Annotated in this window: 50 protein-coding genes (2 of these 50 running past the window's edge); 31 read left to right on the top strand and 19 right to left on the bottom strand. The window is 70.3% G+C overall.

The features are described from left to right. The 3 genes in view from ACIBVQ_RS23755 to ACIBVQ_RS23745 are tightly spaced (each overlapping or abutting the next) and all read right to left on the bottom strand, a layout consistent with a single transcriptional unit that may run on beyond the window. A protein-coding gene (locus ACIBVQ_RS23755; protein ID WP_399179962.1) for an aspartate/glutamate racemase family protein crosses the window boundary here: on the bottom strand, positions 1 to 655 show its 5' portion. 80 nt of this gene lie to the left of the window's left edge; only the first 655 of its 735 coding nucleotides appear in the window; the start codon lies at positions 653 to 655; its stop codon lies off the left edge, out of view. Next, the gene (locus ACIBVQ_RS23750) at positions 643 to 1,902 is read right to left on the bottom strand and encodes a DUF6986 family protein (RefSeq protein ID WP_399179960.1); all 1,260 of its coding nucleotides are present in this window, start codon (positions 1,900 to 1,902) and stop codon (positions 643 to 645) included. The genes ACIBVQ_RS23755 and ACIBVQ_RS23750 overlap by 13 nt, the downstream gene beginning before the upstream one ends. Continuing rightward, positions 1,899 to 3,029 (bottom strand): amidohydrolase family protein, encoded by a 1,131-nt coding sequence (locus ACIBVQ_RS23745; RefSeq protein WP_399179958.1) that lies wholly within the window; start codon positions 3,027 to 3,029, stop codon positions 1,899 to 1,901. The genes ACIBVQ_RS23750 and ACIBVQ_RS23745 overlap by 4 nt, the downstream gene beginning before the upstream one ends. A gap of 79 nt (positions 3,030 to 3,108) precedes the next feature. Between ACIBVQ_RS23745 and ACIBVQ_RS23740 the strand changes: the two genes are divergently transcribed. Beyond that, entirely contained in the window at positions 3,109 to 3,777 is a 669-nt protein-coding gene (locus ACIBVQ_RS23740; protein WP_352015687.1) for an FCD domain-containing protein, read from the top strand. A gap of 6 nt (positions 3,778 to 3,783) precedes the next feature. Here the strand turns inward: ACIBVQ_RS23740 and ACIBVQ_RS23735 are convergent, their stop codons facing one another. Together ACIBVQ_RS23735 and ACIBVQ_RS23730 are read right to left on the bottom strand one after the other, a co-directional pair. Next, complete coding sequence (locus ACIBVQ_RS23735; protein WP_399179956.1) at positions 3,784 to 4,407, bottom strand: response regulator; 624 nt, start codon at positions 4,405 to 4,407, stop codon at positions 3,784 to 3,786. Then, complete coding sequence (locus tag ACIBVQ_RS23730) at positions 4,404 to 5,576, bottom strand: sensor histidine kinase (RefSeq protein WP_399179954.1); 1,173 nt, start codon at positions 5,574 to 5,576, stop codon at positions 4,404 to 4,406. The genes ACIBVQ_RS23735 and ACIBVQ_RS23730 overlap by 4 nt, the downstream gene beginning before the upstream one ends. 201 nt (positions 5,577 to 5,777) lie before the next feature. Here ACIBVQ_RS23730 and ACIBVQ_RS23725 point away from each other — a divergent pair, with 201 nt between their 5' ends. Both ACIBVQ_RS23725 and ACIBVQ_RS23720 read left to right on the top strand, forming a co-directional pair. After that, positions 5,778 to 6,323 (top strand): heme-binding protein, encoded by a 546-nt coding sequence (locus ACIBVQ_RS23725; protein ID WP_399179952.1) that lies wholly within the window; start codon positions 5,778 to 5,780, stop codon positions 6,321 to 6,323. A 128-nt stretch (positions 6,324 to 6,451) separates the two neighbouring features. Next, positions 6,452 to 7,144 (top strand): ankyrin repeat domain-containing protein, encoded by a 693-nt coding sequence (locus ACIBVQ_RS23720; RefSeq protein ID WP_399179950.1) that lies wholly within the window; start codon positions 6,452 to 6,454, stop codon positions 7,142 to 7,144. Between the two features lie 4 nt (positions 7,145 to 7,148). Here ACIBVQ_RS23720 and ACIBVQ_RS23715 read toward each other — a convergent pair whose 3' ends face one another. The 3 genes from ACIBVQ_RS23715 to ACIBVQ_RS23705 all read right to left on the bottom strand — a co-directional run bounded on the left by ACIBVQ_RS23715 (position 7,149) and on the right by ACIBVQ_RS23705 (position 11,444). Then, positions 7,149 to 7,595 carry a cytidine deaminase gene (locus tag ACIBVQ_RS23715; RefSeq protein ID WP_352015692.1) on the bottom strand — a complete coding sequence of 149 codons (447 nt, stop codon included), beginning with the start codon at positions 7,593 to 7,595 and terminating at the stop codon, positions 7,149 to 7,151. Between the two features lie 128 nt (positions 7,596 to 7,723). Further along, entirely contained in the window at positions 7,724 to 10,366 is a 2,643-nt protein-coding gene (locus ACIBVQ_RS23710; protein ID WP_399179948.1) for a S8 family serine peptidase, read from the bottom strand. Between the two features lie 466 nt (positions 10,367 to 10,832). Continuing rightward, complete coding sequence (locus ACIBVQ_RS23705; RefSeq protein ID WP_352015694.1) at positions 10,833 to 11,444, bottom strand: TetR family transcriptional regulator C-terminal domain-containing protein; 612 nt, start codon at positions 11,442 to 11,444, stop codon at positions 10,833 to 10,835. 95 nt (positions 11,445 to 11,539) lie between these two features. On the opposite strand from ACIBVQ_RS23705, the gene ACIBVQ_RS23700 reads away from it, so the two are divergent. Both ACIBVQ_RS23700 and ACIBVQ_RS23695 read left to right on the top strand, forming a co-directional pair. Beyond that, positions 11,540 to 13,033 (top strand): carboxylesterase/lipase family protein, encoded by a 1,494-nt coding sequence (locus ACIBVQ_RS23700; protein WP_399179946.1) that lies wholly within the window; start codon positions 11,540 to 11,542, stop codon positions 13,031 to 13,033. Between the two features lie 102 nt (positions 13,034 to 13,135). Continuing rightward, on the top strand, positions 13,136 to 13,966 hold the full coding sequence (locus ACIBVQ_RS23695) for an ion transporter (RefSeq protein ID WP_362779962.1): 831 nt from the start codon (positions 13,136 to 13,138) through the stop codon (positions 13,964 to 13,966). A 36-nt stretch (positions 13,967 to 14,002) separates the two neighbouring features. Here ACIBVQ_RS23695 and ACIBVQ_RS23690 read toward each other — a convergent pair whose 3' ends face one another. After that, positions 14,003 to 16,828, bottom strand: a complete 2,826-nt coding sequence (locus tag ACIBVQ_RS23690; RefSeq protein WP_399179944.1) for a BTAD domain-containing putative transcriptional regulator — start codon at positions 16,826 to 16,828, stop codon at positions 14,003 to 14,005. Positions 16,829 to 17,192: 364 nt separating this feature from the next. On the opposite strand from ACIBVQ_RS23690, the gene ACIBVQ_RS23685 reads away from it, so the two are divergent. Beyond that, entirely contained in the window at positions 17,193 to 17,336 is a 144-nt protein-coding gene (locus ACIBVQ_RS23685; protein WP_352015698.1) for a hypothetical protein, read from the top strand. Between the two features lie 505 nt (positions 17,337 to 17,841). Here the strand turns inward: ACIBVQ_RS23685 and ACIBVQ_RS23680 are convergent. The 8 genes from ACIBVQ_RS23680 to ACIBVQ_RS23645 form a co-directional block, all read right to left on the bottom strand. After that, entirely contained in the window at positions 17,842 to 18,435 is a 594-nt protein-coding gene (locus tag ACIBVQ_RS23680; protein ID WP_386188189.1) for a GNAT family N-acetyltransferase, read from the bottom strand. Further along, entirely contained in the window at positions 18,432 to 19,904 is a 1,473-nt protein-coding gene (locus ACIBVQ_RS23675) for an APC family permease (protein ID WP_399179941.1), read from the bottom strand. Before ACIBVQ_RS23675 ends, ACIBVQ_RS23680 begins: the two co-directional genes overlap by 4 nt. 31 nt (positions 19,905 to 19,935) lie before the next feature. Further along, positions 19,936 to 20,571 (bottom strand): GPP34 family phosphoprotein, encoded by a 636-nt coding sequence (locus ACIBVQ_RS23670; RefSeq protein ID WP_352015701.1) that lies wholly within the window; start codon positions 20,569 to 20,571, stop codon positions 19,936 to 19,938. Positions 20,572 to 21,221: 650 nt separating this feature from the next. Further along, positions 21,222 to 22,052, bottom strand: a complete 831-nt coding sequence (locus tag ACIBVQ_RS23665) for a DUF2382 domain-containing protein (RefSeq protein WP_399179939.1) — start codon at positions 22,050 to 22,052, stop codon at positions 21,222 to 21,224. 280 nt (positions 22,053 to 22,332) lie between these two features. Continuing rightward, complete coding sequence (locus ACIBVQ_RS23660) at positions 22,333 to 23,253, bottom strand: PaaX family transcriptional regulator C-terminal domain-containing protein (RefSeq protein ID WP_399179937.1); 921 nt, start codon at positions 23,251 to 23,253, stop codon at positions 22,333 to 22,335. 85 nt (positions 23,254 to 23,338) lie between these two features. Then, on the bottom strand, positions 23,339 to 24,523 hold the full coding sequence (locus ACIBVQ_RS23655; protein WP_399179935.1) for a saccharopine dehydrogenase family protein: 1,185 nt from the start codon (positions 24,521 to 24,523) through the stop codon (positions 23,339 to 23,341). A 182-nt stretch (positions 24,524 to 24,705) separates the two neighbouring features. Then, on the bottom strand, positions 24,706 to 25,734 hold the full coding sequence (locus ACIBVQ_RS23650) for a serine aminopeptidase domain-containing protein (RefSeq protein WP_352015705.1): 1,029 nt from the start codon (positions 25,732 to 25,734) through the stop codon (positions 24,706 to 24,708). A 209-nt stretch (positions 25,735 to 25,943) separates the two neighbouring features. Next, complete coding sequence (locus tag ACIBVQ_RS23645) at positions 25,944 to 29,726, bottom strand: hypothetical protein (RefSeq protein ID WP_399179933.1); 3,783 nt, start codon at positions 29,724 to 29,726, stop codon at positions 25,944 to 25,946. Positions 29,727 to 29,898: 172 nt separating this feature from the next. Between ACIBVQ_RS23645 and ACIBVQ_RS23640 the strand changes: the two genes are divergently transcribed. The 4 genes from ACIBVQ_RS23640 (at position 29,899) to ACIBVQ_RS23625 (ending at position 34,567) form a co-directional block, all read left to right on the top strand. Further along, on the top strand, positions 29,899 to 31,131 hold the full coding sequence (locus ACIBVQ_RS23640; RefSeq protein ID WP_399179931.1) for an acyl-CoA dehydrogenase family protein: 1,233 nt from the start codon (positions 29,899 to 29,901) through the stop codon (positions 31,129 to 31,131). A 27-nt stretch (positions 31,132 to 31,158) separates the two neighbouring features. Beyond that, entirely contained in the window at positions 31,159 to 32,232 is a 1,074-nt protein-coding gene (locus ACIBVQ_RS23635; protein ID WP_352015708.1) for an alcohol dehydrogenase catalytic domain-containing protein, read from the top strand. 282 nt (positions 32,233 to 32,514) lie between these two features. Next, positions 32,515 to 33,009: a flavin reductase family protein gene (locus ACIBVQ_RS23630; RefSeq protein ID WP_352015709.1), complete on the top strand. Its 495-nt coding sequence runs from the start codon at positions 32,515 to 32,517 to the stop codon at positions 33,007 to 33,009. Between the two features lie 13 nt (positions 33,010 to 33,022). After that, complete coding sequence (locus ACIBVQ_RS23625; RefSeq protein ID WP_399179928.1) at positions 33,023 to 34,567, top strand: GMC family oxidoreductase; 1,545 nt, start codon at positions 33,023 to 33,025, stop codon at positions 34,565 to 34,567. Here the strand turns inward: ACIBVQ_RS23625 and ACIBVQ_RS23620 are convergent. Next, the gene (locus ACIBVQ_RS23620; RefSeq protein ID WP_399179926.1) at positions 34,548 to 35,156 is read right to left on the bottom strand and encodes a CGNR zinc finger domain-containing protein; all 609 of its coding nucleotides are present in this window, start codon (positions 35,154 to 35,156) and stop codon (positions 34,548 to 34,550) included. The genes ACIBVQ_RS23625 and ACIBVQ_RS23620 overlap by 20 nt on opposite strands. Positions 35,157 to 35,238: 82 nt before the next feature. On the opposite strand from ACIBVQ_RS23620, the gene ACIBVQ_RS23615 reads away from it, so the two are divergent. The 10 genes from ACIBVQ_RS23615 to ACIBVQ_RS23570 all read left to right on the top strand — a co-directional run bounded on the left by ACIBVQ_RS23615 (position 35,239) and on the right by ACIBVQ_RS23570 (position 46,278). Beyond that, positions 35,239 to 36,483 carry an MFS transporter gene (locus tag ACIBVQ_RS23615; RefSeq protein ID WP_399179924.1) on the top strand — a complete coding sequence of 415 codons (1,245 nt, stop codon included), beginning with the start codon at positions 35,239 to 35,241 and terminating at the stop codon, positions 36,481 to 36,483. Positions 36,484 to 36,724: 241 nt separating this feature from the next. Further along, complete coding sequence (tcuA, locus tag ACIBVQ_RS23610) at positions 36,725 to 38,230, top strand: FAD-dependent tricarballylate dehydrogenase TcuA (RefSeq protein WP_352015713.1); 1,506 nt, start codon at positions 36,725 to 36,727, stop codon at positions 38,228 to 38,230. 1 nt (position 38,231) lies between these two features. Then, on the top strand, positions 38,232 to 39,170 hold the full coding sequence (locus ACIBVQ_RS23605) for an SDR family NAD(P)-dependent oxidoreductase (RefSeq protein ID WP_399179922.1): 939 nt from the start codon (positions 38,232 to 38,234) through the stop codon (positions 39,168 to 39,170). Between the two features lie 64 nt (positions 39,171 to 39,234). Next, positions 39,235 to 40,020 (top strand): citryl-CoA lyase, encoded by a 786-nt coding sequence (locus ACIBVQ_RS23600; RefSeq protein ID WP_362914995.1) that lies wholly within the window; start codon positions 39,235 to 39,237, stop codon positions 40,018 to 40,020. A 3-nt stretch (positions 40,021 to 40,023) separates the two neighbouring features. Further along, complete coding sequence (locus ACIBVQ_RS23595; protein WP_352015716.1) at positions 40,024 to 40,893, top strand: MaoC/PaaZ C-terminal domain-containing protein; 870 nt, start codon at positions 40,024 to 40,026, stop codon at positions 40,891 to 40,893. Continuing rightward, positions 40,878 to 41,813: a hypothetical protein gene (locus ACIBVQ_RS23590; RefSeq protein ID WP_352015717.1), complete on the top strand. Its 936-nt coding sequence runs from the start codon at positions 40,878 to 40,880 to the stop codon at positions 41,811 to 41,813. The genes ACIBVQ_RS23595 and ACIBVQ_RS23590 overlap by 16 nt, the downstream gene beginning before the upstream one ends. A 95-nt stretch (positions 41,814 to 41,908) precedes the next feature. Next, positions 41,909 to 42,886, top strand: coding sequence for an alpha/beta fold hydrolase (locus ACIBVQ_RS23585; protein ID WP_362914997.1), 978 nt, complete (start codon positions 41,909 to 41,911; stop codon positions 42,884 to 42,886). A gap of 36 nt (positions 42,887 to 42,922) precedes the next feature. Beyond that, entirely contained in the window at positions 42,923 to 43,687 is a 765-nt protein-coding gene (locus ACIBVQ_RS23580; RefSeq protein WP_362779914.1) for an enoyl-CoA hydratase-related protein, read from the top strand. 63 nt (positions 43,688 to 43,750) lie between these two features. Then, positions 43,751 to 44,815, top strand: coding sequence for an LLM class F420-dependent oxidoreductase (locus ACIBVQ_RS23575; RefSeq protein WP_352015720.1), 1,065 nt, complete (start codon positions 43,751 to 43,753; stop codon positions 44,813 to 44,815). Positions 44,816 to 44,835: 20 nt separating this feature from the next. Further along, positions 44,836 to 46,278 carry an aldehyde dehydrogenase family protein gene (locus ACIBVQ_RS23570; RefSeq protein ID WP_352015721.1) on the top strand — a complete coding sequence of 481 codons (1,443 nt, stop codon included), beginning with the start codon at positions 44,836 to 44,838 and terminating at the stop codon, positions 46,276 to 46,278. A 105-nt stretch (positions 46,279 to 46,383) separates the two neighbouring features. Here ACIBVQ_RS23570 and ACIBVQ_RS23565 read toward each other — a convergent pair whose 3' ends face one another. Next, positions 46,384 to 47,139 carry a GntR family transcriptional regulator gene (locus tag ACIBVQ_RS23565; protein WP_362915003.1) on the bottom strand — a complete coding sequence of 252 codons (756 nt, stop codon included), beginning with the start codon at positions 47,137 to 47,139 and terminating at the stop codon, positions 46,384 to 46,386. Positions 47,140 to 47,294: 155 nt separating this feature from the next. Here ACIBVQ_RS23565 and ACIBVQ_RS23560 point away from each other — a divergent pair, with 155 nt between their 5' ends. The 11 genes from ACIBVQ_RS23560 to ACIBVQ_RS23510 all read left to right on the top strand — a co-directional run. Next, positions 47,295 to 48,023: a GntR family transcriptional regulator gene (locus tag ACIBVQ_RS23560; protein WP_362779907.1), complete on the top strand. Its 729-nt coding sequence runs from the start codon at positions 47,295 to 47,297 to the stop codon at positions 48,021 to 48,023. Next, entirely contained in the window at positions 48,020 to 48,775 is a 756-nt protein-coding gene (locus ACIBVQ_RS23555) for a 3-oxoacid CoA-transferase subunit A (RefSeq protein ID WP_352014546.1), read from the top strand. Before ACIBVQ_RS23560 ends, ACIBVQ_RS23555 begins: the two co-directional genes overlap by 4 nt. A gap of 107 nt (positions 48,776 to 48,882) precedes the next feature. Continuing rightward, positions 48,883 to 49,599, top strand: coding sequence for a CoA-transferase (locus ACIBVQ_RS23550; protein WP_352014547.1), 717 nt, complete (start codon positions 48,883 to 48,885; stop codon positions 49,597 to 49,599). Beyond that, complete coding sequence (locus ACIBVQ_RS23545; RefSeq protein WP_362915005.1) at positions 49,584 to 50,513, top strand: hypothetical protein; 930 nt, start codon at positions 49,584 to 49,586, stop codon at positions 50,511 to 50,513. The genes ACIBVQ_RS23550 and ACIBVQ_RS23545 overlap by 16 nt, the downstream gene beginning before the upstream one ends. A gap of 45 nt (positions 50,514 to 50,558) precedes the next feature. Continuing rightward, entirely contained in the window at positions 50,559 to 51,350 is a 792-nt protein-coding gene (locus ACIBVQ_RS23540; protein WP_362779900.1) for an enoyl-CoA hydratase/isomerase family protein, read from the top strand. A 289-nt stretch (positions 51,351 to 51,639) separates the two neighbouring features. Then, positions 51,640 to 53,154: an ABC transporter substrate-binding protein gene (locus ACIBVQ_RS23535; RefSeq protein WP_352014550.1), complete on the top strand. Its 1,515-nt coding sequence runs from the start codon at positions 51,640 to 51,642 to the stop codon at positions 53,152 to 53,154. Between the two features lie 43 nt (positions 53,155 to 53,197). Continuing rightward, positions 53,198 to 53,941 carry an enoyl-CoA hydratase/isomerase family protein gene (locus ACIBVQ_RS23530; RefSeq protein ID WP_399179916.1) on the top strand — a complete coding sequence of 248 codons (744 nt, stop codon included), beginning with the start codon at positions 53,198 to 53,200 and terminating at the stop codon, positions 53,939 to 53,941. A 39-nt stretch (positions 53,942 to 53,980) separates the two neighbouring features. Next, positions 53,981 to 55,039, top strand: coding sequence for an LLM class F420-dependent oxidoreductase (locus ACIBVQ_RS23525; RefSeq protein ID WP_352014552.1), 1,059 nt, complete (start codon positions 53,981 to 53,983; stop codon positions 55,037 to 55,039). Further along, positions 55,039 to 55,977 carry an ABC transporter permease gene (locus ACIBVQ_RS23520; RefSeq protein WP_362915011.1) on the top strand — a complete coding sequence of 313 codons (939 nt, stop codon included), beginning with the start codon at positions 55,039 to 55,041 and terminating at the stop codon, positions 55,975 to 55,977. The genes ACIBVQ_RS23525 and ACIBVQ_RS23520 overlap by 1 nt, the downstream gene beginning before the upstream one ends. Positions 55,978 to 56,071: 94 nt before the next feature. Then, positions 56,072 to 56,983, top strand: coding sequence for an ABC transporter permease (locus tag ACIBVQ_RS23515; RefSeq protein WP_352014554.1), 912 nt, complete (start codon positions 56,072 to 56,074; stop codon positions 56,981 to 56,983). Between the two features lie 34 nt (positions 56,984 to 57,017). Then, a protein-coding gene (locus ACIBVQ_RS23510) for an ABC transporter ATP-binding protein (RefSeq protein ID WP_399179913.1) crosses the window boundary here: on the top strand, positions 57,018 to 57,123 show its 5' portion. The gene runs 953 nt beyond the window's last position; the window shows 106 of its 1,059 coding nt (coding positions 1–106); the start codon lies at positions 57,018 to 57,020; the stop codon falls past the right edge of the window.

Here is a 57,123-nt window from a genome sequence, read left to right as displayed (position 1 = left end):
TGGTGAGGCCGAGCCGGACGAGCCCCTCGGCGAGGGCGACCGCGGCGGCGACGCCGTCCACGACCGGCACCCCGGTGGCGGCGGTGATCTCCCGGTCGAGACCGGCCATCCCCCCGCATCCGAGGCAGATCACCTCGGCCCGGTCGTCCTCGACGGCCCTGCGGGCCTGGGCGACGATCGCGCCGACGGCCCGGCCGGGGTCCTCGTCGAGTTCGAGGACCGAAAGCCCGCCGGCCCGGACCGACGCGCACCGGCCGGTCAGCCCGGCGAGCCGCAGCCTGTCCTCGATCTGCGGCACGGCGCGGTCGAGGGTGGTGACGACCGAGTAGGTGCGCCCGATCAGCATCGCGACCTGCGCGGCGGCCTCGGTGATGTCCACCACGGGGACGTCGAGCAGTTCCTGGAGCCCCTCGCGGCCGTGCTCGCCGTACCCGGCCTGGATCACCGCGTCGTACGGCTCGGCGTACCGGACGACCCGGTCCATCACCGCGACCGCGGCCAGGTAGCTCTCGAAGTTCCCCTCGACCGACTCGGGCCCGAACGACGGGGTGAGGCCGACGATCTCGACGCCCGGCGACGCGTACGCCGCCGCCTGGGCACGGATCGTCTCGGTCATCGACCGGGTGGTGTTCACGTTCACGATCAGGATGCGCATGACGGCCCACCTCGTACGGCCCGCAGTTCGGCGGGGGTGACGCCGGTGAGGTCGCGCAGTTCGGCCTCGCCGACGGCGCCGCAGTCGAGGCCCCGGGCGAGGAACCCGGCCATCGCCCTGGCGGTCGCGGGCTCGTCGAGGAAGCCGGACTCCCGGCGTTCGAGATAGCCGCGCAGCCGGGCCGCCGCGCCCGGCAGCCCCTCCCTGAAGAAGGCGTAGACGGCGGCGTACCGGCTGGGCAGCTGGGCCGGATGCAGGTCCCAGCCCTGGTGGACGCCGTCCTCAAGGGCACGCCGTACCAGGCGCGCGTGCAGCCTCCAGGCGGCGCGGACCGTGTCGCCGTCGCCGACCGGGAGCACGTTGGTCGAGCCGTCGCAGACGCGTACGCCGGTGCCCGCGGCGGCGACCCGCATGACGGCCTTGGCGTGGTCGGCGACCGGGTGCTCCACGCTCTGGTGGGCGGCCGAGACCCCGAGTGCCGCCGAGTAGTCGTAGGTGCCGTAGTGCAGGCCCGTGCAGCGCCCGGCCGAGGCGTGGATCATCGGCGCCAGCGGCGAGACGCCGTCCACGCCCATGATCGCCTGTGGTGTCTCCACCTGGATCTCGAACCGCAGGCTCCCGTGCGGCAGCCCGTGGGCGGCCTCCAGCCGTTCGGCGGTCAGCGTCATCGCCTCCACCTGTTCGACGGAGGTCACCTTCGGGAGCGTGACGACGAAGCCGCCGGGCGGCGGGCCGAGGGCCTCCAGGAAGATCGCCAGGGTGCGCAGGCCGCGCCGCCGGGTCGGCGCCTCGAAGCTCTTGAACCGGATTCCGCAGAAGGGCGTGCCGTCACCGGAGGCGAGGGCCTTGGCGGCGGTCCGGGCGGTCGCGTCCTCCTCGGCGTCCGGGCGGTCGCCGTAACCGTCCTCGAAGTCGATCCTCAGGTCCTCGACCGGTTCGCGCTCCAGCTTGGCCAGGACCAGGTCGTAGACCTCCGCCGCCGTCCCCGGCGGCAGGCCGAGCGCGTCGGCGAACTCCTCGGCGGTCCGGCCGTGCGCGGCCAGCGCCGTCCGGGCCCGCTCGCCCCACGTCCGTACGGTGTCCGGGGTGTAGCGGTCGGCCGGGACGTAGACGGTGTGCACCGGCTGCCTGCCGGTCGGCTCGCCGGGGTAGGCCGTGCGCAGCCGTTCGTCCGCCGCCGCCAGCCGGACATCCAGCTCGGCGGAAAGCTCGGCGGCGAGGCCGGTGGTGAGGTCGGGGCCGTTCACGATCCGGCCTGGATGATCCGGCCGTCACGGACCACGACCTGGGGGATCGGCCGGTCCACCACGGCCTGGGCCGTGGACTCGGCGCGGACCAGGACGAAGGTGGCGGGGTCGCCGGGCTGGAACCTGACCGGTTCGAGACCGAGCAGGGCGGCGCCCCCGTGCGCCGCGACCTCGTAGCACGCGGCCAGTTCCTCGTCGGTACGGGCGTCGGTGCGGTAGGCGAGCAGGTGCGCACGGTTGATCATGTCACCGTCGCCGAACGGCGTCCACGGGTCCCGCACCCCGTCGGATCCGAGGCCGACCGGCACCCCGGCCTCGCGCAGCGGCCCGACGGGCGGGATCGGGGACGCGCCGAGCGCGCAGGTGGTCAATGAGACTCCTGCTTCGAACAGCGTCTCGGCGAGGTCCTCGCGGCCCTCCAGGCAGAAGGCGTGGCTGATCGTGGTCGGCACCCCGCTGGACCTCGCCCTGCGGGCGATCTCGACCACCTGCGCGACACCCTCCTCGCCGCGGTCGTGCAGGTGGATGTCGACGGGTACGGCGTGCCGCTCGGCCATGCCGTACAGCAGGTCGAGGTGGCCGTGCAGGTCGCCGTCGACGCCCACGGGGTCGAGCCCGCCGACGATGTCGGCGCCCTCCCGCAGTGACCGCTCCATCAGCTCCGCCGTCCCCGGCGCCGTGAGCAGGCCGAGCTGGGGGAAGGCGACGATCTGCACGTCCAGCAGGTCCCCGCGCGCCTGGGCGGCCTCCCGCACGCCGTGCACGTTGCTCAGCCCGTACACCGGGGCGACGTCCACGTGCGCCCGCCACGCCCGGGTGCCACGGGCGATCGCGCTGTCCATGAGCGCCCCGGCCCGCTCGGCGACCGGCGCGGTCATCCCGGCCCGTGCCGCGACGTCGCCCTCGATCAGGTCACGCAGCGTCCCGGCCGGGGTACGGCTCAGCCAGGGCTGCCCCCAGGTGGTCTTGTCGGGGTGGATGTGCGCGTCGACCGGGGCGGGCAGGGCGAGCAGCCCGCCGCAGTCCACCACCTCGCAGTCCTCGGTTCTGCGTTCGAGGGGGACGACGCGACCGTCCTCGACCAGGACGTCGTGGGGGCGGACATGGGTGAACAGAATCTGAGCCATACCGGCTGATCCCCTTAACCTGAGGGCGACAGTGTCCTAGAATTATCAGACATCAGATGATTAGAGAAGCAGAGGAAGAATGCGCCACGTGGGCCGGACCTCCCTCGTCGACTCCGCCATCCACGAGCTCCGCCAGGAGATCGCGAACGGCGTCTGGCCGGTCGGCACCAAGATCCCCACAGAGGGGCGGCTGGCCGAGACCCTGGGCGTGAGCAGGCTCTCGGTGCGCGAGGCCGTCCGCGTCCTCGTCCACGCCGGCCTGCTCGCCACCCGTCAGGGCGACGGAACCTACGTCACCGCGACCGACGAGAACGAGGTCGCCCTCAGGCGCCGCCTGGACCGCGCGGCCACCATGGACATCATCGACGTACGGCGCGGCCTGGACCTCGTGGCGGCCAGGCTCGCCGCCGAACGACGCGAACCGGCCGACCTCGACGCGCTGCGGGAGACGCTGGAACGGCGCACCGCCGCCCACGAGGCCGCCGACCTCGACGCGTTCGCCGACGCCGACGTTGACTTCCACCTGGCCGTCGCCGCGGCCTCGCACAACCCCGTGCTGCTGGACCTGTACCGGGGCATGAGCGAGGCGGTGCGCGAAACGGTCCGCCGCGACCAGTGCATGGAACACGCCGTGCTCGACGCCGACTCCACCCACCGGGACCTGTACCGGGCGATCGAGGCGGGCGACGCGGCGGGCGCGGTCACGATCGCGCTCGCCATCCTCAACGAGCAGGAGAACGATCTCTGAAGCGCCTCAGGGGAGCCTGATCAGGCGCCGCTCGACGGCGGCGGTCACCGCGGCCGTACGCGTGTCCACGCCGAGCTTGCCGTAGATGTGCACCAGGTGGGTCTTGACCGTCGCCTCGGTGATGAAGAGCCGCCTGGCGATCTCCCGGTTGCCCGCGCCGCTCGCCAGCAGCTCCAGGATCTCCACCTCCCGGGCGCTCAGCGCCGGGCCGGGGTCGCGCATCCGCCTCATCATCCGGGCCGCGACCTTGGCGGACAGCACCGACTCGCCCTTGGCCGCGGCCCTGATGCCCTGGAACAGCTCCTCCGGCGGACACGCCTTGAGCAGGTAACCGGTGGCCCCGGCGTCGACGGCCCGCATGATGTCCGCGTCGGTCTCGTACGTCGTCAGCACCAGGACCTGCGGCGGAGTGGGCAGCTCCCGGATCCGCCGGGTGGCCTCGACCCCGTCGACGCCGTCGCCGAGCTGCAGGTCCATGAGCACGACGTCCGGGGAGCTCATGGCGACACCCCGCAGTGCCTCGTCCCCACCGGCGGCCTCGCCGACGACCTCCATGTCGGGCTCGCCGCCGAGCAGCGCCACCAGCCCCGCCCGGACCACCGGATGGTCGTCGACCAGAAACAGCCTCATCGCTCCTCCTCCCCGTCTCGTGCCCGCGCGCCGGTCGGGACCGTGGCCGCGATCCCCGTTCCCTCGCCGGGGACGCTCTCGACGACCAGGACGCCGTTCACCTCCGCCATCCTGTCGCGCATCGCCCGCAGCCCGTATCCCCGGCCCGGCGCGGGGGCCGGGGCGTCGAACCCGGCGCCGTCGTCGAAGACGTCCAGCGTGACCTCACCGTCGAGGTAGGACAGGGTCACCATGGCAGTGCCCGCGCGGGAGTGGTCGCGGACGTTGGCCAGCGCCCCCTGCGCCACCCGCAGCAACGCCGCCTGCACCTCGGGCTCCAGCGGGTACTGCTCGCCCTCCTGACGGAAACGCACGTCAGGCCCGGTGCCGTTCCCGGTGTCCGCGCAGAGCCTGGCCAGGGCCTCGGGCAGCGAGGCCTCGACCAGGCCCGGGGGCTGGAGGTCGCGGACGAAGCGCCGGGCCTCGTCGAGGTTCTCCGCGGCCGCTGCCGCCGCCCGCCGTACGTGGGCGCGGGCCAGCTCGGGGTCGGAGGCCCACATGCGGTCGGCGGCCTGCAGAAGGATGCCCATGCTGGTGAGCCCCTGGGCGAGGGTGTCGTGGATCTCCCTGGCCAGCCGCTCGCGCTCCTCCAGGACGCCGGTACGGTGCCGGGAGTCGGCCAGCGTTCCCCGGGTGCTGATCAGGTCGTCGATGAGGAGCTGCCGGGCGGCGCTCTCCCGCTGGAGCTCCCAGAAGATCACCGCGGTCATGGCGGCGATGCCGATCGGCGCGAGGATCAGGCTGAGATCGAACTCCCGCGCGATCTTGAGCTGGGCCGCGATCACGACCAGCGTGAGGGCGGCCGCGGCCACCGCGAAACCACGCGCGTTCAGCGATCGCAGGCACAGGAAGAGCAGGGGGACCGCGCACCAGCTGAACGACGGCGCGAGCACCACGAGCACGAGCCAGACCGCCGCCACTCCCGCCAGCCAGACGACGCGCCCGCGTCCGAGGCGGTTCCAGAGGACGACGCCCGCCGTGTAGGTCAGGGCCAGGAGACCGCCGACGACCAGCGAGGCGACGGTCCGCGTCCCCATGTCGTGCCGGGACACCAGCCGCAGGGCGGAGGCGGCGAGCAGCAGGTAGAACCCCGCGTGCATGGCCCAGTTGAGCCAGATACGTTCCCTCATCACCCTCCTTGTCTGGTCTTTCTCGACGTTATCCCCTGGCGAGGATCGGCCCGAGCGGTACGGCCACGCGTCAACCGATCGGTTGACTTCTCCCTCGACCCTTCGGCGTCCGGGAACCGCCCATGCTTGCGATGGCCGGGAACGCCGTCTCCGGAAGCCTTGGGTGTGCAAGGTTCCACCGACCCGCACCTGGAGAAACCAATGACAGTCCGTTCCGCGCGTCCCCGCCTGGTCGTCGGCTCCCTCGCGGGGCTCGCCATCATGGCGGGCACCCTCGGTTTCGCCGCCGCCTCCCCCGCGCAGGCCGCCCCCGCCAAGAACGGGCAGGCCGTCGTGCAGACCGACGTGCTCTCCGCCGACGCCGCCCTGACGATCGCCGACGCCGCGATGAAGGAGGCCGCCAGGCGGAAGCAGCGTGTCACGGTGGTGATCGTCGACCGGTCCGGCGTGACCCGCCTGGTGCTGAAGGGCGACGGCGCGGGCCCGCAGACCGAGGAGTCGGCGCGGCGCAAGGCCTTCACCGCGGTCTCCTTCGGTAAGACGACAAGTGAGCTTGGCAAGGGCGTGACCGGCGGCGGCCCGAACATCGCCGACATTCCGGGCACTCTTTTCCTCGGCGGCGGTGTTCCCGTGGTCTCCGGCGGCGCGCCCGTCGCGGGCATCGGTGTCGGCGGCGCGCCGAGCGGCGACATCGACGAGGCCATCGCCCAGGAGGGCCTCAAGGCCGTCGCCGGTCGGCTCCGCTGACCGACCCGTCCCGCCCCGCCGGGCCGGACGTCGTCGGGGGCCGGGAGTCGAGGCAGGGGACCAGGAGGTCAGGGATCCGGGAGGCCGGAGGTCGGGAGACCGGGTATCGGAAGCAGGGGAGAGGGACGATGTGGATGAGGCGCCGGGCGATCCTGCTCTCCGGACTCGGCCTGCTGGCCGCTGCCTGCGGCGGCCGTACGGTGAGTCGCACGGTGAAAGGGGAGAAGGTGCTCAACGATGAACTGCTGACGCGCGCCGCGCGAGGCGACGTCGCGGGTGTCCGGGACGCGCTCACCTCCGGGGCCGACGTCGGGGCCCGCGACGGGCTCCGCCGTACGGCACTGCTGCTCGCCGTGGCGGGCGACCACGTGGAGGTCGCCGAACTGCTGATCGCGGCCGGCGCGGACCCGAACGCGCTGGACTCCAGGCACGACACCCCCTGGCTGGTCACGGGCGTGACCGGAAGCGTCGCGATGCTCAGGACCCTTCTGCCCGGCAGGCCCGACCTGACCATACGCAACCGCTACGGGGGCGTCTCCCTGATCCCCGCCTGTGAGCGTGGGCACGTGGACTATGTCCGGGAGGTGCTGAAGACCGGCATCAAGGTCGATCACGTCAACGACCTCGGCTGGACCGGCCTGCTTGAGGCGATCATCCTCGGCGACGGCGGCCGGCCCTACCAGGAGATCGTCCGCCTGCTCATCGCGGCGGGCGCCGACGTCGACCTCGGTGACCGCGAGGGCGTCACCCCACTCGCCCACGCGGTCTCCAGGAGGCAGACCGCGGTGGCCGGCCTGCTCCGCGCCGCCGGAGCGCACTGACGGCTCAGGAGGAGTGGGCCTCAAGGGTGGGCCAGGTGCCGTCCTCGGTGAACTGCTGCGCCCAGTAGTACGGGTTCACCTCGCGAAGGGTGCGAACGCCCCATCCCGCCGGGCTGGAGTCGTCGGGCACACCGACCTGCACGTCGGGCCCCCACAGGGCCAGGCGCTCCTGGCAGACGCCACAGGGAGGAAGAAAGAGGACGCGGTCCCGCGCGGACTCCCGGAAGACGCACACGGAGGCGGTGATCCTCTTGTTGAGCGTGTAGGCCTGGCAGAAGGCCCCGGTCTCATGACACAGGGAAACCCCGCCGTTGAAGTTGTCCAGGCCGACGCTGGTGATGATCTGCCCGTCCTCCAGGTAGACGGCCGCGGCGCCCCCCGGTTCGTCGGCGGGCCAGCGCCGTTCCATCTGCGCGACGGCCGCGTCCACAAGGGCTTGATCAAGTCGCATCCGGTGTCTCCCGTTGTAGAACAGGCCTCCACGATACGAGGCGCGGGCCACGGGAGGCGTCCCGTGGCCCGCGCGTTCACCGGCCCTCGGTTCCGGCCAGAAGGTCGTTCCGGCCGAAGGTCAGCAGGTCAGGGGGTCAGGATGTCGTCGATGGCGGCGTGCAGGTTGGGCTGCGGGCCGATGTGGCGGGGGTCGCTCGCGGGCTGTCCCGTTCCGGTGAGCTTGAGGGTGTCGCGGGCCTGGACGGGGGTGAGCACGCCGCCGTTGGCCTTGGCCACGCCCTGCAGGGAGGCGACGGTTCCGGCGATGATGGCGCTGGCGCTTGAGGTACCGCTGAACCTGCCGGAGTAGATCTTGTTGGGGTTGGTCTCCGAGGGAGTCAGGTCGTTCGCCAAGGGGACGCCCAGCGTCGCGACGCAGGCGCCGTAGGCCTGGAGGTCGACGCGGGAGCCGTACGTGGAGAAGGACATCGCGGTCCGCTCGGCGGGCGGGGCCGAGCCGAGGCAGTTGGTGCCGCCGGGGCTGGGGGGCGCTCCGGCGCCGACGATGATGGCGCCCGAGTCGGGGCGGCCCATGATGACGGCGGAGTAGGGGTCCAGGGGATCGTCGAGGTTGCTGCTCGCGTTGCCCCCCGCCTCGACCACGGTCACTCCGGCGGCGACGGCCAGGACGATCTGGTCGTAGACGCTGCTGTCGTACTCCCAGGGGTAGTGCTTGTACGCCTCGGGTTCGGCACCGAACTCGAAGAGCATGACGTCGCCCGGCTGGGAGTGGGCGGTGGTGTAGGCGACGGGGTCGGGGATCGCGTTGCCGGTCAGGTGCAGGGTGGCGTGCGGCGCGATGCCCGCCATGCCGACGCCGTTGTCGTCCTGGGCGCCGATGATCCCGGCGACGGCGGTGCCGTGGTAGATCGTGCCGGCGTCGGTGGAGCACGGGTCACCGAACGCGGACGGCAGCTGGACGATCTGACCCGCCGCGACGCGTCCCGCGAGGTCCTCGTGGCAGAGGTTCCAGCGGTTGGCCACTCCGCTCAGCTGGGTCGGGGTGATGTGGGTGGTGGTGGTGCCGTCGCCCAGCTGGCCGGTGCCGTTGACGCCCCAGGTGAAGAACGACGAGCCGGCCTTGCCGATGTTGTGGGTACGGCCCGCCGCGACCCATTCCAGGGAGGGGGAGATCGCGGTGGGGGAGGGACGGTCGGCGGTGGTGCCGTCGCCGAGCTGTCCCTGGGCGTTGTCGCCCCAGGCGTAGGTGGTCGAGGTGAGCGAGGAGGTGGTGGCGAGGCTGTGCAGGGCTCCGGCCGAGACGTCGCTGACGTTGGTCAGGCCGGGGACGGCGACCGGGGTCTTGCGGTCCACGGTGGTGCCGTCGCCGAGCTGTCCCTGGTCGTTGTCCCCCCAGGCCTTGACGGTGCCGTCGTTGAGGACGGCCAGGGTGTGGTAGCCCCGGCTGCTGATCAGCCTGACGTCGGTCAGGCCGGTGACGGCGGCCGGGGTGGTGCGGTTGGTCGTGGTGCCGTCGCCCAGCTGGCCGGTGCCGTTGCCGCCCCAGGCCTTGACGGTGCCGTCGTTGATGAGCGCCACGGAGTGGCCGTAGCCCGCCGCGATTCCACCGGTCGAGGTGATGACGCCGGTGAGGCCGGGGACGGCGATGGCGACGGGGGAGTCGGAGCCGGCGTAGCCGAGTTGTCCCTGGCTGTTGTCGCCCCAGGCGCGTACGGTGCCGTCGGTCAGGACGGCCAGGGCGTGGTTGGGGCCGACGCTGATGCTCGCGGCGTTGTAGATCCCGGCGACCTGCACCGGGACGGAGCTGTCGGTCAGGGTGCCGTTACCGAGCTGTCCCTGGCTGTTGTCACCCCACGCCCACACGGTGCCGTCGCTCTTCCTCGCCACGGAGAAGTCGTTGCCCGCGGCGACGGACATGAAGTTGTTCAGGCCGGGGACCTGCACCGGGATCTTCCTGGCCGCGGTGTCCCCGGTGCCGAGCTGTCCCTGGCTGTTGTCACCCCAGGCCCAGACATGGCCGAGGGAGTCCAGCATCAGCGAGTGGTCGTCTCCGGCGGAGATCGTCTGCCCGCCGTAGGCGGGGATGATCGTGGACTGGACCTCGATGTCGGTGACGGTGATGCCGTCGCCCTTGCCACCCGTCTGGGTGTGGGCGTACTCGGCGTCCACCCCGCCGCCCGACACCGAGGTGGCCGAGTTGAGGTACTTCTGATGGGAGCGCAGCGGTTCCGAGAAGGAGCGGACGTTCGGCTTGGCCTGGGCGATCTCCACCGAGGGCAGGGCGTTGAGGTCCTTCAGCAGGCCCTCGACGCCGCTCTTGGGGGCGGTGACGACGAACCAGGAGTTGAGGTCGGGCAGTTGCCTGCCGGTCTTCCTCTCCAGCTGGAGGCGCTGCTCGGTGGTCTTCGTCTCGGAGGTCGAGGACAGGGGCCTGATGGAGGCGTCCTTGTACTTGGCCAGGACCTTCTGGATGTCCGCGGTGTCTCCGGAGTCCTTGGCGACCAGGCCCTGCCCGCGCAGCCGTACGGCGAGGCCGGGCTTGAACTTCACCGAGAGCTGGGTCGTGGAGAAGCCCTTGGGCAGGGGGGCGTGGGTGCCCGGGGCGGTGCCCTTGTCCTTGCTGTGGTCGTAGGCCGGGGCGGGCTCGGCCGAGGCGGGATTCGCGGCGACCACGCCGGACAGCGCGCCGACGGCCACGGAGAGCAGGGCCGCGGTGAGCCACCGTGACCGTGGTCCTCCGTGACCCCGGGTGGCGGAGTGAGTTGGCACCGAATTCTCCTCTTCTCGTCGTCCTCTGGGGTGCGCGGGTGCCGCCCGGCGTTCGTGACTTTGGGCGTGCGGGCACGCCGAATGGCGCGTTTCCCGCGCGATGGGTTTGTTGTGGGACCAAGGGAGCCGACGGGTCAGCATAGGCCGATCACATGTGTGAAAATCAACTGTGAATTTGATTTGCACGATTGGCTTCCGGGTGGATGCGCAGCGTCATTGTGCTGGCTGTTGTCGCAGGAAATTGGCTGTGCACCGGCTTGACAACGCCGATTTCGCGTCGTAGGGAATCCATTGGGCCGATGGAGATCGGCGCGTTTCTGCGAAGAGGTTGGAATTCGAAATTTCCCGATGCGTTCCGTCCTGTGGAAATGATTCTGACGGCTTTTCCCGTCACGCGGAACGCTTCCTCGGGCGTGGGTTGACGACCGGTCCGCCGATCCGGCGCGGAATCCGCTTCGGGTGTGGGTCACGCCCTCCGGTCGTTCCCGTCGAACAACCTGTCCAGGTGCAGGTCGATCGCGGCGAGCGCGTCCCGGGGTTCGATCACGTTCAGTTCGATCAGGGGGGTGAGGCCGGTGAGGGCGAGGAGCAGGTTGGTCTCGGTCGCCGGGTCGCGGCCGGGGGCGATGTGCCCGTCGGCGATCGCATGGCGGACCAGCCGTTCGACAAGGGCCCGTCCCCGGGTGAGGCCGTGACGCGCCTGCTCGTGGACGGCCTCGTCGTGCAGTGCCTCCAGGACGTAGGCGGTGCTCATCCGGCTGGTCGCACGGGCGTCGGCGTGCAGGGGGAGCATCTCCATGAGCGTCAGTCGCAGCACGTCACGGGGGTGCGGGTGGTCGCCGAGCTTTTCGAGGCCCTGGGCGACGCGTAGCGAGGTCCGCTCGGACGCGAAGTCCATGGCGAAGGAGAGCATGGCGGTCCGGGAGGCGAAGTAGTGCTGCAGCTGCCCGAGGGAGATGCCCGCCTCCTGCGCCACCACGCGCAGCGTCAGGTGTGTGACGCCGCGCTGCTCCACGACCCGCCACAACGCGCGGGCGATCGCCTCGCGGCGTTCACGGTGATCCACCTGTTTCGGCATCGCCGTTCCCTCCCTCGTGTCCCGGAGTCTTTCCAATACAGTTGACATAATACAGGTGACCTATAATCCTGGGCCCGCTCAGGGAAGGAGACGTCATGTCTGGACAGCCGAGGGTGCGGACCACGGAGGGCCCGGTGCGCGGGCTCTGGCGGCAGGGGCACGCGGTGTTCCGCGGCATCCCCTACGCCCGGCCTCCGGTGGGGGAGCTCCGCTTCGCCGCGCCGGCCCCGCCGGACCGCTGGGAGGGGACGAGGCAGGCGACGGAGTTCGGTCCCGTGGTTCCGCTGTCCCTGCCGGTCGACGTGGGCCCGCAGCGGGGCACGGACTGGCTGACGCTCAACGTCGGCACTCCGGACCCGGGCGCGGCGGGACTGCCGGTGCTGGTGTGGCTGCCCGTGGGCGGCTACGTCACGGCGATGTCGAGCGACCCGATGTACGACCCGGCGGCGCTGGCAGAGGCGGGACTCGTCGTGGTGACCGTCAACTGCCGCGTGGGCGCGGAGGGGTTCGCGTTCCTCGACGACGCGCCGCCCAACCGCGGATTCCTCGACCAGATCGCGGCACTGGAATGGGTGCGGCGGAACATCGCCGCCTTCGGAGGCGACCCCGACCAGGTCACCGTGGCCGGACAGTCCGCCGGGGCGGGGTCGGTCGCCGCCCTCCTGACGATGAAACCGGCGCGCGGCCTGTTCCGGCGGGCCATCGCCCACTCGGTGCCGGGACTGCACAGCACCCCCGCGCTGGCACGGCGGATCACCGCCGCGCTCGCGGACCGGTTCGGGGCGGCGGCCCCCACCGCCGCGGCCCTGCGCGACGTCGACCCCTGGCACCTGGCCGCGGAGCTCACCTCCTTCAACGCCGGTCTCCACGCGCACCGGGAGAGCTGGGGGCGGATCACGGGAACCGGCACCTCCCTGTGCCCCGTCGTCGACGGTGAGGTCCTTCCCGAGACGCCCTGGCCCGCGCTGACCGGCGCGCGCGCGAGCGGGGCCGAACTGCTCGTCGGCCACACCCGGGACGAGTTCCGGCTGTTCAGCGTCATGGGCGGACGGCGGGGCACCTTCACCGAGCAGGACGCCCGCACGGCACTGGAACTGCTCGCCCCCCAGCCGCACGGCGCGCAGGCGTACCGCGCCGCGTTCGCGCAGGCCGGCCCCGAGGAACTGGTGGAGGCGGTGTACTCCGACGCGCTCTTCCGCATGCCGTCGCAGAAGCTCGCCGAGGCGAACGCCGCGGCGGGCGGCACCTCGTACCTGTTCGAGCTGCGCTGGAGCGCTCCGGCCCTCGGCGGTGCCCTGGGCGCCTGTCACAGCCTCGACGTCCCCCTGGCGTTCGGCACCCTGGACAGCCCCGTCGGCACACAGCTCCTCGGCGACGAGCCCGCCCCCGAGGCCGTCGCTCTCTCCCGCGAGCTGAAGGAGGCGTGGATCCGCTTCGCCACCACCGGTGACGCGGGGTGGGCCGCCCACCGGCCCGACCGGCGGCTCACCCGCGTCCTGGACGCCCCGTCGGAGACCCTGCCCTACCCGGAGCAGACCTCCCGCCGGATCTGGGAGGACCACTTCCCGGCCCCCTTCGACCTCCCGTAGACGCCGCGGCGCCTGCCCGATCATCGGTCGAATTCTCCTGTGATGAGCCACATGGGGGGATCTGTCCGAAAATCGTGGACGGCGGTTTGCGATGATCGTCGGGTGAACCCCCATCCTTCAGGAATCGACCAGGTGCCGGTACGGGAACGGACGCGCCGTTTTCTTGAGAGTTCCCTCCTGCAGCGGGCCGTGGTCGCGGTCATCGTGATCAACGCGATCACGATCGGCTGTGAGACGTCCTCCTACCTCGTCGATCACGTCGGCGGACTGCTCCACGTCGTCGACAGGATCGCCCTGGCGGTCTTCGCCGTCGAACTGGCCGCCCGGCTGTACGCCTACCGTGGGGCCTTCTTCCGCGACCCGTGGAACTGGTTCGACACGATCATCGTGGGCGTCGCGCTGGTTCCCGCCTCGGGCCCGACCTCGATACTGCGCACCCTGCGGATCCTGCGCGCGTTACGCCTGGTGTCGGCCGTACCCAGCATGCGCAACGTCGTCAACGCCCTGCTGTCCGCCATCCCCGGCATGCTGTCGATCGTCGGCCTGCTCGTTCTGGTCATGTACGTCTCGGCGGTCCTGGCGACACAGCTGTTCGGAGGGATCGCCCCGGAGTACTTCGGCGAGCTGCCCACCTCGCTGTTCACCCTGTTCCAGGTCATGACCGGTGAGGCGTGGCCGGACATCGCCGAGAGGGTCATGGGGCGGGAACCGTGGGCGTGGGTGTTCTTCGTCGGCTACATCCTCATGACGACCTTCGTGGTGCTGAACCTGTTGATCGCCGTCGTGGTCAACGCGATGGACGACCAGAACACCTCGACGGAGGAACAGCGGACCGAGGACCGGCTGGCAGCCATCGCCGAGGACCTGGCCCGGCTGCACGCCAAAATCGACACGATGCATTCCTCCAGGAACGACCACCACACGGCACTTTGACCGCTCCCGGGTCCGGGCCGGACGGCCGATCCTCGTTCAGACTCCCCTGCTGATGGCCGCCGGCGCCTGTGGAACGGGCTGGGCGAGGATGGCCTCCACCTCCTTGGCGGTGAGGTCACCGCACTCGCGGAGAATGTCCAGGGCGGCGCGCCACCGCGCACGCGCGAGGTCGGACTCACCGAGGTCGTGCAGGGCCTGTGCCAGTCCCCACAGTTGCTCGGCCTCACCGGAACGGTTGCCGGTCTCGCGGATGACCCTCAGGCTGTCCTGGTAGCGGTCGAGGGACTCGCGGATCCGGCCGGCCAGCCGTACGGACCGGGCGAGGTTGCCCAGGATGAGGCCGAGACGATACCGGTCGCCCAGGGTCCGGAATATCCCGGCGGCCTCCTCGTGCGCCACGATCGCCTGATCGTGGTCACCGATGCGCTGGTGGACGAGACCCAGATTGGACAGGGCCCGAGCCTGCCCGTTGGAGTCCCCGACCTCCTGGAACAGCAGGATGCTGCGTTCGTGGCAGCGCACCGCCTCCGGCAGGTCGCCGCGCAGGCGTGCGACGAGGCCCAGGTTGTTCAGGGCGCGGGCCATCTGGTGCCGGTCACCGATCTTCTCCCACTGCCGGAGGGCGAGATCGAACTCGGCGAGGCTCTCGTCCAACCGGCCGGTGTTGCCGTACGCCATGCCCAGCAGATTGTGGGCCCGTGCCTCAAGGACCCGCCGGTCGCCGTCGCGGGCGGTCCTGACCGCGATGGAACTCAGCCGGATCAGCTCCGTCCAGCGGTCGCGGACCACCAGCGCCGGATAGGCCTCCAGGGCGAGCAGGGCGATGTCGGCGGTCAGGTCGTCGGAACCGGCCAGTTCGTCCATGATCATCGGCAGATGGGGGGCCACGAAGTCGATCCAGGCACTCGCTTCGGAGCGGTCGTCGAACGCGAAACCGGAGGGATGGGCCGGCGGCGGTCCGTTCGTGAGCGCGGAGGCCTCCTCCGGGTCCAGCAGGAGGGCGGCCTGTTGGGTGAGGGCCAGGTAGTGATCCAGCACCCGGCGTCGCGTGGCGCTCCACCCGGCGGTGTCGGCCCGCACGCGGGCCTGCTCGCGGGCGTAGAGCCGGACCACGTCGTGCATCCGGTAACGGCCGGGAACGGGCGAGTCGATGAGGCGGGCGTCGACGAGCTGTTCCAGGACGGCTTCTGCGGCGGCCCAGGGCAGGCCGGCGAGCGAGGCCGCCAGCGGCAGGTCGAGCTCGGTCACGCCGACCATCGCGAGAGATGCGAAGACCCGCGCTCCCTCCTCACTCGTCTCCCGCAGACTCACCGCGAGGCTCGCCCGCGCGCTCAGCTCACCGGCCTGCAGTTCGTTCAGGCGCCGGTGCTCCTCGGCCAGCCGGTCGGCGATCACCCGGATCGACCAGCTCGGACGGGCCGCCAGCCTGGCGGCCACGATGCGCAGCAGGAGCGGAAGGCGTTCGCAGAACCCGACGACGTCGCCGGCGGCCGTCGGGTCCGCGACCACCCGGCCCGCACCCGCCAGCCGCTCCAGCAACGTCACCGCCTCCTCCTGGGCCAGCGGCTCCAGGTGCACGAACTCGGCTCCGTCCAGGGTGGACAGCACGCTCCTGCTGGTCACGACCGTCACACATCCGCGTTCCGCGGGCAGCAGCGGACGGACCTGCTCGGCGGAGAAGGCGTCGTCGAGCACCAGCAGCAGGCGCCGCCCCGCCAGCACCGAGCGCCACAGCGCGCTCGCCGCCCCTGTTTCGCCGGGCACATCCGTGCCCGCCACACCGAGCTGGGGGAGCCACTGGACGAGGACGTCGTACGGCGTCAGCGGCGCTCCCGCGGCAGACGCGCCCTGCAGGTTGACGTAGAGCTGCCCGTCGGGGAACCCGTGCGCCATCCGATGGCTCGCATGAAGCGCCAGCGCGGACTTCCCGACTCCGGCGACTCCGTCGACGGCCACCACGTGGGCGTGCCGGGGCTCGCCGGGATCCAGCATTCCGCAGAGGACCTTCACCTCCAGGTCCCGGCCGGTGAACATCGGCGGCGGTGCCGGAAGTTGCCGCGGCACCGGAGTGGGCGCGGGGTGGGCGCCGGTCGTGGGGGAGTCGGCGGGAGACGGTACGGCGATGGCCGGATCAGCGGTGAGGATCTGCTGATGGAGGTGCCGCAGCTCCGGGCCCGGGTCGATACCGAGATCATCCGCCAACCGGCTCCGGAGGTCCCGGTAGTGGTTCAGGGCGTCGGCGGGACGGCCGCAGCGGTACAGGGCCAGCATGAGCTGACCGGCCAGGCGCTCGTCCAACGGATGTTCCCTGGTGCGGGCGGCCAGCTCGAAGGGCATTTCCGCGTGCCGTCCGAGCCGCAGCAGGACATCGCCCAGATCCAGCTCGGCGGCGAACCGTTCCCTTCCCAGGGACTCGCGTACGGAGTTGAACCACGGGGTGTCCAGGGAGGCGAAGAGCTCTCCCCGCCACAGGCCGAGCGCCTGCTCCAGCAGGGAGGCGGCGGTGCCGTCGTCATCGGCCGTGCGGGCCCGGGCGGTCAGGTCGCGAAAACGGTGCAGGTCCACGGTGGAGGCGTCGACCGCGAGGACGTAGCCGCCGGAGGCCCGCGAAAGACGCGCCTCACCGGCGACCGGAGCCAGTGCCTGACGCAGGCGGGACACGTAGCTGTACAGGGTTCCCTCAGCCCGTTGGGGAGAACGCTCGCCCCACACCCGGTCCACCAGCTGCTCGACCGATGTCACCCGGTTCGCATCGATCAGCAGCGCCGCCAGCACGGATCGCTGCCGGGCGTGGCCCAGCTCGATCGGCCGACCGTCGGCTCGCGCCTCGACGCCACCGAACAAGCCGAACTCCACGGCCATTCCGTTCACCTTTCCAGCGGGAATTCCGGCCCGGGACAGCCGGTCGGACCAGCCGGTTCAAGGTTGGCCCAAGGTTCGTCCACAGGCAATGGCGCACAGTGGTTCTCGTTCCACCAAAAAAGCGGAAGAGCGGATACGGGAAACACACCGGCCGCCGGAGGCGGGTGGTTCACCGGAAACCTGGAAAGACCGGAACAGCTTGATTTGGGCAGACCGTGGAGACGCCCTCTCCCAAGGCGTTTCCGTGGCGGTTCAACCGGCCGGGCAGACGGGACGATCCCAGACCGGTGGGCCGTTCGGCCGACGGGCATCCCACCGCAGGAACGGAACGGAGCCATGTCCACCCCCAAGGAGATGACCTGGAATGCTCGTCAGTCGCCTGCTCCTGATCTCAGAGATCACGCTGACCGACATGGTCGTCGGTACGGCCTTTTCCGCCTTGGCCGCGCCGGACGATCCGGCGGCCGAGCGGCCCGCGGTGACCGTCGACGCGGGCGAGGCCTCGTAGGCCGTCGTCGGCATCGACGACCGCATCGACCGGACCATTTTCGCGCGTGCCGAAAATCGGCTTTCGGACAAGGAACGCACCACTCTCACCAACGGGTGTCCCCGGTGAGCCGCCCGAATCAGCAGGCTGATCGGTTCGGAGACCGTGGAACGGCACCGCCGCCTCTCCTACGGCATCGGCGACACGAAGGCCGGTGACCGGGAAAAGGGCGAATACGGCTTCGACTCCGAAGCCGACGACAGGACCACCTGGTACGGCTCGGTGTTCGCGTTCCCTGTGGTCATCCGTACGGCAAGCACATGGATCACCACCGGCGCAGGGGCTGGCGGGCTCGGGAAACGCCTCCCAGGCCCGTCCCGGCCCTCCGCCGGGTCGGCCCATGATCGTCGGGCTCCCGGTTCGGGAACCGACGACGTGAGGGCGGTCTCGCCGGCAACAGGGGCGTCGGCGAGACCGCCCGAGGCCTGCCGGGCGCCTGTCAGGCGGGGGCGGGGCCGTACGCGGGTCAGGGGTTCGGCGGGCGCCACATCGGGAACATCGGCGGGCCGCCGGGCATGAATATCGGGTCGCCGAGGTCCTGGTAACCGTGGCGCAGGTAGAGCCTGCGGCTGTGGGTACTGCTGGCCTCCAGGTACGCGGGTATGCCCGCCTCGTCGAGCCCGCGGTGGTACCCCTGGAGCAGCCGGGTCCCCGTCCTTTGCCGCTGGTGCCCGGGGAGCACGGCGAGGAACGCCAGATAGTGGTGCGGTTCGTGAGGATGGCGCTTGTCCATCTCCTCTCCCATCCGCCCGATGCGCTCCGCGTGGGGACCGGCCAGCTCCGCCACCCGGGCGTCCCGGCCGGGGATCTCGGGAAGCGGCTCGACGCCCTTGTGGAACCACACGGCCACGGCGGTCATGTCGGCCGTCGCGTGGACCTCGCCGTGGACGAGGGCGCTCTCGGTGGCCATGGAGAAGAAGGGGGGCATCACCTGGCGGCGGTCGTCGTCCGACGGGATCATCCAGGCCGAGATCTCCTGCTCGTGGAAGGAGGTGGCGATGATCGCGCCGACGGCCTCGGCCGCTCCGGGAACGTTCTGGATGCGGATGATCTCTGTCATTCGGCCCCTCCCACGGCGGCCTGGGCTCCCCGCCCGATGTTCGCGTACACCTTCGGCCGGTTGGACCGCAGGGTGAGTCCCCACACGACGCCGAGCCCCACGGCGACGAAGTAGACGGCGGGCATGATCCAGCGCAGCGGGGAGTCGGAGGCCACGCCGAGCACGGTGTCGAAGTTGATCATGACGAGCGCGATGACCACGACCAGCAGGACCGAGGAGATGCCCGGGGCGATCCTGGTCCGCCAGGCGTTCTCCTCGTTGGGGTTCTTGGAGAAGAAGACCAGCACGGAGACCGAGGTGGCCGCCAGCATCATGAGCAGCCCCAGGCCGCCGAACGATCCGACGGTGAAGAACAGCTGGACGACCGGGTCCAGGCCGAAGGCCGCGTACACGACGATCGTGATCAGCCCGATGACGCTCTGCGCCAGTGAGCCGTTGATCGGGGCGCCGGTCCCCGGGGAGGTGCGACCGAAGGTCTCGGGAAGCACCCTCTCTCTGCCGAGGGCGAAGATGTAACGGGAGATCGTGTTGTGGAAGGCGATCAGCGCGGCGAAGAGGCTCGTCACGAACAGGAGAGAGCCGATGGTGGCGATGGTCGCCCCCAGGTGCCGCCCGGCCAGGTTGAACAGCAGGGCCGAGCTCTGCTCACGTGAGGCGTCGACGATCTTGCCCGAGCCGATCGGCACGGTCATCGCCCAGGACGAGACGGCGTAGAGGCCCGAGATGACGGCGAGCGCGACGTAGGTCGCGATCGGCACCGTACGCCTCGGGTCCTTGGTCTCCTCGGAGAACACCACCGACGACTCGAAGCCCGCGAAGGACGCGATGCAGATCGCGACCACCGCACCGATCCCGGGGACGAAGAGGCTTGAGGGGGAGAAGACGTCGAGGCTGTAGCCCGAGGCCGACGGGTTGATCAGGTCCGCGACGTCGAACACGATGACGACGGCTATCTCCGTCAGCAGCAGGACCGACAGGACCTTCCCGTTCACGTCGACCCGCATGAGGCCGAGCACCCCGGTCAGCACCCAGGCGGCCAGTCCGATGACCCACCAGGGAGGGGAGCTTCCGAACCAGTCGGTGATCGGCTGCTGGGCCGCCGCGCCGATCATGCCGTAGAGACCCACCTGGAGCGCGTTGTAGGCCAGCAACGCGACCCACGCGGTCGCCACTCCGATCGGCCTGCCGAGTCCTTTCGCGGTGTAGGCGTAGAACGCCCCGGCGTTGACGACGTAACGGGCCATCGTCACGTAGCCGACGGCGAACAGGCCCAGGATGGCTCCGAGCAGGATGAAGGCGAGCGGTACGCCGGTCACGCCGGTCGCGGCGTAGGCGGAGGTCACCGAACCGCCGATGACAGTCAGCGGCGCCGCCGCCGAGATGACGAAGAACACCACCGACGGCACACCGAGGCGGTCCTGGGCCAGTGCGGCGGAGACGGCGCTGGCCCTTCGTTCTGTCACGGACATGGGGAGGATCCTTGGAGTGAGGGGGGTGGGTTCACCGGCGGCTGATGATGGAGTCACCCACGGCAGCCTCGGTCTGGGCGATCAGTTCCTGGAGCGGCGCCGGGAGGGCGGCGACCGAATCGGAGAGATATCCCGGGTTCTGTTCCCACAGGACGAGCCGGCTGCCGCCGGTCACGACGAGCAGCCCCAGCAGGACGTTGTCCTGGACGTTGAGCGGTTCACGGCGTTGGATCGCCAGGTTGACGCGTCCGCCGGGCCACGCCGCGATGTTCACGTCGACCGGTGCCTGCCTCCGCGACGGGCGTCTGCCGGGCGGGCGCAGCAGCCCGTCGGCGGTCATCCGGGCCGCCACGTCGGCGAGCGCCGTACGGGCGAAGAACTGCAACCAGGTATGGAGGCGGTGGGCGGGCTCGGCGATGATGTGGTCCAAGGCGGTCCTGGTGACCGCGTCTCCGGGCGGCGCCGTGTCGAGAACGACGAGCCGTATCTGCCCCGCTGCCAATCCCACGGTTGTCCGCCCGGCGAGCATCAGCTCTCCCAGGATGGCGGCGGCCAGCCCCAGACCGGCCAGGCGGGCGTGAAGCCGCGGCCGGCCGGTCGAGTTGTCATGCATGACAAAGAACAGGTCGTCGGCCAATCGGGTTCTTGGGGGATTAACTCCAACCACGAACGGCGATCGTATAGCTAAATCATTAAATCTGTCATTATGTGAACGAAGTTCCGGATCCGGACATAGCTCAGCCTGGTGAGATCCGAAGAAACGGACAGGCGGCCGACAACCTGGAGCTGTGTCGAACGGTCTATCGAAAGTTCCGCCGAATTTGGGAATTCGCCCATTTTTGGCCGGTCGCGGACGGGCGTCGGGGGGCGGTCCGTCAAGGCCTCTCAGGGCCGGAACAACCCCGGTCAGAAGGCTCCCGAGGGTGCCGTCTCATGAATCCCATGGGGTTTAATACGGTGTTTTTTAGTATTTTCAGACTGGCGTAATACCCCTACGGACCTCCTCGTCGTGCCGGTCGGCTCCCGGCCGTCCTGGAGTTCCAGCTGTGTCGCCCGGTTCTCCGGCCCGTTACCTCCGGCCAGGGACGGCATGGGCCGGGGCGGTCGGCGCGAGGAGGGCCGCTCCCGAATACAGGCAGGCGGCCCGATCTCCGGGAACCGGCGAGAGGCGCGGGAGGAATGACCGGCCGTGCTCGCCCCGTGCGGGACCTGCTGGACACCTGTTGGACGCAGCCGTCGGTTCGAGACGAGCGGTCGGCCGGTCATGACGGCGGGCGTGGAGCGGTGAGGGCGCTTCCGGACGGGTCGCCCCCGCGCTCAGAAGGCGCGGCCGTCCTCGCCGATGTCTCCTTCGGCTTCGATGCGTTCCTTGCGGACCTGTTCGGTGACGGTCTCCTCGTCGGTGACCTTCTCGGTGGTCATCCGGACCCGTTCCACCGGGACGGTGTTCTTCTCCACCACCGCCCGTTCCTCGTGCAGGGTCACCTCGTGCTCGGCCTCGGAGATGTCCGGGCCCCGCAGCGCGGCGTCCCGGTTCTCCTCGGTGATCGGCTCGCGCTCGATGCGCACCTCCTCTCGGGTGACCGGCACGGTGACCTGCTGCTCCTCGGTGACCACGTACTTCCGCAGCCGCGCCCGGCCGATCTCGTGGCTCTCGGTGTGGGTCGTCAGCCGCTCCTCCGAGCGGGTCATCGCGTCGTCGCCGGTGAGGTCCGCGCGTCCGGCCTCCCGCTCCCGGCCGACGGAGCCCAGGCGCTCGCGCTCCCGCTGGCCGCCGGTGTGCGCCCAGCCGGTCTCACCCGGCTGGTTGGCCTCCCTCCAGGAGGCGTCCAGGTCGATGCCGTAGTAGTTGTACAGCTCGCGCTCCTCCTGCGGCGACATGTGGCCGCCGGACTCGACGTCGATGTTGGGAGCGTCCTTGATGCGGTCCTTGTCGTAGGCGACCTCGACGTGGTCGCCGACCACGTCGGCGCCCTGGACGGGGACGAAGGTCTCGTTGATGCCGAACAGCCCGGTCCGCACGCACAGCCACTCGGGGCGACCGGTGTTGTCGTCGAGGTAGACGTGCTTGACCTTGCCGATCTTGTCCCCGTGGTTGTCGTAGACGGTCTGGTCGATCACCGCTGAGATCTGGTTCTGGGTAATCATCCGGTTTCTCCCTTTTTGTCCGACTCTCTACCGCGTACCGCGATGCCGTGAAAGAAAACCTGATCGGCGGATTTCCCTGTCTCCTCGGGGGTGCGGGCGCCACCTGGAGGCCGAGAAGGCGGGAACGGCGGACCGACCCCGGAACGCCTCCCGGCGGGATGGGCACCATGACGTCGGAGTACTCCGGTTGGCAGCCGCCGCCGGATCTGTCACCAAAGCCGGTGGAGTGGGCAAAGAACGCGTGAAATCGCCTCATGCGGGCTCATGGGAGAAGGCCAGGTCAGCCCGGACCGCGCACCGTCGGGTCATGGCCGGCCGAGCGCCGGTTGTCGAGGTCGAACTCGCGGGGCGTCGTGACGGCTGTGTCGCCGTAGAGCCTGAACAGGCGGATCCCGCTGTCGTCCTGGTCGCTCTGTTCCTCCAGCAGCGACCAGCAGCGCGCGGTCAGGGCGCGGGCTCGGGCGCCGGGCCAGGACGGGGGGAGAAGCTCGGGAGGTAGGAGCGGGTCCGCCTCCATCGCGCGGGTGAACTCCGCGGCCAGCTCCACCGCGACGGTCAGCCGCTGCGCCCCGGACAGATCGGCGGAATCCTCGATGAGCGCGAGCCGGGGCTCCGCCACCGCGGCGAGCCGGTCGTAACGTTCGGCGATCTCGTCCAGCGGCCACATGGCGCGGGTGAGCGCGACGGGATCGGTCTCCTCGCCGCGACGGAGGTCCCGGGTGGTCAGGAAGGTGACGTGGTTGAGGATGTCCAGGCGGCGGGCGTGCTCCTCGACGTACGGCTCCCAAGGATTGGCGCTGAGGTAGAGGCCCCCGTGGATGGCGGCGCCGCCGAGGAAGGTGAGGCAGGCGCGCAGCGCGTCGCGGGCGGGCCGCGCGCTCTCCGGTACGGCGAAGCCGACGAGGTGCCAGGCGCCGTCCCAGGGGGCGAGCCCGGCGTCCTGGCGGAAGGCGTGGGTGACGAACTCGACGTCGAGGCCTATCGCGCGTTCGGTGCCGCCGGTGGCGCGCAGGATCGCCTTGCGCCCTCGTCCCTCCTGGACGAAGCGTCCCTCGGCGACCAGGCGTTTGATGCACAGGCGAACCTGCTGGTCGTTCATGCGCAGCAGGTTCGCGGTCGCGTAGAGGTCGCCGGCGTCGACCGTGAGGTCGGTGCGGACGAGCGCTTCGACGAGCATCCGGGTGGGGACATGGACGTCCATGCTGCGGCCCTCCAAAAGAACTATCGTATTGGGCTCGATAGTCGAATGCATGAAAGATTCTGTGTCGGGCGCCGATGATCCGTGGTCATGAGGTGTGGTCCACCCTGACGACCTCGTCGCGGCCGGTGCGGGGCGGGTCGCAGTGGGCGGCCAGCTCGTCGAAGTATCTTGCCGGGTCGAGTACGGCGTCCGGCGGGTGGACGCCGGGGGTGCGCACCGTGCCGTCGAGGATCTGCGCCGCCGCGAGCGACAGAGGGATCCCGGTCATCCTGGCCATCCCGCGCGGCGAGGCGATCAGCCTCGCGCCGACCCGGTACGGCCGGCCGTACCGGAGTCCGGTGGCCAGTGCGAAGAAGGGGGGAAGCGAGCCGGGGCCGCGCAGAGAGAGCCGACGTATGGCCGAGCGGGCGAAGCGGGCGGCGGTCGGGGTCTCGATCGCGGCGGCTGCCTGTTCCAGGGAGAGCCTTCCCCGGTCGACCTCATCGCGCAGGGTCATCAGGTAGGCGGCCGTCTCCGGCCTGACCACCATGACGCAGGCGGAGTCGCGGGTGACCGAGCAGGTCGCCGGGAGGGTCAGCGGTTCGGGATGGCCGACGGTGTAGACGGTTCCGGTGCCCAACCCGGGGTAGTCGAGCCGGACGGGTTCGAGCGGCGGGCCCTCGGTGGGTTCCCCGCCCGACCAAGTCATGATTTTTCCTGACAGCTGGTGCATCCAGTGGACGAGGGCGGCCGAGTTTCCGTCGGACGCGTCGTCGGCGGGGTCGTCTCCGATGAACGGGACGTCCACCGGCCAGGCGGTGAAGACGTCTTCGACGGTGTCCAGGTCTCGGCTCGCCAGCGCGGCCAGCATGTTGCCGGTGCCCGGGCTGGCCCCGGCTCCGACCACGGCGATCACGCCCGCCTCCCGCGCCTCGGCGTCCATGGCGAGCATGTCCAGCGTCGGTTCCCAGTCGTCGCAGATGTCGGCGTAATGGGTACGGCTCTCGATCGCCGCCCGCAGGATCGGCACACCGAGCCGGAAGAAGGGGCCGGTGGTGTTGAGGACCAGGTCGGCATCGTGGAAGAGCTCGCGGAGCCGTACCGGGTCCGAGGCGTCCACCGGCGCGACCGAGACGCCCGGGAAGCGGGCGGCCAGGCGTTCGGCGGCCGCGGTGTCACGGTCGGCGATCGCCAGTTCCGCGATGTCCGCGCGCCCGGCGAGCGCCTCGACGACGGGTCCGCCCATCGCTCCGGCTCCGCCCAGCGCGACCACACGGTATCGCTCGCCCATCGAAGACCATCCCCTTACGGACGTTGAGGAACGCCGGCCACAGCCGCTGGTACCTGGGCGTGGAATGCCGGTCGAGGTAGGTGGGATCAGGCAGGAACCGGAGGACGCCCTCGCGCGGGTACCGCCTGGTCTGCTCTCCACATGCCGAACGGGGCCGCTCCGGAGGCGTGGTTCCTCCATGGTCACCGCCCGTGCTTCTTCACGAAGTCGGTGAGCGAGTCGAGGTAGCCGGGTACGTAGAGCGAACGGGGGGCGGCGACGTACGTGATCAGACCCCGGACGCTGCCGGGGGTGTCCAGTTCGTACCTGGCCGCGCTGTGGGAGCCGCCCCGGAGCGTCTCGACCGTGAGCAGGCCCTGGGGGACGCCCGCGCGATAGGCGGCCTCGGTCTCCTTGACGTCGACGTTGCGGTCGTGGTCCCCGAGCACGAGAAGAGTCGGGGTGCGCACCCTCGGAAGCTGGTCCGTGACATCGGCGCGGAAGTTCCGGAGAACGAACCGCCACCGGTCCTTGCTCATCGGCGGGTCGTCCAGCCCGGACGCGAGGTACTCGTCATACCCGGCGCCTTCCTCAAGAAGGCGGATCTGGGCGGCACGCCGGCGGAGTTCGGCGCCGAGCCTGTCGTCCGGTGCGCCCTGGTCCTGGAGTTCGGCCCGCAGGTTGTACTCGCCCTGCCGCAACCAGTTCACCGCAGCCCCTACCAGGATCATGAAGCGCAGGTCGGTACGGTCTCCCGCCACCTTGGGCAGCACCCAGCCGCCCTGGCTGATCCCCCACACTCCCAGCCGATTCGGGTCGATCTCCGGTCGCCGCTTCGCCCAGTCCAGCGCGGCGTCGACCTCCGCGCTGCGATCGCTCATGCTCTGGTGGAGCCAGTTCCCCGGCGCGCCGTCGACGCCGGGCTTGTTCCAGGACAGCGAGGCGTATCCGGCACGTGCGAACGCCTCCCAGATCGGCCGGTAGAACCCGTCCCTGGAGGCGTCCGCCACTCCGTCCCCGTGAGCGAGGACAACCAGCCCTCGCGGGCCCTTCCCCTCCGTCGGCAGCGCGAGCACCGCCTTCAGCGGCTGCTTCGGACCGGGGATGGTCACCCGCACCTCGCGTACGGCGAAATCGTTCTGCACGACGATCCACGCACAGGCCCCGGCGACCAGGACGAGCACGCAGGCGAGGGCGATCCAGAGTGGTCCGACCCGCTTCCTTGCTTTCATGTAACTATCGTAATGAATACGATCGTAGGATTGTCAATAGAAAATTGGTCGCGCCGGTACCGTGGCCATCGGTGCTCGCCTCGGAACGGATGGGCCGTGACCAGGCCGAACCCGTACGCGACCAGGTGGCGGGGGACGAAGGGCCGGGCACGGCGGGGCGCCATCCCTGCCCCGCCGTACCGTTCAGGCCGATGACGTGCGGAAACGCGTTAAGGACAGACCTGCTGGTAGGGCTGTCCGGGGATGTACTGCCGCCATTCCTGCGGGGTGAGGGAGCGGCCCACGACGGCGCAGACCTCCGCGGAGGGGTCCTCCGGTATCCTCTCCTGCCACAGCCGGATGGTCCTGTCCTCTCCGCCGCCGGCCAGGGTGGTGCCGTCGGGGCTGAAGGCGACGGTGTTCACTGAGCCGTTGTGTCCCATCAGGGGGGCGCCGATCGGGTGGCGGGTGGCCACGTCCCACAGGCGGACGGTCCTGTCCTCTCCGCCGCTGGCCAGGGTGGTGCCGTCCGGGTTGAAGGCGACGGTGTTCACTGAGCCGTTGTGTCCCATCAGGGGGGCGCCGATCGGGTGGCGGGTGGCCACGTCCCACAGGCGGACGGTCCTGTCCGTTCCGCCGCTGGCCAGGGTGGTGCCGTCGGGACTGAAGGCCACCGTGTTCACCGAGCTGCCGTGTCCCATCAGGGAGGTACCGATCGGCTGGTGGGTGGCCACGTTCCACAACTGGACGACGCCGTACCAGCTGCCGGTGGCCAGCAGGCGGCCGTCGGGGCTGAAGGCCACCGTGTTCACCGCGCCGCTGTGGCTCAGGAGGGGGGCGCCGATCGGCTGGTGGGTGGTCACGTCCCACAGCTGGGTGGCGCCGTACCAGTTCCCGGTGGCCAGCTTGGTGCCGTCCGGGCTGAAGGCCAGCGTGTTCACCGCGCCCTGGCTCCCCTTGGGGGTGAGGGTACCGATCGGGCGGCGGGTGGCGGCGCTCCAGAGGTGAACGCTCGTGTCGCTGCCGGAGGCGGCCAGCAGGCGGCCGTCCGGGCTGAAGGCCAGCGTGGCGATGCCGCCGGCGGAGCCGGTCACGGGAACGCCGATCGGGCGGCGTGCCGTGACGTCCCAGAGCCGGAAAGTCTTGTCGTTCCCGCCGCTGGCCAGCAGGCGGCTGTCCGGGCTGAAGGCCACGGTGGTGACATCGAGCGTGTGGCCGGTCAGAAGGACACTGTTCTCGTGGCGCGCGGAGGTGTTCCACAACCGGATGGTCCCGTCGTCGCTGGAACTGGCCAGGATGCCGCCGTCCGGGCTGAACGCGATATCCGTGATCGGGCCGGTGTGGCCGCTCAACGGGACGCCGGTGGAGCTCTGGGTGTGGGCGTCCCACAACTGGATGCGTTTTTCGCCCTTGCCGACGATGGCCAGCGTGGCGCCGTTCGGACTGAACGCCAGTTCGCTGGTGTAGCCGGTGGGCAGCGGATGGCCGACCCGCCCGTGAGTGGCGACGTTCCACAACTGCACGTTCGCGTTGTCGCCGAAAGTGGCGACGGTGGTGCCGTCGGCGCTGAACCTCACCCGAGGGGAGGGGCCGACGTCGCCGTCGAACAACGGACCGTTCATGCGACGGGTGGCCAGGTCCCAGCTTTGCACGTGCGTCTCGTTGACGTAACTGGTGGCGAAAGTGGCGCCGTCGGGACTGAAGGCCACGCTGGTCACGCCGTGGGCGGGAGTGGCGGGCAGGGTGACGGCAGGGCGGCGGGTGGCGACATCCCACACCTGGACGTTCCCGCTGTCGCCGACGGTGTTCAGCCTGGTGCCGTCCGGGCTGAACACCACGAGGGTGACGGCGGTGGTGTGACCGGTGGACAGGGTCGCGGTCAGGCGGCGGCCTGCGACGTCCCACAGCCGTACGTCCTTGCCGGCGCCCGCGGTGGCCAGCAGGCGGCCGTCCGGGCTGAAGGCCATGGTGCGGACATCGCTGTCGCGGGCGGGACCGGCGGGCAGAGTGGCGACGAGGTGACGAGCGGCGACCTGCCACAGTTGCACACTTCCGTCGGCGCCCGCGGCGGCCAGCAGGCCGCCGTCCGGGCTGAAGGCCACGGTGGTGACGCCCCCGGCCGGGTTGTTCAGGACGCCGTCCAGGGAGCCGGTCAGTGTGGTGAGCATGGTGTAGCGGGCCTCGGCGGTGGGGGTGAAGTGCCAGGACGCCGCGGCCAGCAGTCCGGCCAGGGCCGGGTCGGTGGCGGCCAGCTCGTCGCTGCTCTTGGCGACGAGCCGGGCCAGGACCTCCCGGCCGCGGGCGTCGGCCTGGCGGGCCGCGGTGATGGCCACCCCGGCGGCGGCCGAGGCCAGGACGCTCAGGACGGTCAGCGCGGCCACCGCCAGACGTGCCAGCTTCCTGCGCCGGACGGTGGCGCGTTCGGCCTGGTCCGCCGCCTCGACGGAGGCCCGAAGGAAGGCGCTCTCCAGCGAGGTGAGGTCCTGCGGGTGGGCCAGCAGAGGCCGGGCGGCGCTCAGGCGGGTTCCCCGGTACAGGGCACCGGGGTCACCACCGAGTTCCTGCCAGCCGGTGGCGGCCTCGGTCAGGTGCCGTTGCACGCGTAACAGCTCACGTTCCTGATCGATCCATTCGCCCAGGCGCGGCCAGGAGGAGATGAGAGCCTCGTGAGCGAGTTCGGCGGTGTCCTCGTGCAGGGTCACCAGCCTGGTGGCGGCCAGCTGTTCCAGCACCTCGGCGGCGTCGGGGCTCGTGTCGGGAAGCAGCTCGGCGTAGGAGGCGGGGCGGCGGGTGTCTGCCGCCTGCTCACCCGGGTTGATCAGCCGCAGCAGGATCCGCTGTGCCTGGTGGGCCTGGGCGTCCGACAGGTTCGCGTACAGCTGTTCGGCGGTGGCCGTGATCGCCCCATGTATGCCGCCGGCCCGCTCGTAACCGGACAGGGTCAGGGCGTTGCCGCGACGGCGTCGCCAGGTCTCCCGCAGGGCGTGCGAAACCAGCGGCAGGACGTTCGCCTGCCCCGCGGCGTCGGCGATGAGGCGGGCCAGCAGCGCGCTTTCGACCACACAGCCCGCCTGTACCGCGGGCCGGCTGATGGCTCGGCGCAGCTCCTCGACGTTCATCGCCCCGACCAGCAGGTGGGACTCCCGCAGCGCCTCAAGGAGATCGGTGTGTTCGGCGCAGCGGGCGTAGAAGTCGGCGCGTACCCCGAGGACGACACGGACGCGGCTGTTGGCCGCCCGGGCGGCGGTGACCAGCGCCTCGATGAACCGGGCACGCTCGTCGGCGTCTCGGCACAGGGCGAAGACCTCTTCGAACTGGTCCACGACCACCAGCAGTTCGCTGTCCGCGGGCCGGTCGGTCAGCGCCTGCAACACGGCCAGATGCAGGGCACGCGGGGTTTCGTCCAGTTCCTTGCGCAGGGTGGCGGCCGATTCATGACCCAAGGTGGCCAGGCGTGCGGCACATTCGTCCAGGGGATGCGGTCCGGGCGTGAACAGCAACGTCGGCCAGGAAGCCGTTTTCTGTTCCTTTCCGAACGCGGACAGTAACCCGGCCCGCAACAACGACGACTTTCCCGCCCCTGATGCGCCGAGCACCATGAGAAAACGGTGTTCGCGCACGCAGGTCATCAGCTCCTCGGTGAGCCGCTCCCTGCCGAAGAACCAATCGGCGTCTTCCGTTTGAAAAGCAGTCAGGCCGAAGTAGGGATTCCGCTTCTTATCGTTTTCGGCCTTGGTGTTCCCTTCGGCCGATTCTGCGGCGACCGTCTTCCATCGCTCCTCCCATTCATGCACGTCACCCCCGCATGCCTGTACATAGGCGATCGTCACGGCGAGGCTCGGTAGTTTCCGGCCCGCCGCCGCGTCGGCCAGCGTCGCCGCTGAATAGTGAGCCCGGCTCGCCAATTCTCGATAAGGAGGTCCCCCCGATTTCGCGCGTAACAGCCGCAGGTCAGCAGCGAAACGCGTTAACGCACTGTCGTTGTCGTCCAAGGGACGCTCAGCTCGTGGCATCTCCACCCCCGCCCATCAGGTCACCGAGCCATTGTCCGGTGCTTGTTGTCTGGTGTGCAGCCTTCGATACCGGACAACGAACTATGGCTAGGAATGGTTCGCAGACGGACGGCGAGAGCCGGATCCTCGCGAAGCCCCGACTGTGGGGCGGCGGCAGAGAAAAGAAGAGGAAATGAATGCGTTGATTTCCACGACCGGGGGATACGTGAACGAGCAGCCAAAACGACTGTTGAACAAAACACCGGCCACCGCGGAGGCCGATCACTGGCTCGCCAAAGCCGACGCGCTGGCGTCGGTGATCGACGAGCACCGGGAGCAGGCCGAGTACGAACGGGTGACTCCCGCGCCCGTCATCGACGCGCTCCGGGCCGCGGGCGTCCACCGCATGTGGGTGTCCAAGGACTTCGGCGGCGGCCAGGTGAGCCTGAGAACCGGATCGGCCGTCATCCAGCGTCTGGCGGTCGCCAACCCGTCGGTCGCCTGGCAGATGGGCGTGCAGGGGGCGATCGGACGGCTGTCGGACTACCTGCCCGAGCAGACCGCCCGCAAGCTCTTCGCGGAGAACGACACGCTTGTGGTCGGCGGCGTCAACCCGTCGGGACGGGCGGTCCCGGTCGACGGCGGGTTCCGGCTGAGCGGCACCTGGGCGTTCGCCAGCGGCTCCGCGCACGCCGACTGGCTGATCTGCGCGGCGGTCGTCACCGGCGAGGACGGTACCCCCCACATGACGGACACCGGGCCGGAGACGCGCATGCTCTTCGTCCCCAAATCCGAGTGCCGGATGCTCGACACCTGGCACACCATCGGCCTGCGGGGCACCGGCAGCGAGCACTTCGAGATCGAGGAGACCTTCGTCACGGAGGACTTCACCGTCGCCGTCGCCGACATGCTCCGGCCGCCGGCCGCCCGGCCGTCCCGGGCGTACGCCATCGGCTACTACGACTTCGGGCCGTTCACCTCGGCGTCGACCGCCGTGGGAACCGCACAGGGCGCCCTTGAGGCGTTCAAGTCACTGGCCACGAGGAAGACACCGGCGGCGGCGACGAACCCCCTGGCGGGCAGTCACACCGTGCAGGAGAAGCTGGGGCGGGCCGAGGCGCAGCTGCGTGCCGCCCGCCTGGCGCTCGTCGACGCCGCGTGGCACGCGGAAACCTGCGGAGAGGACGGCGGCGACGCGCTCAGCGCGCTGATCCGGCTCACCGCCGCGACCGTCGCGGAGAACGCCACGAGCGTCGTGGACGCCGCCTTCCGCCTCGCCGGGACCACGGCGATCTACACCTCAAGCCCGCTGGAGCGCTACTTCCGCGACGTCCACACGGCCGTCAAACACATCACCCTGTCGCACACCCATTTCGAGACGGTCGGCCAGTACCTGCTGGGCGGCCCCCTGATGATGCGACGTTAACGCCGGTCACGTACAGAGGAGAGAGTCATGCAGACCATGAAGGCCGTACAGCTTCTCGCCCCGCGTAAGACGATTCTGGCCGAACTTCCCAAGCCCACGGTTCCGGCCGACGGGCTGCTGATGAAGACGCGATGCGTATCGATCTGTTCAACCGACGTCTCCTTCTTCGAAGGTCACCTGTTCCCCTCCGAATATCCGGTGGTCCTGGGCCACGAGTATCTCGGCGAGGTCGTGGAGATCGGTTCGGAGTTCACCGGCCCGGGTATCGAGGTCGGCGACCGCATCGTCTACTGGGGACAGACCGACTACGACGGCTTCGCTGAATATCGGACACTGCGTCCTATATTCTCCGGAGAGATCAAAACGGATGTCTTCGAGGCCGATCGTAATTTCTATGACGACCGGCGGGCGGCCGCCGTCAAAGTGCCCGAAGAGCTCGACGACCTGCAGGCCTCCTTCATCGAGCCGACGACGGGAGTTCTGCGTTCGGTGCTGGCCAACGCGCCCAGGATCGGCGACCGGGTGCTCATTCTCGGTACCGGGCCCATCGGGATCATCGCAGGAAGCATCATCAAGAAACTGCTGGCGCCGCACTCGGTGGTCTCCGTGGACGCCAATCCGCACCGCAACACCCATGCGGAGGCGCATTTCTCCGAGCGCGCCTACTTCCCGGACGAACTGATCGAGGAAGTGCAGGAGAGCACCTTCGACTACGTCTTCGACTGCCTGCCCACCGTCAATGTGGCGGATCCGGCGAAGGACCCGAGGCGGGTCGCGATGCGCAAGCTCAAACCGCGCGGCAGGTACGTGCTGTACGGCGCGTCCCAGGAGATGCAGAGCTTCGACACGTGGCTGATGCTGGCCAAGGGCATCAACATCAGCGCCTCGCCCTTCGACGTCAGCAGTTTCCCCATGCACCACACGGCCAACGTCATCACCGCCGCCATGCAGATGCTGGTCTCGGGGATCGTCGACGGTAAGCGCCTGCTGTCCACCGTCCACCCGTTCGACGACTACGACGGTCTCGTCAAGATCCTGGAGAACTACCGTACGACCACCGGGCTGAAGACGGTGGTCGACTTCCGGGGGGACGCCTGGTGATCCGGGCCGAGTTCGGCGAGTCCTCCGGCACGGCCGCCGAGATGTCGCGGCCCGCCTGATCCACCCGCACGCCGGAGGCGATGACGTCTGTGCCCGCGCCGGCGATCCACACGGTGACCGGCGTCCGGCGGCGCGTGAGCGAATCGCGCCGCCGGGCGTCCGGGTACGGCGTCACCCGCTGAGCCGATGACCTCCGGCCGTACCGGTCAACCGGTACGGCCGGGCGGGTCAGGTCCGCCGAGCCTCCCGCACCGTTTCTTTCAGCAGAGAAAGAGATCACCGATGTCCGTTGACGCCGTTTCGTTCCGACAAGCCATGGCCCGGGTCCCCGGCCCGGTGACCGTGGCCACGACCGTCGATGCGGCAGGCCGCCGATGGGGCTTCACCGGTAGCTCCTTCAGCTCCCTGTCCCTCGACCCACCCCTCGTCCTGCTGTGCCTGGACCGCTTCGCCAGCACGCACGACGCCTTCACCTCCGCCGACCGCTTCATGGTGAACATCCTGGCGACCGAGCACGTCGAGGTCGCGCAGCGTTTCGCCACCTCCGGGATCGACCGGTTCGCGGCCGGTGACATGCGGCCGTACGAGATGAACCTGCCGGGGCTGCCCGGCGCGCTGGTGCGTCTGGCCTGTTCCATGCACGCCGTCCTCGACGGCGGTGACCACAGCATTCTCGTCGGCCGGGTCGAGGAGCTCCACACGGACCCGCACCGGATGCCGTTGCTGTACTGCGACCGCACCTTCACCCGTCTCAAAGCCACAGCCGCCCTTTCCTGACGCCCTTAGAGAAGTGGAGAACGACATCGTGCAAACCGCCGACTACGTGATCGTCGGGGCCGGTTCCGCGGGGTGTGTCCTCGCGCACCGGCTGAGTGCCGACCCGCGCATCAGCGTGGTGCTCGTGGAGGCCGGAGGCCCCAGGCCCGAAGAGCACCCCGAGATCCAGGTCCCCGTGCTGTTCCCCAGAATGTTCGGCAGCGCGCTCGACTGGGGTTTCACCACGGTGCCGCAGCCCGGGCTGGACGGCCGTACCATTCCCATTCCCCGTGGTAAGGCCCTTGGCGGTTCCTCCGTGATCAACGCGCAACTGTGGACCCGTGGCCACCCGGCGGACTACGACGGCTGGGCGGCGGCCGGGCTCGACGGATGGGGGCACACGGACCTGCTGCCGTACTTCGATCGGGCCGAGGAGAGGATCCGGCTGGCGGGGATGCGTCATCCCGTCCCCCCGACCGCCGACTTCCTCAGCGCCTGCGCCCAGCTCGGGCACCAGCCGGCCGCCGAGAGGCAGGACGGGTACATCCTCGCCCGCGCCACCCACCGGGACGGCCTCCGCTGGAGCTCGGCGGACGGCTATCTCCGCGAGCCGGGCGAGCGGCCGAACCTCACCCTGGTCACCGGCGGCCTGGTGCGCAGGGTGCTCATGGACGGGACCCGGGCGACCGGCGTCGAGGTGGAGACGGAGAACGGGAGTCTCCAGATCAGCGCCGGCCGCGAGGTGATCCTCGCCGCCGGAGCGGTGGGGAGCCCGCACCTGCTCATGCTGTCGGGGATCGGCCCGGCCGGGCAGCTGGCCGCGCACGGCATCCCGGTACGGGTGGACGCCCCCGGAGTCGGCCGCGACCTGACCGACCACCTGGTGGTTCCCCTCGCCTTCGCCGCTCGCGGGTTCGAGTCTCCCGGCGCCGCCGCGGACCTGGAGGACATGCGGCTCTACCTCAAGGAGCGGACCGGATCCCTGAACTCGATCATCTCCGAGGCACTGCTCTTCCTGCGCACCCGCCCCGAGCTGACGGCCCCGGACGTCGAGATCGTCCACCTGACGACCCCCTTCGGCGAGCACGAGTCGGCCGCCAGGGACGGCCTGGCGCTGGGTGTCATCGTGCTGCGTCCCGCCAGCCGGGGAAGCGTCGAGCTGCGCTCGGCCGACCCGCACGACGCGCCGGTCGTCGACCCCCGCTACCTGTCCGACCCGGGCGACACGGACCTGCGGACGGCCATCGCGGGCGTGCGCCAGGCCCACCGGATCCTCGACAGGCCGGACTACGCGCGCTGGCGCGGAGAGCCGCTGACCCCGGGCGCGCTGGCCACCGACGACGCGGACATCGCCGCGTACATCCGGCGGACCGGGCTGAGCATCCACCACCTGGTGAGCACCTGCCGGATGGGGGCCGATCCGCTGTCGGTCGTGGACCCGGGCTTCCGCGTGCGAGGCGCCTCCGGCCTGCGTGTGGTGGACGCCTCGGCGATGCCCAGCATCGTACGGGCGCACACCCACGCCCCGGTCACCATGCTGGCCGAACGCGCGAGTGAGCTCATCCTTCAGGACGGCTGACGCTCCGGCCCCGCAGCGTCTGCTTCTTGGCCTTGTTGCCGCACGTGTTCATCGAGCACCAGCGGCGGGTGCCGGGCCGTGAGGAGTCGAGGAACAGGGCGTGGCAGTCGGGGTCGGCGCACTCGTGGACACGGTCGATGGAGGGGCCGGTGACCAGGTCCACGGCGTCCCTGGCGATGAGCGCGAGGACCGCGGGGACCGGGGCGGCGGCCAGCCATCGCAACCGGCCCGAGCCGTCGAGCTGGGGCGCCGGGACCGGGAGCGCGGCGATCCGGTTCACGGTGTCCCCGGCCGTGGAGAGGGCCGCGGTGAGGGCCGTGGTGAGGGCCGTACCGCCCTCCACCGGTTCACGCGCCGCCGCGACCAGCGTGTGGATCGCCTCCCGCAGCTGTCTCGCCTGGGCGTCGTGACCCACCGCCGCGGCCTCGGGCACCGACTCCCAGGGGCCGAACCGGCCCACCCACGCAGCCAGCGCCGCCGGGTCCGGCAGTTCCTCCTCGGGCCGGGCCGTACCGCGATGCCGCAGCGTACGGATGAAGTCCAGGCACAACCGGCCTGATCCGGATCGGAAACTCGGCGCTGGCGTCATGAATCAACCCTACTTGCGAACCGGTTTAACTGGTACCGTTTTTGGAACCGGTCAAACTGGTTCTAGGTCAGAGAGGACCTTCATGCCCATCGACATGCCCCGGTCAGGGGCCGCCGCGCCGGGGCGCAGGATGATCCTCCTGCTCGCCCTGTCCTGCGGTGTCGGCGTCGCGAACATCTACTTTCCGCAGGCCATCAGCCCTCTCGTCGCCGCCGACCTGAACGTGTCTCCCGACACGGCCGCCACGGTCGTGACCGCCGCGCAGTTCGGCTACGCGGCCGGCATCTTCCTGCTGGTCCCCCTGGGCGACCGGCTGATGCACCGGAAACTGATCGTCACGCTGCTGTCCATCGCCGGGCTCGGTTCACTGGTCGCCGGTCTCGCCACCACGCTGCCGGTCCTGGTGGCCGCGAGCGTCCTGATCGGTGCCGCGACGGTCGTCCCGCAGATCATCATCCCGATGACGGCCGGGCTGGTCCCCGAGCAGCGACGCGGCGCGGTGACCGGCACGCTGCTGAGCGGGCTCATCGGCGGCATCCTGCTGGCCCGGACCTTCGGCGGTGGCCTCGGCCAGTGGCTCGGCTGGCGCGCCCCCTACCTGGTCGCCGCCGCGGTCGTCATCCTGCTCGCCGTGATCCTGGCGTTCGCCGTACCCACCACGACCCCGTCGTCACGCGAGCGCTATCCCGCCCTGATCGGCACCGCGCTGCGTCTGATGCGCACCGAGCCGGACCTGCGCCGCTCGTGCCTCTACCAGGCGCTGATCTTCGCGGGCTTCACCGCGGCCTGGACCAGCCTGGCCCTGCTGATCACCGGGCCCTACCATCTCGGCGCCTCCGCGGTCGGGCTGATCGCCCTGGTCGGGGCCGCCAGCATGTTCTCAACCCCGATCGCCGGGCGGCTGGTCGACCGTCACGGGCCCAACCCGGTCAATCTGGTCTGCATGGTGGGCGTCATCGCGGCCGCCGCCCTGCTGACCCTGGGCGGTCTTGGCGGTCCCGCCGGGCTGGTCGGCGTCACGGTCGGCATGCTGCTGCTCGACGTGGCCATGCAGTCCGGCCAGGTCGCCAACCAGGCGCGCATCTTCGCCCTGCGCCCCGAGGTCCGCAGCCGCCTCAACACCGCTTACATGACCTGCGCCTTTCTCGGCGGCAGCATCGGCTCCTGGCTCGGGATCCGCGCCTACTCCGCCCTCGGCTGGGGCGGCGTCTGCCTGCTGGTGGCCGTGCTCGCCGTACTCGCGCTGGCCCGCAGCCTCTTCACCGGCCGCGCCCGCGCCGTTGTCGCACCCGAGCCCGCACCGCAGGCGGATGCCGCCACCCGTTGACCGTTCCGCCGGTGAACGGACGCGGGTGACGTCGGCGGGGAACCGGTCGAGTCCGAGCGTGCGAAGCGGGAAACAAGCAAGGCCCAGGTCGATGACCTGGGCCTTTTGCGATCTGGGCGGGTAGGGGGTCCCGCCCGCCGCCGGGTGGGCGGCGTCCTGGGACCCACCCTGGCCTCCTTGCTGGAGCGTTGACATCTGATATATTAGAGTTTACGTTGCACATGCAAGGAGAGGGGTAGGCATGGGTCAGAGTCGAGTTGTTGTCATCGGCGGCGGTAACGCCGGCTTGTGTAGCGCGTTGGCCGCCCTTGAGGGTGGGGCCGAGGTGACACTGCTCGAAGCCGCCCCGGAGTCCGAGCGTGGTGGGAACTCCGGATTCACCGCGGGGGCCATGCGCTTCGCCTACGACGGCAGGGAGGAGATCGTCCAGCTCGTCCCCGACCTGTCGGAGGAGCAGCTCGCGAAGACCGACTTCGGCAGCTACTCGAAGGAGCAGTTCTTCGACGACATGGCCCGGGTCACGCAGTACCGCTGCGACCCCGACCTGGTCGAACTGCTCGTGACACGCAGCTTCGACACGTTGAAGTGGATGCGCGACAAGGGAGTGCGGTTCCTGCCGATCTACGGCAGGCAGGCGTTCCAGGTGGACGGGAAGTTCACCTTCTGGGGCGGCCTGACGCTGGAGGCCAACGGAGGCGGTCCCGGGCTCGTCGACTCGCTGTTCGACGCGTTCGAGTCGGCGGGCGGCAAGGTGTTCTACGGCCACCGCGCCATCGGCCTCACCGAGGACGGCGGCAAGGTGACCGGCGTCGTGGTCCGGGCGGGCGGGGAGATCCGGACGATCTCCGCCGACGCCGTCGTGCTGGCCTGCGGCGGATTCCAGGCCAACGCGGAGTGGCGCACCCGCTACCTGGGGCCGGGGTGGGAGTTCGCCAAGGTCCGCGGCACCCAGTTCGACGTCGGTGACGGACACCGCATGGCGATGGACATCGGCGCCATGTCGTGGGGCAACTGGTCGGGCTGCCACGCGGTCGGCTGGGACAGCAACGCGCCCGCGTTCGGCGACCGCGTGGTCGGCGACGGGTTCCAGAAGCACAGCTACCCCTTCGGGATCATCGTCAACAGCCGCGGCGAGCGGTTCGTCGACGAGGGCGCGGACTTCCGGAACTACACCTACGCGAAGTACGGCCAGGAGGTCCTGCGGCAGCCGGGGCAGATCGCCTGGCAGGTCTTCGACAGCAAGGTGAACCACCTGCTGCGTGACGAGTACCGGATCCGGCAGGTCACGAAGATCGTGGCGCCGACCCTGGAGGAGCTCGTCCGGCGGATGGACGGCATCGACGAGGAGCGGTTCCTGCGGACGGTCGGCGAGTACAACGCGGCGGTCGACCAGTCGGTCCCCTTCAACCCCAACGTCAAGGACGGGCGGGGCACCTCCGGGCTGGCGGTGCCGAAGTCGAACTGGGCCAACACCCTCGATTCGCCGCCGTACGAGGCCTACGCGGTGACGTGCGGAATCACGTTCACCTTCGGCGGCCTGAGGATCGACACGTCGGCGCGCGTGATCGACGTCACCGGCGAGCCCATTCCCGGGCTGTACGCCTGCGGGGAGATCGTCGGCGGGATCTTCTACTTCAACTACCCGGGAGGCAGCGGGCTCACGGCGGGCTCGGTGTTCGGGCGGATCGCAGGGTCGGCGGCCTCGGGCGCGCTCGACCGCTCCGCCACGTCCTCAGCGAGCGTGTGAGGTGGTCGTACCGGGCGGAGTGATCGTCACCGGTGCGGGCGGGGGCATCGGAGCCGAGGTGGCCAAGTGCCTCGCCGCCGCGGGCTACGGCGTCGTCGTCAGCGACCTGGGGGTGTCCGTCGACGGCCACGACCCGGACGGGCAGGTGGCGGAGTCCGTGGCCGAGGTGATCCGGGCCCGGGGCGGTCGCGCCCTGGCCCACCAGCACGACGTCGTCTCCTTCGACGCGGCGGCAGACCTGGTCAGGCGCGCGGTCGAGGAGTTCGGCTCGCTCGACGGCCTTGTCACCTGCCACGGCATCCTGCGCGAACGCATGATCTTCAACATGACGGAGGACGAGTGGGACTCGGTCGTCTCCGTCCACCTCAAGGGCACGTTCAACTGCGTGCGCTTCGCCACGGAGCAGATGCGCCGCCAGCGCGGCGGAAGCATCGCGCTGCTGAGTTCGGCGGCGGGGCTGGAGGGCAGCCCGGCGCAGGCCAACTACGCGGCGGCCAAGGCGGGCATCGTGGGCCTCGCCCAGAGCACGGCGCTGGCGATGGGACGCTACGGCGTCAACGTCAACTGCGTCGTCCCCTCCGCGGCGACGCGCATGACCTCACGACTGACCGACCGGATGCAGGCCAGCAGGCCCGGCGCCGAGCGGCAGGGCCCCGAGCTGGTCGCCGAGCTCGTACGCGCGCTGCTCGACCCGGCCAACCGCCACATCACCGGGCAGACCTTCACCGCGGCCGGTCGCAAACTCGCCCGGTGGGAGCCTCCCCAGGAGCAGGAGAGCGTGCGCCTGGCCGACGAGTTCACCTACTCCGACGTGACCGGCGCGGTCCGGCAGCGGCTCGGAGTCACGCCGCTGCGCCGGTTCGCGGCGCTCGGGCTGCCGACGCCGGCCGCGTCCGACCCCCAGACCACGGACATCCTCGAAGTGGGAGACGGAACATGAACGCTCGGCCGACAGTGAGCTCCCCGCACGATCCAGCCGCCACGCGCGCCGAGGAGACGTCGCGGTGAGCGGGCGCAGTGTGCGGCTGGAGATCGGCACCGCCGTGGGAGCGGCGGACGAGCACCACGTGCAGGTGCGCGGGCTGGATCTCGTCGACGACCTGATCGGCGAGCTGACCTACACCGAGGTCGCGCTGCTCGCGGTGACCGGCCGCAGGCCGACCCCCGCCGAGACCAAGGTGGTCGACGCGGTGCTGGTGAGCCTGCTCGACCACGGCCTGACGCCCAGCGCGCTCGCCGCCCGGCTGACGTTCTGGTCGGCTCCCGAGGCGATCCAGGGCGCCGTCGCGGCCGGTCTGCTCGGCGCGGGAAGCGTGCTGCTCGGTTCGATGGAGGGCTGCGGGCGCCTGCTCACGGACATCGCCGACGACGTCGCCGGCGGCGCCGCGGCCCGTGACGCGGTGGAGACGCGGCTGCGCGCCATCGTGGACGCGGGTGGGCGGATTCCCGGCCTCGGGCACAGCCTGCACCGCGACGGCGACCCGCGCGCCGGGAAGCTGCTCGACGTCGCGCGGGACCAGAAGGTCGCGGCGCGGCACGTCGAGCACCTTGAGCTCGTCGTCGAGCGGGCCGCCGCGCTCACCGGCAAGGCACTGCCGCTCAACGCGACGGGCGCCGCCGCCGCGCTGCTGCTTGAAGTGGGTGTGCCCTGGCGACTGCACCGCGGTTTCGCCCTGATGAGCCGTACGGCGGGCCTGGTCGCGCACATCGGCGAGGAGCTCGAATCGCCCCTCGCCCCCGCGGTGCGCGCCGCGCTGCGGACCGCGAGCCGCATCGAACCGGAGGTGTGAGCGGTGTCGGAGGCCGTGGAGCCACAGCCGGAACCGGGGTGGGAGATCTTCGTCTGCGACGAGTGGCGGGCGCGGGTGCTCCAGGAGATCACAGGCCTGTACGGCCCGCCGTACGCGGACGGAAACGTGCCCTGCCTGGCGTTGCTGCCCCCGACGTTCCTGGTGGCCCATCGGACCGACCCGGACGCCATGGGCGTCCCGGACGCGCCGGTCAGGCTCAACGCCGGCAACTGGTGCCGGTGGGAGGCGCCCGTGACGCCGGGGGAGATCCTGGAGCGGCGCACGGTGATCGAGTCGGTCACCACGAAGCCGGGCCGCGACAGCGACCTGACGTTCTACCAGCTCGCGACGACGTACCGGCGCCGCATGACGCACGACGTGGTCGCGCGCACGTCCACGACGACGATCCGCACGGGCGCCCGGCAGGGTCGCGGCGGTTCCGGGCACCGCACGGAGCCGCCCGCCGACGCCGTACCGGTCATCGAGGTCACCCCGAGCAGCCGCGAGGTCGTGCGGTACGCCGCGGCCACCGACGACTTCTACGAGGTGCACTACGACCACGCGTTCGCGCGGGCGAGGGGTCTGCCGGGGACGATCACCCACGGCCTGCTCAAGCTCGCCTACCTGGCGCGTGCCGCCGTGCAGTGGGGCGGACACGGGACGTTCGTGCGGGAGCTGAGCGCCTCCTACCGAGGGATGGACCGGGTCGGCGCGCCGTTTCGCGTGCTCGCCCGGGCGGACGACGGCGACGGGGACGGGCCCTCGCGTCACCTCACGCTGTACGGCGTCTCCGCTGACGGCGGGGTCAGCACCGTCGGCCGCGCGGTGATCGAGAGAAACGAAGGAGAGGATGGGCAGTGGCTGAGCGACTGACGGTGCAGACGGTACGCGGACCGGTCCCGGTGTCCGAGCTCGGGCGCGTCCTGCCGCACGAGCACGTGGCGTGCGACCTGTTCCGCGTGACACGGCAGATGGGTCTCGCCGCGTTGAACGACCCGGACGAGGCGGTCCGGGACCTGAAGGTCTTCAAGGAACTCGGCGGCGGATCCGTCGTCGAGGCCACCAGCGGCGGGCTCGGCCGTAAGCCCGCCGTGCTCCGGTCGGTGTCCGAACGTGCCGACGTGCACATCGTCATGGGCTGCGGGTGGTACCGGGAGCCCTACTACGAAGAGGACATGAACAAGCTGAGCACGGCCGAGCTGACCGACCGCCTGCTGATCGACATCTTCGAGGGCGAGGGCGGCGTACGGCCGGGCGTGATCGGCGAGATCGGCGCCGACCGTGAGTGGGTTTCCGGGGTCGAGGAGCGGGTGCTGCGCGCGGCCGCCCGAGCCCAGCAGGAGACCGGGCTCGGGCTGATCCTGCACGCGGTCAAGAGCGAGGTCGGCGCCTGGCAGCTCGACGTGCTTGAGGACGAGGGCTGCGACCTGAGCCGGGTCGCGGTCGGCCACTGTGACACATATCCGGACGTCGACTACCACGAGCGGCTGGCCGAGCGCGGCGCGATGGTGATGTACGACGGCAACGGCCCGGGTGACGCGCTGCTCCAGGAGCAGCGGATCGCGAACGCGGTGGAGCTGATCCGCCGCGGATGGGCAAAGAGCCTGCTGCTCTCCCACGACGTCTGCGTACTGGGCATGCGCGAACGCCGTGGTGGGCCGGGTTACTCGTACGTGCTGCGGCAGGTCGGCCCCGACCTGATCGCGGCCGGGGTTCCCGAGGACGTCGTGGAGACGATCTTCAGTGAGAACCCGCTGCAACTGCTCGCCGGGCACCGTCCCGACGGCAACTGAGGAACGCCTTTTCTCCCGGCTCGAACGTTCGGGGACGACCCTGCCGGATGCATTGGCGCCTGTTCTGTCACGTTCCGAGAAAGTGTGAGGATGCCATGAACGACAGGACCGGTCGGACGATCGATCGACGCCTCCTGCTCGCCGGGGTGGCGGGGGCGGGCGTCGTCGCGCTCGCCCCGTCGGCCGCCTTCGCGGCGGAGGAGAGGGCCCGCGGCTCGAAGCCGGGCGGGCGAGAGAAGGTGCTGCCCGCGCAGACGTCGTGGGACCCGGTGCCCGCGATGACCGGCATGAAGCAGGTACAGATCCCCGACGTGCGGCTGGCGGTCTGGGACACCGGCGCCGGAGGCAGGGGTCCGGGCAGGGGCCAGACCGTGGTGCTCATGCACCCGCACACCGGCAACGGCGGCTCGTGGGGTTACCAGCAGGCCGCGTTCGCCGCCGCGGGCTACCGGGTGATCAGCTACTCGCGGCGGGGATACCACGGCTCTGAGGCCGGCCCCGCGGAGCGGCCCGGCACGATGGTCGGGGACCTGACGGCCCTGATGGACGCGCTCGGCGTCGGAAGGTTCCACCTGGTCGGCCTGGCCGCGGGCGCGTTCGCGGCGTTCGACGCCGGCCTGTCGGTCCCGGACCGGCTGCTGAGCTGCACGGTGGGCGCGACGCTGGGCGGGATCCAGGAGCCGTCGTGGAACGAGGTCACCACGGCGATCCTGCCGGAGGGCTGGTTCGGACTGCCCGAGACGTTCCGCGAGCTCGGCCCGTCCTACCGGGCCGCGCGGCCGCAGGCGATGACGACGTGGATCGAGCACACGAAGCTGCCGGTCACGACTGTGCAGCAGCCCCCGCAGAACACGCTGACGTGGCCGGCGATCGAGTCGATCAGGACGCCGACGCTCCTGCTCACCGGCGACTGCGACCTGTACCTCCCGCCGGCGCGTCTGCGCGAGATGGCGGGCCACGTCAGGAACGCCGAGGTGGCGATCTTCAGCGAGGCGGGGCACGCCCCGCACTGGGAGTCCTACCGCGAGTTCAACAAGACGGTGCTGTCGTTCATCGGTAAGCACCGGCGGTAGACCATGGAAGCGGCAGGCATCGGGGCCGAGGAGCCCGTGGACCTGAGAATCGAGGGTCACGTCGCGACCGTGACGCTGGACCGGCCCGACGTGCTCAACGCGGTCGACACGCCGACGTACCGGTGCCTGCTCGCGGTCTTCGCGAAGATCGAGGATGGGGCGGACATCCGGTGCGTCGTGGTGCGAGGGCGGGGCAGGGCCTTCAGCGTCGGCGCGGACCGGACGGAACGCGCCAAGATGACGGACGACGACCTGCGGCGCAGGCGCAGGCTCGTCCCCCGGGTGTTCTCGGCGATGTACCACTGCTCGCGACCTGTGATCGCGCAGGTGCACGGCTACGCGCTGGGCGGTGGCCTTGAGCTGGCGCTCAGCTGTGACCTCGTGGTCGCCGCCGAGGACGCCGTCATGGGGCTCGTCGAGACGACCCTCGGCAGCATGCCCGCGGGCGGCGGCACGCAGTTGCTCCCGCGGCTCGTGGGCATCCCCAGGGCGAAGGAGCTGATCTTCACCGGCCGCCGGTTCACCGGCGCCGAGGCCAGGCAGTGGGGGCTGGTGAACCACGCGGTGCCCGCCGCCGACCTTGAGACCACGGTCGGCGCGCTCGCCGCCGAGATCAGCGCGGCGGCACCGCTGGCGGTCGCGCAGGCCAAGCGCGCCATCGACCTGTCCACCCAGTTGGAGATCGACAGCGGGGTCGCGCTGGAGGCCGAGCTGTACGAGCGGCTCCTCACGAGCGCGGACCGGCTCGAAGGGCTGGCCGCGGCGCGCGAGGGCCGGCGGGCGAACTTCCGTGGCCGATGACGAAACCAATGACGGGGCCAATGACGGGGCCGGTGACGAGGCCGGTGACGAAAGGAATGCACGATGATCGAAAGGTTGGGATGCGCCATCGGCGGGCTGGCCGACCCGGAGCACCCGGGGGACGTCGCCGCGACGGTGCGGATGATCGAGGACGCGGGCTACGAGTCGGCGTGGTCCTATGAGGCGTTCGGCGCCGACTGTTTCACGCCGCTGGCCTGGTGGGGCTCGCACACGCGCACGATGCGGCTCGGCACCGACATCGCCCAGATGGCGGCGCGCCCTCCGACGGGGATGGCGATGGCCGCGATGAGCCTCGACCAGCTGTCCGAAGGGCGGGCCGTGATCGGGCTCGGGCTCTCCGGGCCGCAGGTCGTCGAGGGGTGGTACGGCATGCCCTTCGAACGCCCGCTGGGCTGGACCCGGGAGTACGTCGCGATCATGCGCGCGACCATCGCCGGGGAGCGCGTCGCGTACGAGGGCAAGACGTACCGGCTTCCCGCTGAGGGAGGATCGGGACTCGGCCGCCCGATCCGGTCCACGCTGCGCGGCGGCCGTACGGACATCCCGATCTGCCTGGGCGCCGAGGGGCCGATGAACATCTCGCTGGCGGCCGAGATCGCCGACGGCTGGCTGCCGACGAACTTCTCGCCCATCGCGGACGAGTGGTACCGGGAGCGGCTGGAGCTGGGCTTCGCCCGCAGGCCCGGCGGGCGGCCGGAGAACTTCGAGATCGCACCCGCGGTCTCGGTGGCGTTCGGCCCGGACCTGGAGTCGGCCGCCGACCGGATCCGCCCGTTCATCGCCTACCAGGTCGGGGCGAACGGGGCGGAGAACATGAACTTCCACCTCAACGCCATCGCGCGGCTCGGGTTCGAGGAGCCCTGCCGGGAGATCCGGGCCAAGTTCGTCGAACGGGACCGTGAGGGCATGGTGGCCGCGGTGCCGACCGAGATGGTCGAGGCGGTCGCGCTGGTCGGGACGCCGGAGAAGATCCGGGCCGACCTGGAGACGAAGTGGAACAGATGCGTCGCGACGAGCCTGATCGCCAGGGCGCGCGTCGACGACCTGCTCAAGCTGGCCGAGGTGTTCCGCACAACCACGGGCGCCGCGCAGGGGCAGCCCGCCTGATTCGTATGACCGTTCGGTCGGTGAGGAATTCGCAAATGGTGATGAGGTACGAGCACTGGATCAACGGCGAACCGACGCCGTCGGCGGGCGGGGAGCGGCTCACGTCGACCAGGCCCGGCACGGACGAGGTCGTGTGCGAGATCCCGTTGGGTGTCCGGGAGGACGCCGACCGGGCGGTGGCCGCCGCGAACGCCGCCTTCGCCAAGTGGGCGGCGGAGAAGCCGATCCGCCGCGGCCGGGTCCTGATGGCCATCGCGGCGGGGCTGCGGCGTGAGCGGCAGCGGCTCGCCGAGCTGGAGGCCGCCGAGACCGGCAAGCCGCTGCGGCAGGCGGACGTCGAGATCAGGGGCGCGGCGGCGTTCTTCGAGTTCTACGCGGGCCTGGTCAACGTGCCGACGGGGGAGATCATCGATCTCGGCGACGGCTACCACGGATACACGCGGCACGAGCCGTTCGGCGTGGTCGGGGTCATCACCCCGTGGAACGTCCCGCTCAACCAGGCGGCCAGGGCGGTGGCGCCCGCGCTGGCGGTCGGCAACGCCGTGGTCTGCAAGCCGTCGGAGTTCACGTCGTCGACCACGCTGGAGCTCGGGAGGATCGCCGCCGAGGCCGGGCTGCCGCCGGGGGTGCTCAATGTGGTGACCGGCATGGGCGACGTCGTGGGCAGCGCGATCGTCGAGCATCCGCATGTCCGGAAGGTCGCGTTCACGGGTTCGGTGCGCGCCGGTCGCATCGTCGGCCGGACCGCCGCCGAGAAGATCATCCCTGTCACGCTCGAACTGGGCGGGAAGTCGCCGAACATCGTGTTCGCCGACGCCGACCTCGACGCCGCCGTCGCCGGCGCGTCGAGGGCGTTCGTCGGGAACGCCGGGCAGGTCTGCTCGAACGGCACCCGTCTGCTGCTGGCCCGCGAGATCCACGACGAGTTCGTGGCGCGGCTGGCCGAACGGGTGCGGGCGGTGAAACCGGGCGAGGACTACGGCTCGCAGACGACGAAGGACCAGTTCGAGAAGGTGCTGTCCTATTTCGACGTCGCGCGCGAGGAGGGCGCCACGCTGGTCACCGGCGGGCGGGCCACCGGCGACGGGTGGCTGATCGAACCGACGATCTACACCGGGGTGACGAACGAGATGCGGATCGCCCGCGAGGAGATCTTCGGCCCGGTCCTGGTGGTCATCCCGTTCGACGACGAGGCCGACGCCGTCGCCAAGGCCAACGACTCCGACTACGGTCTCGCGGCGGGCCTCTGGACGGCGGACCTCGGCCGGGCCCACCGCGTCGCGGCCGCCCTGCAGGTGGGACAGGTCTACGTCAACGAGTGGACGGCCGGGCTGATCGAGGGCCCGTTCGGCGGCCACAAGAACAGCGGCCACGGCCGGGAGAAGGGTGTGGAGGCACTGCGGCACTACACCCAGTCGAAGTTCGTCTCGGTCAGGATCGGCAGGAGCGCGAGCGGTGGGTAGGCACGGCCACCGCTCGTGACGCGTACGGCGGGCGGGGCCGGTGATCTCGGGTGGGCGTCCCCTGGTGAGCGAGGGACATCGGGGGCCCCACCCGGCCTACACGGCCTATATCGAGGTCGCGGACGGGCGCTTCCTGGGCCCGCGCGTGGACCGGGACGTCCCGCGCCTGCCCGCCGCCAGCTGGGTGATCGACGGTGTGTCGCTGTCGGTCGCCGGCATCAGCGCCTCGACCTTCTCGGTGGAACGTGTCTTGTGGGCCTGCATCGCGTTGTACGCGGCCTGCGGGTCGCCGGCGGCGATCGCCTCGGCGACCGCGCGGTGTCCCGCGACGGACTCGGCGAGGCTGCCTGGCTGGCTGAGGTTGCGGAACCGCAGCAGGCGCACGCGCCCGTCGAGAACGCCCAGGGCGTCGCGTAACCCGCCGCTGCCGGCCATCGCCAGCATCTTCTCGTGCCGCTCCTCGATCATGCGGACGTACGCGGGGACGTCCTCGGCCTCGGCGGCCCGTTCCAGATCGGCGACCGAGAGCAGCAGGGCGTTGCGCTGTTCCACGGTGCCGCGTACGGCGGCCCACGCGGCCATCATGGGTTCCAGCGCGGTCTTGATCTGGTAGACGTCGGTGATCTCCTGCGGGCTGATCTCCCGGACGAAGACGCCGACGCGCGGGGTGATGGTGACCAGACCCTCCACGCTCAACTGCTGCAGAGCGTCACGCACCGGCGTCCGGGACACACCGAACCGCTCAGCGAGATCGTCGGTCGAGATCCGCTCACCGGAGGCAATCGTGCCGTTGTAGATCAGCGCGCGGATCTCCTCGGCGACCACGTCCTTGGCCGAGAGAATCCGGACCTGTGAATCCAACGATTTCACCTACTCCATTAGCGCTGATGTGCGAACCCCCTGAGGTAATCGTAGCCGCCCGGAAGGGGCGGCCAGTGGCGATCGGGCGGTGTCGTCGGGCGCATCTGAGATGCTGATCCTTGACATGTAGTACATCAGCGCTCACACTTGAGCTTGTGCGCACTTCCCTGAGACTCCGTGTTCTTTCGGCGAAGGACGTCGTCATCGAAGAGATCCGCGCGCTGATCCACAACGGCACGATGACCTCCGGCGACCGGATATCGACCGACGAACTCGCTGAGCGGTTCGGTGTGTCCCGGACGCCGGTGCGTGACGCTCTGCAGCAGTTGAGCGTGGAGGGTCTGGTCACCATCACCCCGCGCGTCGGCGTCTTCGTCCGGGAGATCAGCCCGCAGGAGATCACCGACGTCTACCAGATCAAGACCGCGCTGGAACCCATGATGGCCGCGTGGGCCGCCGTACGCGGCACCCGGGAACAACGTGCCGCGTTCCGCGGGACCTTCGACGAGCTCGAACGGCTGGCTCACTCCAACGACGTCCAGGAATACGTGCGGGCGCTGGAGGAACGCCGTGAGGCACTGCTCACGATGGCCAGGAGTGACGGGTTGCGAGACTCGTTCGCGGTGCTCGACGGGCGGGTGCGCCTGCTGCGGTTCCGCAACCTCAGCCAGCCGGGCAGGCTCACCGAGTCCGCGGCTCAGCACCGTTCCATCGCGGAGGCGATCGAGGCCGGTGATCCCGACGCCGCCTACGTCGCCATGCGGGACCACATGCTGGACGCCACCGCACGGGTGCGCCTTCTCGTGGTGTCGGAGCAGCCGAACGGCGACCCGGCGCCCACCGCCTACTCAAAGTTGTCGAAACGCACGGAAGGTGCCAGATGATCAACAAGGTCGTGGAGTCGGCGGCCGAGGCCGTCGCCGACATCGAAAGCGGTTCGATGATCGCTTTCGGCGGTTTCGTCGGAGTGCCCGGTGTCCCGAGCACCCTGATCAAGGCGATCGCCGAGCGCGGCCTGCGCGACCTGACGATCATCGCGTGTGAGTCAGGCCGCGGTCGCGCCGGCGCGCAGTCGTACGGTGTCCCCGGCGGCGGCCAGCCGTACATCCCGGAGCCTGAGGACGGCGTCTACCCCGTCGGGTACCTCGCCGAGCTCGGCCAGGTGCGCAAGGCGATCACCACCTTCTCCTCGCTCAACAACCCGAACTTCGACGGGCCGTTGGAGGCGGGTGTCCGGCGGGGTGAGGTGGAGATCGAGCTGATCGGGCAGGGCAGCCTGTGCGAACGGCTGCGCTGCGGGCGCGCGGGTCTCGGCGGCGTCTACACCCCGGTCGGCGCGGGCACGAAGATCGGCGCGGGCAAGGACATCCGTCACTTCGACGGCGTGCCGCACGTTCTTGAGACGGCGCTGCGCCCCGATTTCGCCATCATCTCCGCCTACCAGGCCGACCGGTTCGGCAACCTCGTCTACCGGCACGGCGCCAGGACGACGAACCCCGTCGTGGCCGGCAGCGGCAACGTGACGATCGTGGAGGTCGAGGAGGTCGTCGACTACCTGGACCCGCAGCACATCGTCACCCCCAGTCCGTACGTGGACCGGATCGTCCTGAGCGACAGGCGCCTCATGGTGAGGTGACCAGCGGTCCAGCGAGTTCCAGGACCGAGGCGGTCGGGCGGCCTCGGGTGAATCCATCCTCGGGAAAGGAGTTCGGGGGACACTGGGCCCGAACCCCCGGCCAGGCTATGACGCCAGCTCAACACCCCTCCGCGCCATCCCTGACCAGGGTTGGAATCGCGCGACGCATCTCACAGGACTTCCGTGAGGGAGACGTCATCAACCTGGGCGTCGGAGTGCCCATGCTGTGCAGCCTCTTCATCGAGGACGACGAGGACATCTTCCTGCACAGCGAGCACGGCGTCCTCGGGCACGGCAGGCAGGCCCGTACCCAGGACGAGGTCGATCCGTCGCTGGCCACGGCAGGCCGGCAGCCGATCATCCCCCGTCCCGGGATGGTCGTCATGGACCACGCCGAGTCCTTCGCCCTGATCCGGGGCGGTCACCTCGACGCGACGATCCTGGGAGCGTTCCAGGTGAGCGTGCAGGGCGACCTCGCCAACTTCTGGCTGCCCGGGGCGATCGCGGGTGCGATCGGCGGCGCCCAGGACCTCGCGTTCTGCGCCCGGCGGGTGATCGTCGCCATGCAGCTGCTGCCGCGCCCGCGGCGGTTCGTCAACCGGCTCGAACTGGAGATGACCGCGCCGCGGTGCGTCGACCGGCTGGTCACCGACATCGGCGTGATCGATCTGGAGGACGGCAGGGCGATCGTCCGCGAGCTCGTGCCCGGCTGGAGCCTTGAGGACGCCCAGCGGCTCACCGAGGTGGAGCTCGTGGCCGCGCCGGAGGGCATCGCCGAGGTGACGCTCAAGAGCGACAGGGACGACCTGTGGCACGCGGCGTAGCGGACGGCCCGACCGTCGAGACCGTACGCGGCCCGGTCGCGGCGTCGGAGCTGGGCCGGATCCTGCCGCACGAGCACGTGGTCTGCGACCTCATCAAGGACCGGCCGCGTCCCGACCCCACCCTGGACGAGTCCGAGGACGCCGTGGCCGACCTCAAGGAGTTCAAGGCGGCGGGCGGCAGCACGATCATCGACTGCACGAACAACGGCCTGGGAAGGAACCCCGGCCTGCTGCGTTCGGTCTCTGAGCAGACCGGCGTGCACATCGTGATGGGCTGCGGCTGGTACCGCGAGTCCTTCTACGAGGAGGACATGAACAAGGTCAGCGTCGCGGAGCTGACCGAGATCCTCCTTGAGGACGTCAGGACCGGGGTGCACGGCATCCGGCCGGGCGTGATCGGCGAGATCGGGGCCGACCACGGCTACCTGTCCGCGGTCGAGGAGCGGGTGCTGCGCGCCGCGGCGAGGGTTCAGAAGGAGACCGATCTCGGGCTCGTCCTGCACGCGGTGAAGAGCGACGTCGGGAGGTGGCAGCTCGACGTGCTTGAGGAGGAGGGCTGCGACCTGCGGCGGGTCGCCGTGGCCCACTGCGACATGTATCCCTACCTCGACTACCACGAGCTGCTCGCGAAGCGCGGCGCGCTGGTGAGCTACGACCGCAACGGCCCCCGCAACCCCCACCAGCAGGAACGGCGCATCCGCAACATGGTGGAGTTCATCCGCCGGGGCTGGGCGTCGCACCTGCTGATCTCCCACGACGTGTGCATCCCGGGGGATCGCGCCGGCGCGGGAGGACCCGGGTACGCGTACGCGCTGAAGCAGGTCGTGCCCGACCTGCTGGAGGCCGGGGTCCCCGGGGAGGTCGTCGAGTCCATCATGGTGGACAACCCCGTGCGCCTTCTCGTCGGCTCCTGATCCCTCCCATCCCAGCCATGTTCCATCGACGTCAGGAGAGAACGAGTGACTGACAACCCAGAGGTGGTGCTGTGCCGGACCGAAGGGCGGGTGCGCGTCATCACCCTCAACCGTCCCCGGGTCCGCAACGCGCTGAACGGCGAGATGATGCGGCGCTTCCACCAGGCGGTGGACGACGCCGTCGCCGATCCGGATGTCGGCGCGATCGTCGTCACCGGCAACGGCCCCGCGTTCTCGGCGGGCGCCGACCTCAAGGAGGCCGGGACGGGTCCCCGGCCTGACGACCTGTGGGACCGGTACGCGCACGCGGTCGACAACGACCGGATCTACGAGCGGTTGTCGCGGGTGCCGTTGCCGGTGATCGCCGCGGTCAACGGGTTCGCCGTGGGCGGCGGTTGCGCGCTCGCGGTGTCGTGCGACGTCGTCATCGCGGCCGACACGGCGCGGTTCGGCTATCCCGAGACCAACCACGGGATCGCCCCGGTCACGGTGGCGGTCGGCCTGAGCCGGGTGGTCGGGCGCCTGCAGGCCCTCGACCTGCTGTTGTCGGGCCGGTTCTTCGACGCGGCCGAGGCCCACGCGATGGGCATGGTCACCAGGATCGTCCCCGCCGACGACCTGATGACCGAGGCCGTCGGCTACGCGCAGGCCCTGGCGGAGAAGTCGCCGACCGCGATCCGCCTCACCAAGCGGGTCTTCCGGGCCGTCCAGGAGCTCGACTACGACCACGCCTTCGAGTACGCCCGCGACGTCAGCCTGATGACCCGCGAGGCGATGACCGGCGGTCTCGGGGTGACGAGATCGCCGGCCGGTACGGAGAACCGAGCCGCGGAATAGCCATTGTACATGTGATATTTCAGGTGTAACATTCAAGGCTATACCGCAAGAGAAATCAGCCAAGCGCGGATTTCCATCACTCGGGGACGGGATCGCCGCCGTCTCGGCACGACCCCTATCAATCATTCCTTGGACTTTCGGAATCGGGTCAGTGCCCGGGACATGGGAGCGAACAATGAAGGTACGCAGGGTTGTTGCCCCTGCCGCGCTGGTCACGATACTGGCGGCCGCCGGTTGTGGCGGTGGTGAAGGTCCGGCGACGAACGAGCGGCCGACCATCCGATGGGGCGTGGCCACCGAGGGCATCACGTCGATGGACCCGGTCCGTGCCGTACAGCCGGTCGACCGCAGCCTGTCGATGATGTTGTTCGACGGCCTCGTCCGTTATCAGCCGGGTAACGCGACGGCGCCGTTCGAGCCGGGGATCGCGAAGGAGATCCCGCAGCCCGCGACGCAGGACGGCAAGCAGGTCTGGACGATCGCGCTCCGCACAGGCGTGAAGTGTCCCGCGGGCCAGAAGACCCCGGCGTACGACCTGACGTCCGACGACGTGGTGTTCTCGCTGAAGCGGGCGGCCGACCCCGAGAAGTCGACGTTCGCCTCGGTGTTCGCCGCCTACGACACGGTCGAGGCGGTGGACGCAGGCACCGTGAAGGTGACGATGAAGCAGCCGGTCTCGCCCGCCGCGTTCCTGCCCACGATCTCGAACTGGCAGGGCGGGCTCGTGGTGTGCAAGAAGGCGGTCGAGGCCGAGGGCGAGGACTTCGGCAAGCGCCCCGTGGGGCCGGGGCCGTTCAAGTTCGAGAGCTGGACCCCGGGCCAGCGCATCACGTTGCTGGCCAACGACGACTACTACCTGGGCAAGCCGCTGTCCGCCGGGTGGGACATCCGGTTCATGGCGGACGACACGGCCAGGCAGGCCGCCCTGTTCGGCGGTGACCTCGACGTCGCGTCGCCCACCGCGACCGGCGACAAGGGCCTTGAGGTCATCGACTCCAGGAAGGGGTTCAAGGTCGTCGAGACTCCGCTCTTCGGCACCTGGTACCTGTTGTTCAACACGAAGGTCGGCCCGACCGCCAACCCTGAGGTGCGCAAGGCGCTGGCCTACGCGGTGAACCGCGAAGACTACGTGACCCTGACCGGGAAGCGGACCGCGAAGCCGACGCTCAGCGTGTGGGGGGCCCAGCTGCCGGGCGGCGTCCCCGACGCCCACGTGGAGCAGGCAGGCCTGGCGTACGAGTTCGACGTGGCCAAGGCCCGCCAGATGCTCGCGGCGGCGGGATACCCCAACGGCTTCGACGTCACCGTCACCGCGCCCAGCAACGCGACCACCTTCCAGGTCCTCCAGGCCCAGATGAAGGCGATCGGCGTCAACGTCAAGATCAAGACGGTGGACGTGCCGACCTGGCAGACGGCGATCATGACCGGCCAGGAGCCGCTCATGCTCACCCTCATCTCCTACCGGCCCACGCCGCAGATCCCGTACACGGACTTCTTCTACGGCCCCTCGGCCGTACGGGGCGGCAAGCACCCGGCGCAGAACTTCGGCGGGTACGACGGCGCCGACGCCCTGATCGAGAAGGCGGCCAAGACGTCCGACTCCGCGGAGCAGGCGCGGCTGTGGCAGGAGATCAACGACAAGATCCTCTCGGACGCCGCGGCGAAGCCGCTCTTCGTGGCCTACCAGGCCTACGGCGCGGTCTGCGGGTTCACCATGGGCGGCGTCGAGCCGCCGACCACGATTCCCGGCAACTGGCAGCCGAGTTACAAGTCCACCGTCGATGCCCAAGCGAAGGACTGCTGATCCCACGCGGTGCGGAGAAGCTGTGCGGAAGAGAGGTGCTGTAGTGGCCGAGGTCGAGTTCCAGGTCGTGACCGATGGCGTCGGCGTCATCACACTGAATCGGCCGGAGAAGCTCAACGCGTTCAACTTCGAGATGCACCGGCAGCTGGCGGCGGTGCTCACCGGTGACGAGCTGCAGGACTGCCGCGCGGTCGTGCTGCGGGCCGAGGGCAGGGCGTTCTGCGGCGGCACCGACCTCAGCGAGCTGGGCGACCATTTAGGGCAGAGCAGGACGCCCTCGTTCGAGGTGTCCACCGGAACCGAGATGTCGCACAACTTCCGGTACGCACGGCCCGTGATCATCGCGGCGGTGCAGGGCTACGCGCTGGGTCTCGGGACGCTGGTCGTGAACCTCACCGACCTCGTGATCGCGAGCGAGGACGCCGTGTTCGGGCACCCGGAGGTCACGCACGGCCTGGTCCAGGGCAACGGCATCCCGCGGCTGCGCGAGATCGTCGGCACGCGGGCGGCGATGTCGATGCTCGTCACCGGCAGGCGCGTACCCGCGGAGGAGGCCCTGCGGATCGGCATCGTGAACGAGGTCGTGCCCGCGGAACGGCTTGAGGAGAGAGCCATGGAGGTGGCGCGGCAGATCGCGGCGAACCCGGCCTACGCGGTGCACATGGCGAAGAGGTTCTTCTACGAGTCCGCCGACATCCCCTACGGCGCCGCCGTACAGGCGGGCTACCGGGTCATGCGCACCGCGCAGCTGGCCAGGCGGGAGAACGGGGCGAACTTCCAGTGGTGACCACACCACGGGCGGCGACCGAGCCGGAAGGAGCCCCAAGTGATCGATAAGCTCGCCTGCTCGATCTACACGCTGGGTGCCGAAGCCGCCGAGGTCGCCGAGGCCGCCGGTTACGAGTCGGGGTGGACGTCGGAGTCGTACGGCACCGACTCCTTCACCCCCCTGGCCTGGTGGGGCGCCAAGACCAGGACGATGCGCCTCGGCACGGGCGTCGCGCAGATGGCGGCCCGCGCCCCGACCGCGACCGCGATGGCCGCCATGACGCTGGACCGGCTCTCCGGCGGGCGCGTGGTCGTCGGCCTGGGACTGTCCGGCCCGCAGGTGGTCGAGGGGTGGTACGGGATGCCCTTCGAACGGCCGCTGCGGTGGACCCGCGAGTACGTCGCGATCATGCGCGACACGTTCGCGCGGGAGCGGGTCTCCCACAACGGCGAGATCTACAGGCTCCCGGCGACCGGCGGAACCGGGCTGGGGCGCTCGATCCGTCCGGGCATCCGGGACGCCCGTACCGACATCCCCATCTACCTGGGCGCGGAGGGGCCGAAGAACATCTCGCTGGCCGCCGAGATCGCCGACGGCTGGCTGCCGACGAACTTCTCCCCGGAGTTCGACCACTGGTACCGGGAACGGCTTGAGGCCGGGTTCCGCCGCCGGCCCGGGGGACGCCCCGAGAACTTCGAGGTGGCCCCCGGCGTGGCCGTCGCGTTCGGGCCGGACGTCGAGACGGCCGCCGACGAGCTCAGGCCGGGCATCGCCTTCCAGGTCGCGGCCAACGGCGCCGAAGGCATGAACTTCCACTACAACTCCATCGCCCGGCTCGGTTTCGAGGAACCGTGCCGGGAGATCACCGAGCGGTTCAAGGCCCGTGACCGCGAGGGCATGGCGGCCGCCGTACCCACGGAGATGGTCGAGGCGATCGCGCTGGTCGGCCCGCCCGAGAAGGTCCAGCGGGACCTTGAGACGCGGTGGCACAACTGCGTCGCCACGACGATCATCGCGCGGACCTCCGTACAGAACCTGCCCATGCTCGCCCACGTGTTCGCGGCATCGCGAGCCGCCTGCGGCGCACCCGTGACCTCACGAGCGGAGAACGGCTGATGGCGCGTTACTTCCTGAAGCTGTTCGGGCGGCTGCTGCTGACCCTGGCGGTGGTCTCCACCGCCGTCTTCTTCCTGATCCGGCTCACCCCCGGCGGTCCCGCCGTGGCCATCCTGGGCCAGGACGCGTCCCCGGACGCGGTGGCACGGCTCAACGAGAAGCTCGGGCTCACCGACCCGGTGTTCCTGCAGTACTGGAAGTTCCTGACGCAGCTCGCCCAGGGCGACCTCGGCAACTCGCTCACCAACGGCCTGCCGGTGAGCGAGACGATCCTGAGTGTGCTCCCGCACACGCTGGAACTCGCGGTGGCGGGACTCCTCATCGGCAAGCTCGGCGGCATCACCCTCGGCATCGTGGAAGCGGTGTGGAAGGACAGGTCGCCCGACGTCATCGGGCGGATCCTGTCGCTGATCGGGCTGTCCTTCCCGAGCTTCTTCGTCGCCGTGCTGCTGATCCTGTTCATCGCGCTGCCACTCGGTCTGCCGACCAACGGGGTCGCCTCCTTCACGGATCTCGGCGCGAACCTGCAACGGATCCTGCTGCCCGCGCTGGCCATGGGGATCGTGAGCACCGCCTACACCTCCCGAATCACCCGCTCGCTCATGGTCGAGGTCATCGGGGAGAACCATGTCCGTACGGCGCGGGCGAAAGGGGTGCGGGAGGGCCGCGTCCTGGTGCGCCACGTGCTCCAGCCCGGCTCGCTTCCCCTCGTCCCGATCGCCGGCATCTCGTTCATCACCCTGGTGGGGGACGCGGTGCTCATCGAGACGGTGTTCGCCCGCCCGGGGCTGGGCAGCCTGATGGTCAACGCCATGCAGGCACGTGACTACGCGACCGTGCAGGGCTGCATCATCGTGATCACCACGGTGATCGTCCTCGTGAACGCGGCCGTCGACGCCCTCTACCACGTCCTCGACCCCCGAACCAAGACGGTGTGAGGTCCTCCATGGATCCGACAGGCATCCGGCCGCTCCGTATCCACAGCCCTCGGCGCCCGAGCGACGTCGAGACGACACGAATGCCGGTACGAGCATGACGACGAACGACTCGGGAGCGGTGGTGACCGCCGCCGTCCCCCCGCCGGACAAGGGCGGCTCACGATATGTCTCGCAGCCCCGCAGGAGGGGACTGCGCCGGCTCAATCCGCTGCTGATCATCGGCGGGCTGATAATCACCTTTCTGGTGTTCGTCGCGCTCTTTCCGGCCCTGTTCACCTCCCAGGACCCGGCGCAGCAGGACCTGGCGGCCCAGCTGGAGCCGCCGAGCGCCGAACACTGGCTCGGCCGCGACCAGTTCGGCCGGGACATCTACACGCGGCTGATCTACGGCACCCAGGTCTCGATGGTCATCGGGGTGTCGTCGGTGCTGCTGGGGATGGCCGTGGGCATTCCGGTCGGGATGATCGCCGGCTACTTCCGCGGGAAGACCGAGCGCGTGATCATGTGGATCGTCGACGTGAAGATGGCGTTCCCCGGGCTCATCCTCGCCCTGCTCTTCGTCGCCCTGTTCGGGCAGGGAGTCTGGAACATCACGCTGGCGATCGTGATCGGGATCATCCCGGTGTTCGCACGGCTCGCGCACGGTCCCGCCCTGGCGTTCCGGGAGCGGGAGTTCGTGAAGAGCAGCATCGTGTTCGGCGCGCGGGCGCCGTGGATCCTGTACAAGCACATCTGGCCCAACCTGCGCAGCGAGATGGTGGTCATCGCCAGCATGACCGCGGCCGTGACGATCCGGATCGAGGCGGGCTTGAGCTTCCTCGGCCTCGGCCTGCCGCCCCCCACGGCCACGTGGGGTGGCATGCTCCGCGACGGCACCACCTACCTGCAGACAGACCCGTTGTTCTCGCTGGTGCCCGGACTGGCGATCTTCGTCGCCGCCCTGGGCTTCAACCTCCTCGGTGACGGGCTGCGGGATGCCCTGGACCCCCGGACCGCGAACAGTTGACCTGCCGGAGACCGGCCGACCCGAAGGTGTGTCGATGACCGACGTGACCGAGTCCGAAATCCACGGACATCCGCGGACCCCGGCGCCGGACGGATGCCTGTCCGTGCGGAACCTGACGACGGTGTTCACGACCAAGCGCG

The sequence above is a fragment of the Streptosporangium sp. NPDC049376 genome (assembly GCF_044466505.1).
GTDB lineage: Bacteria > Actinomycetota > Actinomycetes > Streptosporangiales > Streptosporangiaceae > Streptosporangium.
The sequence above is the reverse complement of the archived record's forward strand: the minus strand, read 5'-3'. Positions and strand labels throughout refer to the sequence as shown.

What these genes read in the sequence shown, in the direction of transcription:
- ACIBVQ_RS23645 (WP_399179933.1), bottom strand. Translation starts at nt 29,726, where the DNA reads ATGCCACGAGCTGAGCGTCCCTTGGACGACAACGACAGTGCGTTAACG.
- ACIBVQ_RS23715 (WP_352015692.1), bottom strand. Translation starts at nt 7,595, where the DNA reads ATGCGACTTGATCAAGCCCTTGTGGACGCGGCCGTCGCGCAGATGGAA.
- ACIBVQ_RS23620 (WP_399179926.1), bottom strand. Translation starts at nt 35,156, where the DNA reads ATGACGCCAGCGCCGAGTTTCCGATCCGGATCAGGCCGGTTGTGCCTG.
- ACIBVQ_RS23685 (WP_352015698.1), top strand. Translation starts at nt 17,193, where the DNA reads ATGCTCGTCAGTCGCCTGCTCCTGATCTCAGAGATCACGCTGACCGAC.
- ACIBVQ_RS23690 (WP_399179944.1), bottom strand. Translation starts at nt 16,828, where the DNA reads ATGGCCGTGGAGTTCGGCTTGTTCGGTGGCGTCGAGGCGCGAGCCGAC.
- ACIBVQ_RS23720 (WP_399179950.1), top strand. Translation starts at nt 6,452, where the DNA reads ATGTGGATGAGGCGCCGGGCGATCCTGCTCTCCGGACTCGGCCTGCTG.
- ACIBVQ_RS23675 (WP_399179941.1), bottom strand. Translation starts at nt 19,904, where the DNA reads ATGTCCGTGACAGAACGAAGGGCCAGCGCCGTCTCCGCCGCACTGGCC.
- ACIBVQ_RS23635 (WP_352015708.1), top strand. Translation starts at nt 31,159, where the DNA reads ATGCAGACCATGAAGGCCGTACAGCTTCTCGCCCCGCGTAAGACGATT.
- ACIBVQ_RS23630 (WP_352015709.1), top strand. Translation starts at nt 32,515, where the DNA reads ATGTCCGTTGACGCCGTTTCGTTCCGACAAGCCATGGCCCGGGTCCCC.
- ACIBVQ_RS23575 (WP_352015720.1), top strand. Translation starts at nt 43,751, where the DNA reads ATGATCGAAAGGTTGGGATGCGCCATCGGCGGGCTGGCCGACCCGGAG.
- ACIBVQ_RS23640 (WP_399179931.1), top strand. Translation starts at nt 29,899, where the DNA reads ATGAATGCGTTGATTTCCACGACCGGGGGATACGTGAACGAGCAGCCA.
- ACIBVQ_RS23730 (WP_399179954.1), bottom strand. Translation starts at nt 5,576, where the DNA reads ATGAGGGAACGTATCTGGCTCAACTGGGCCATGCACGCGGGGTTCTAC.
- ACIBVQ_RS23655 (WP_399179935.1), bottom strand. Translation starts at nt 24,523, where the DNA reads ATGGGCGAGCGATACCGTGTGGTCGCGCTGGGCGGAGCCGGAGCGATG.
- ACIBVQ_RS23705 (WP_352015694.1), bottom strand. Translation starts at nt 11,444, where the DNA reads ATGCCGAAACAGGTGGATCACCGTGAACGCCGCGAGGCGATCGCCCGC.
- ACIBVQ_RS23700 (WP_399179946.1), top strand. Translation starts at nt 11,540, where the DNA reads ATGTCTGGACAGCCGAGGGTGCGGACCACGGAGGGCCCGGTGCGCGGG.
- ACIBVQ_RS23555 (WP_352014546.1), top strand. Translation starts at nt 48,020, where the DNA reads ATGATCAACAAGGTCGTGGAGTCGGCGGCCGAGGCCGTCGCCGACATC.
- ACIBVQ_RS23650 (WP_352015705.1), bottom strand. Translation starts at nt 25,734, where the DNA reads ATGAAAGCAAGGAAGCGGGTCGGACCACTCTGGATCGCCCTCGCCTGC.
- tcuA (WP_352015713.1), top strand. Translation starts at nt 36,725, where the DNA reads ATGGGTCAGAGTCGAGTTGTTGTCATCGGCGGCGGTAACGCCGGCTTG.
- ACIBVQ_RS23520 (WP_362915011.1), top strand. Translation starts at nt 55,039, where the DNA reads ATGGCGCGTTACTTCCTGAAGCTGTTCGGGCGGCTGCTGCTGACCCTG.
- ACIBVQ_RS23740 (WP_352015687.1), top strand. Translation starts at nt 3,109, where the DNA reads ATGCGCCACGTGGGCCGGACCTCCCTCGTCGACTCCGCCATCCACGAG.
- ACIBVQ_RS23585 (WP_362914997.1), top strand. Translation starts at nt 41,909, where the DNA reads ATGAACGACAGGACCGGTCGGACGATCGATCGACGCCTCCTGCTCGCC.
- ACIBVQ_RS23615 (WP_399179924.1), top strand. Translation starts at nt 35,239, where the DNA reads ATGCCCATCGACATGCCCCGGTCAGGGGCCGCCGCGCCGGGGCGCAGG.
- ACIBVQ_RS23745 (WP_399179958.1), bottom strand. Translation starts at nt 3,029, where the DNA reads ATGGCTCAGATTCTGTTCACCCATGTCCGCCCCCACGACGTCCTGGTC.
- ACIBVQ_RS23735 (WP_399179956.1), bottom strand. Translation starts at nt 4,407, where the DNA reads ATGAGGCTGTTTCTGGTCGACGACCATCCGGTGGTCCGGGCGGGGCTG.
- ACIBVQ_RS23515 (WP_352014554.1), top strand. Translation starts at nt 56,072, where the DNA reads ATGACGACGAACGACTCGGGAGCGGTGGTGACCGCCGCCGTCCCCCCG.
- ACIBVQ_RS23660 (WP_399179937.1), bottom strand. Translation starts at nt 23,253, where the DNA reads ATGGACGTCCATGTCCCCACCCGGATGCTCGTCGAAGCGCTCGTCCGC.
- ACIBVQ_RS23550 (WP_352014547.1), top strand. Translation starts at nt 48,883, where the DNA reads ATGACGCCAGCTCAACACCCCTCCGCGCCATCCCTGACCAGGGTTGGA.
- ACIBVQ_RS23665 (WP_399179939.1), bottom strand. Translation starts at nt 22,052, where the DNA reads ATGATTACCCAGAACCAGATCTCAGCGGTGATCGACCAGACCGTCTAC.
- ACIBVQ_RS23725 (WP_399179952.1), top strand. Translation starts at nt 5,778, where the DNA reads ATGACAGTCCGTTCCGCGCGTCCCCGCCTGGTCGTCGGCTCCCTCGCG.
- ACIBVQ_RS23680 (WP_386188189.1), bottom strand. Translation starts at nt 18,435, where the DNA reads ATGACAGAGATCATCCGCATCCAGAACGTTCCCGGAGCGGCCGAGGCC.